We start from the raw sequence: 57671 nt of genomic DNA, 5'->3' as shown, positions 1-57671 counted from the left end.
GGACCGGTTCCAGTCCTTCCAGGGCGACAATGTCTTTCGCCGCGTAACTGTTTCCGTTAGCTGATTTGCTCATGGACCGAAGTATGCTTCATCGGCCCGGATTTCGGAATGCCGGCCTAGCCAGCCGACGCGATCGCCGCGTCAGGGGGTGGGGGCGGCCGTGGTTGCGAATTGCCGAACGGCGGGAATGGTCAGTCCACGTTTTTCAGCCAGATAGCGGATCGCCCGCTCGAAATAAGGAAACGGCAACACGGAATTGCGTTTCAGTGCGTAACGTTCGACCGCGACCACCAATTTCAGGTCCAAGCGGTCCTGTTCGGTCAGTCGGACGATGTGCCGAACAAACGCCTGTTGGTCCGGGGCGACGGCACGCAGACGGTTGGTCAGCTGTTCTTCCAGGTTTGCCGTGCGATCGGGGACCGTCGACAGTGTTCGGGGGGCCGTGATCTGGGCGGCGACGGGCGTCGCGATGGCAAGACACAAAATCCCAGCCAGCGTCCAGATCCCAGCCAGCGTCCAGGTTCCAGTCGACGTCCATCGGCCGGTGCGTCCGGCCGGCACGCGGTCGTTTTCGGCGCCGCGGTTTTCAATCGTTTCGTGTCGGTCGGCTTGCCAGAGACGTCGTTCGCATCGGCCAGTCATCGAATCACCCTTGGGGTCGTTTCGGATCGGATCGTTCCGCTTTCGCGGGCTCTGCGACTGTGCCGCTAACATCTTTGGCGAACCGACTTCAACCCGGATTTTCCGACGCGAAGCGACGCTGGAATGCTATCAAATGGCAAGATGGGCAATTTGCTGATTTTCTTCGGGCGTGTCCGCGTTCGGTCTGGGCCGGTTAAGCCGATTGGTTGCATCCACACGGCGGCGGCGTCCGAATGATTAGCACCAGACGAAGGAACCCAGACCGCTGGGGCCCATGCGTCGGTGCTGGCAGCCATCCCGGGAATCACCGGGACCAGGATTTCGGCTGTCTCGTCCGACTGCCCGGTCGCCGCGCGGATGGATTGATGAAACGTAGCTGCCTTAGGTGGCGAGACACTCGGAAGGATTCGAGAAATGAATCGTTGGCTGATGATCGGATCGTTGGTGGGACTGTTGATGTCCGCCACCGGATGCCTGCACCACAACACCCGCGGCGGCTGCAATGATTGCAACAGCTGCCAAACCAACAGTTGCCAGTGCAACGAATGCAATTCCGGTGGCGGATTGCTGGGACAGCTCGGCGGCAAGAAAAACTGCAACTCGTGCAACAACTGCAACGGTTGCCGCAACGGCTGTGTGGCCGGCCCGATCGGTTGGCAACAGGGCGGTCACAATTACAGCAGCCACCTGAACCCGGGGCTGCTGGGACACGACACCAGCACGGTGCTGAACAGCCAGCCGTTCCAGCCCGGCCCGCCGTCGGCACAAACCGCGTACCCGTACTACACGCACCGCGGCCCCCGCGATTTCCTGCTGGACAACCCGCCGTCGATTGGTCGCTAGGCGACCGATGACCGCAAGAATCGCGGCATGCGGTTCGCACGACGAACGCCTTCGCATACACGCGGGCCCCATTTGATGGTGGCCCGTGTGTGCGCGTGGTTTCGGCCACCTTGGCGGGGGATCGGCGGTTTCCAGCGGCGGAGCACCATTGTCGATCGGACCGTTTTCCGGTTTGATCGCATCGGACGAACCTTTGGCGGTGCACCCCCGTCATCCTTGCAACGGATGTCATTCCCACGGCGATTGATCAGCAAAAGAGAGTGTTAGCGTGGCATCGGATTTCCGTCTTAAAGAACAGCTTCCGCGTCTGACCGAACAAATCGTGTCGACGTACACGCCCGATGACGTGATCAATCATTTGGGCCACTGTCCGCTGCCCAATTACACGGCGATCACCGACATCCTGTTGGACCTGAAGGACATCCTGTATCCGGGCTATCGCCGAAAGACGGGACTTCACAGTGGCAACATCCACTATCACGTCGGCGGTCTGATCGATCAGCTGCATGATTCGCTGACCGCCCAAATCGCTCGGGCGCTTCGGCACGAGGATCGGGTCAAGCACAACCACGGCGATTGCGAAAGCGACGTTGATTTCGAGGCCAAGGGCCAGGCGATGGCCATCGAATTGCTCAAGAGCATCCCGCGACTGCGGGCGGTCTTGGCCACCGACGTGCAAGCCGCCTTTGACGGTGATCCGGCCTGTCAAACCACCGACGAAATCGTTTTCTGCTATCCGGGATTCGAAGCGATCACGGTGTACCGGATCGCGCACGAACTGACCCGACTGCAGGTGCCCTTCATCCCGCGGATGATGACCGAGTGGGCTCACAAGCAAACCGGTATCGACATCCACCCGGGCGCGGAAATCGGTGAATACTTTTTCATCGACCACGGCACCGGTGTGGTGGTCGGGGAAACTTGTGAAATCGGAAACCACGTCAAGCTGTACCAAGGTGTGACGTTGGGGGCACTGAGCTTTCCAACCGATTCGACCGGACAGCTGATCCGTGGCAAAAAACGTCACCCGACCATCGAGGACCAGGTGGTGGTCTATGCCAACGCAACCATCTTGGGTGGTCGCACGGTGATCGGTCGCGATTCGGTGATCGGATCCAGCGTGTGGATCACCAAAAGTGTTTCGCCTGGAACCACCGTGATGTTGGAGAAGCCTCAACTGCGGGTCAAAGGCAGTGAAGAACCGAGCGAGGAAATGACGCCGGCGGGCAATTATCAGATTTAGGGCTAGCAGGTAGCAGGTAGCAGGTAGCAGGTCGGCAGGTCGGCAGAATTTGCCCCTCGGTTGCAGACGGGACATACTGCAGGCGTGACGAACCACGATGGATTGGTCGCCCCCGCCTGCACGGACCTGCCCCGCCCACCCGCCTTCCGCTCGCCAGCCTGTGCCCCATCACGATCTTCTTCCGTCTCGCCGACCGGCCGCCCTCGCGTTGGTTTGGTTGTGGATGATGCTGCCGACCGCCGGATCGGATCCGCCCTCAGTGGCCGGTCCGCCGCCGACGCAACCGATCAGCCAGACCCATTTTGTCGACGTGGTCCGCCCGCTGTTGGTGGAATTCTGTGGCGATTGTCATCATCCCGAGGATGCGGATGATCCGGTCGGCTTTCTGCGTTCGAAAACGGCGGCGCAGATTCAACACCAACGCGAAATTTGGTCCAGTGTCGCCCAGCAACTGAATCACCGCACGATGCCGCCGGCCGACGCGGATCAGCCCAGCGAATCCCAACGCCTACAACTGGCACGCTGGATCGAGGACCATCTGCGAACGACGGCTTGCACCGGAGAAGAATATGTCGGAAGTGTCCAGCCACGGCGTTTGAATCGCGACCAATACACTCACGCGATCAACGACCTGACGGGATTGGGTTTTGACTTTGTCGAAACTTTTCCAGCCGACGGCAGCGGTGGCGAGGGATTCGACAACAACGCCGAAACCTTGTTCCTGCCTCCGCTGTTGATGGAACGGTATCTTGAGGTTGCCGGCCAGGTCGCCGATCGATTGATCGTGACGCCGCCGCCATTGGTTCGCTGGTCCGAACAAACGCTGGTCGTGATGCCAACCGACCGGGATTGCGGATTGCTGATCCGATCACCGGAGGGATCGGGTGTGGCCCACGTCCAGGTCACCGTTGATGGCCGCGTCGCTGAAACCGTGAACTTGCAAAGTGAGGGTGGGCATCGGGTCGGTTGGATCTTACTTTCCTTGACTGCCGGCCCCCACCAAATTCGATTGGATACGGTTGGTCGGACCACCGGCGTCGATGAAACGGTGGAGTCGACGCCTGCGGCCGAAGGCTTGTTGGTGGGTTTGCCCCAACGGGACATCCGCGGCGGCCAAGAGGATGAACGTCAGCGTCGACAAAATTCCGACATCTATCGACGCTGGGCCATCGAGCACCAAGACGCACCGGATCAACAGTGTCGCGTCGCGTTGGATCGACTTGCGATCCAGACGGGTGGATCTGAGTTGAGAAAACGGTTGTCGGCAATGCGACGATTTTTGGGTCAGACGACCGAATCCGCGTTGTCGTTCGATCCGAAATGCAATCGGGAGCAAGCCCTGCAAGCGATTGATCGGTTCGCACGTCTTGCTTGGCGACGACCGCTGAGCGACGGGCAGCGTGATCGGTTGGCCACGTTGATCGATCGTGGCTTGGACCGCGGCGACGGCATCCTTCGGTCGATGAAGTTGCCTTTGATCGCCATATTGGTTTCGCCAAACTTTTTGTTTGTCGGCGAACGGTCGGTTGCACCGGAGCGAATCGTCGCGGTCAGTGATTTCGAATTGGCCTCTCGATTGTCGTTCTTTCTGTGGCACTCGTTGCCGGATGAAACGTTGTTGACGTTGGCTGAATCGGGCCAGCTTTCGCATCCGGACGAATTGCGACGCCAAGTGGACCGGATGATCGCCGATCCGCGCAGTGTTCGCTTTGCCGAATCGTTCGCCGGCCAGTGGTTGGGCACCGTTGCGGTCGGGAACACCAAAATTCCCGATACGAATTTTTTCAAACCCGCGTACAACCCCATGTTGGTGCGTTCGCTGCGAGCCCAGGTCGGTGCGTTGATGCACCACATGATGCGGAACGACCGCCCGATCATCGATTGGATCGATGCGGACTATGTGATCGTCAATGATGTGTTGGCCCGGCACTACCGCATCGGAGAGTTCGCCGACGATGAATCGACTCCGAAACCCGCCAATGGACGCTGGGGAGGCGAACACGATGACGTCGACTTGGGACCATTCTATCGGCTGGATTTATCATCCGATTCGCCCGACCGACGACGTGCCGGCGTCTTGGGTTTGGGGGCCGTCCACATGCTGACCAGCTATTCGCGACGAACCAGCCCGGTGTTGCGAGGCGGTTGGGTCTTGGAAACGCTTCTGGGGGCTCGCGTGCCCTCGCCGCCCCCCGATGCCGGGCAATTACCGGGCGGTGAAAAGGAACAAGACGGCAAAACGGTTCGTGAACGTCTGCAGCGACACCGACAGAACCCGACCTGTGCGGCCTGTCACGATTTGATCGATCCGATCGGATTCGCGATGGAGTGTTTTGATGTGTTGGGCCGTTATCGCGAAAGCGAGTCCCAGGGCGGTCAGGCGATCGACACGTCCGGACGCCTGCCCGACGGGACGACCTTTGAAGACGTCAACCAATTGCGGACGGTGTTGCGACAGCGACACGAATCGTTTGCCCGTGAATACGTGCGTCGTTTGCTCGGCTATGCCCTGGCCCGTAGCTTGGAAGACGCCGACAGTTGCACGATTGAATCGTTGGTCGATCAAGCGATTCAGCCGGAAACGACGACCGCGGACCTGATTCATGCGGTGGTGCAAAGTTTGCCGTTCCGGTTCCGCCAAGGGCCTGCCGGTACCGTCGAATCGGTGGAGCACTGATGCGAACTGGTGTTCGTTTCCGATTCCCAAGCACGCTGACTTCTATCTTCACTTACCAAAACCTGTCGACAAACCGGAATTCGTGATGGCATTCATTCGACGCAGCAATCCCGTTTCCCGCCGCCATCTTTTGCGCGGTGCGGGTGTTTCGGTCGGACTTCCCTGGCTGGGGGCGATGGCCGGATCGAATTCTGCTGCCGGACGTGAGGTCAACGGAAAGACGTTGGATCGGCCGCCGATGCGTTCGGCGTTCTTGTTCATGCCCAACGGGGTGAACCCGGCCAACTGGAACCCGGTCGCAACGCCCGACAGTGACCAGTTCGATTGGACCCCAATGTTGCGACCGCTTTCCGATGTCGGCGACGAATTGATCCTGTTGGAAAATTTTCATCATCCCGACTTGGCCGGCGGCAACGGGCACTGGCCCAAGGTCCCGGCGTTTTTGTCGGGCGGCCACGTATTGCGGACGTCCGGTCGCGACATGGACACCGGATGCACGTCGATCGACCAGTGGATGGCTCAGCGGATCGGGCACAAAACACCTTTGCCGACTTTGGAATTGGGAGTCGATTCGGCGTACACGGGTGTGGACAACGTGGGCGGCGGGTTCACTCGTATTTATGGATCGCATATCGCGTGGCGAGACCGGCACACACCGGTGCCCAACGAAATCGTTCCCCAGTTGGCATTCGATCGGTTGTTTCGCGGCGTCCGTTCGACACCGGTATCCGGATTGAACCCGCATCATCGGGCGGTTTGGGAATCGATGCACCGCGACGAAACGAGTGTTTTGGACGCGGTTCGCGAAGACGCTCGATCATTTTCCAAACGATTGGGGCGCGAAGACCGTGGCAAGCTGGACGAGTATTTGGAAAGCGTGCGCAGCGTGGAACGACGGATCGAATCTTCACGCAAGCCGAAGGCACGATGGATCAACGAAGGCGATCTGGGCATCCAGCGACCGGGACCGGGCATCCCCGACAGTCACGTGGAGCATGTTCGCTTGATGATGGACATCATGGTGTTGGCGTTTTGGACCGATACCACTCGGATCGCGACGTTCATGATGGGCAACGCCCAAACGGGGCGAAACTTCTCCTTCATCGACGGGGTCAAAGGGTCGTTCCACGGATTGTCGCATCATCGCAATGAAGAAAGCACACTGCGGCAGTACGAGGCGATCGGAACGTGGCACATCGGACAGGTCGCGTATTTGATTGACCGAATGCGAAACCTGAGCGAAGGCGACGGGACGTTGTTGGATCACTGTATGGTGATGTTCGGTTCGACGCTGCGGGACGGCAACAAACACGACACCGAGAATCTGCCACTGTTGTTCTTTGGCGGCGGATCGGCCGGCATCCGGCGTGGCCGTCGCCTGACCGCCGCGCAGCCGACTCCGTTGTGTAACCTGTTCCTGTCGATGGCCCAGAACATGGGAATCGACGAGCAACGTTTCAGCACCAGCACCGGGCCATTGGATTTGGCCTGATTCACAACACGTCGCACGGGATACCGGATATCGATGGCTCAACGATCCGCCAAAACTTCGCCGATCAGCGAAGATCTGTTCCGCTTTCTGGAGGAATTGCAACAGAACAACGATCGCGACTGGTTTGCGGAGAATAAGTCACGCTATGAGTCCGACGTTCGCCAACCGGCGTTGGAATTGATCCAGCAATTGGCGGTTCCGCTGCGACGAACCGCTCCCTTTTTACAAGCGATCGCCAAGAAGACGGGCGGATCGCTGATCCGTATCTATCGGGATACGCGTTTCAGCAAAGATAAAACGCCGTACAAAACCAACGTCGGCATTTCGCTGCGTCATGAAGCCGATCGCGATATTCACGCCCCTGGGATGTATTTGCATCTGGCCGCCGACGAATGCTTTTTTGCCGCCGGGTGTTGGCGACCGGAACGTTCGACGTTGGCCGCCATTCGCGCGGCAATCGACCGCGATCCCAAGGGCTGGATCAAAACGCGAGATCATAAGACGTTTCGCCGGTATTACGAACTGACCGGCGAATCATTGAAGACTTCTCCGCGCGACTATCCCAAAGATCATCCCCAGATCGAAGACTTGCGGCGGATCGATTTCATCGGTCTTGCACCACTGAGCCGCCAACAACTGCTTGCACCGGATGTGATTGCCACGCTAAGCGACCGAATGAAAGCCGCCCGACCGTTGATGCGGTTTCTGTGCGATGCAGTGGAAGTGCCGTACTGACGCGGGGGCCCCGCCGATGAATTGGTGGCGGACGGCTGTTGCTAGGCGGCTGCTTGTTGGTCACCGGCGATGGGCAATCGAATGATGAAGGCGGTGCCCACGCCGACGGTGCTTTCGACACGGATGCGACCGCCATGGCGGTCGATGATTTCTTTGCAAGCCGCCAGGCCCAACCCGGTCCCACCCTTGCCCGAATCATCGGGACCGGATTTGGTCGTAAAAAATGGTTCGAAGATCTTGGGCAACTTGTCCGCGGGGATCCCGGTTCCCGAATCACGCACCGTTAATTCGACACAGCGACCTTCCCCGCCGGGGGCGATGCGAACCAAGACCGTGCCGCCTTCGGGCATCGCTTGCCGCGCATTGATCAACAGGTTCAGCAAGACACGCTGGATCTGATTCCCGCTGGCCTGGGCACGGGGGGCGTTGTCGGCGAAATCAGTTTCCACGGCGATCCGATACTTTCGCATCTCTCGTTCCAACAACACGAGGGAACTTTCGACGATTTCCACCAGGTTAGTCGGTTCCAGCGAATCGCTTCGGTTCCGCGCCTGTGCCAGGATCGTCCCGGTGATTTTCGCGGCGCGTTCGGACGCTTCCAAGATTTTCGTCAGTGCTTTGGTGCGGCTGGCGGTGTCTTCGTTGCGCAGCCCCAGCTTGGCATAGTTGATGATCGTCATCAGCACATTGTTGAACTCATGCGTCGCCGTGCCGGTCAGCGCCCCCAACGCAGCCAACGCTTGGTTTTGGCGCAACTGTCCTTGCAAGAATTCCAGTTGTTGTTGCGTAGTGGCGGGTGAGGACGACGGCGATGGCGTGGTGGGCATAAGTCCAAGTGTCCGGATCGGCTGTGCGAGCGGTTGAAGGCGAAGTCGCTTTATCCGATCTATCGTCAACATCGTCAGACCTGCTATACCGCAGATGATCAGCGCGGCAAAGCTTGCCAAGTCCACGGACACCGTTTCAATTCCCTGTTTCGACCCCCGCGATGCCGCAAATTTTGCACTGATTCGGGGGTGTCTTCGTCGCCTTGGACGAAATCGCATGAAACCGACTCAAGATCACGTCGTCAGCCGACTGAAATGGCGCATTCAGGACGCGACACAGATGGGTTTTCATGTCCGCACCGAGCCATTGGACGGACGCGGTGCCGATTGGTGCCAACTGGGCCGGCGACGAATCCTGTTTCTGGACATGACCCAGACCGCGGCGGACCAGTTGGAGCAACTGGATCAGATCTTGGCCGAATTTCGGTCACCAACGGAGGAACCCAACGGCGACACGTCGGCTCATCCGGCGGTGTCCATGGCACGCGTGTCCGCAAAAGCCGCCTGAATGGGACAGCGAAACGCCGGCTGAATTCCGTCGTCCCGCCGCCACAATGACGCACCGGCCGGAATCGGTCACAATACCGGGCGACTGCTTGGTGTTATCGATCCTTGACGACTTGCTTGGCGGCAAGACCCCATGTTTTTTTCACGCATGAAACTCAGTTCCGTCGCCGGATTCACACGACGATTCGGCACGGGGCTGCACGCCGGCGCGAACATCGTTGATTTGTTGCGTGCCGAGGCCAAGCAGGGTTCGGCGCGGCAACGTGATGCATTGAACGATTTGGCCGACCAGGCATCTCAGGGCGAACAGTTGCACGCGGCGATGAAACGCAGCGGTCAGTTTTTTCCGCCGCTTTTACAGTCGATGACTCGCGTGGGGGAATCGACCGGTCGATTGGAACGGACAATGTTTTCGCTGGCCAGTCATTACGAGACTCAGCTGGCATTGCGTCGCGCGTTCATCGGCGCAATCACGTTGCCCGTTTTGCAATTGGTCGCGGGGCTGGGGGTGCTGAGTCTGTTGATTTGGATTCTGGGCGTCCTGACGCCGGCAACCGGCGGCCAGATGAGCGATGTACTGGGGCTGGGCTTACGCGGTCCCCGTGGCGTGCTGATTTTTTGGGGCTACATCTTGGCGATTTTGGCCATGATTTTTGGTGCACTCTGGGCGTTCAGCAGGAACGTTGCGGGAGTCCAGAATCTGATTCCACTGCTGTACATGATTCCGGGTCTGGGACCGTCATTGCAAACGATCACGTTGGCCCGTTTCAGTCGCACATTGGCGTTGTCGTTGGATGCCGGATTGGATCCGGTCCGGTCGATCCAGTTGGCTTTGGACAGTACTGACAGTGATTACTACCGGGCCGCGTCGGACCGAGTGGAACAGGCGATTCGCGGCGGCGCGACGTTGTCGGGAGCTTTGGAAGCGGCGTCCGTTTTTCCTGACGATTTCATCAGTCGTGTGGAGGTGGCCGAGCTGTCTGGAACGGACGCCGAATCCATCGACGGACTTGCCAACGAATACGATGAGCGTGCCAAGACGGCCATGCGGGCGATCGCCGGGCTGGCCAGCGGTTTGGTTTGGGCCACCATGATTTTGGTGCTGGTGTTTTTCGTCGTCCGCTTGCTGATGTCGGTCATGGGCATGTACAGACAAGCGTTGGAGCCGATCTGATTGGGCTGAACACCCGCCGATCCGTGGGTGGCCGGAATCGGCACCGTAACATTGGGTCGCGTTTGGGGCCGCACCCGAAACGGAACCGGCCGACTAAAATGGCACTCGACCAACGATTCGTGGGATCCAATGCATGCCGGTGGCCGTGACGCTCAGGCATGTTGAACGACTGGCATGCCGATCCACCCGATCCCCCGTCCCCCCCCGCCTTTGGAAGATGAAGATGTTTGATCGACGAGCCTTGTTGAAATCCGCCGCAGTTGCCGCGGCCGCCACGATGACGTCGCGTGTCGTTTCCGCTCAGCAGTCATCGCAGCCGAAGTTCAATTTGGGGTATGCACCGCACCCCGGGATGTTCAAGAACTTGGCCGGCAAAGACGTGATTGATCAGATCAAGTTTTGTGCCGACCAGGGATTCACCGCTTTTGAATACAACGGCTTGCCGGGTGAAACGCCCGAAATGCAAGAAAAGATCGGGAAGACGCTTTCCGATCTGAACATGCAAATGGGCGTCTTTGTCGCTTATGGAAGTTTCGACAAGCCGACGTTCGCACGCCCCGCCGATGACACCACCGCGGAAATTTTGTCCAAGATGAACGACGCGGTCACCATCGCCAAACGCGTCAATGCCAAATGGTGCACCGTCGTGCCCGGCAGCGTTGATCAACAGCATGGCGAACAAGAAAAATGGAATCGATACGGCGGCCCTCGTTTGGCCATGGGATATCAAACGGCCAACGTGATCGACACTCTGCGGCGCTGCGTCGACGTGGTCGAACCCCATGGCTTGGTCATGGTATTGGAACCGCTGAACTGGTACGCCAACCACGGCGGAACCTTCCTACAGAAAAGCGATCAAGCCTTTGCAATCTGTCGTGCGGTGAACAGCCCCTCGTGCAAGATCTTGTTCGATATTTATCACCAACAGATCACCGAAGGCAACCTGATCCCCAACATCGACGCTTGCTATAGCGAGATTGCCTACTTCCAGTCGGGTGACAATCCGGGACGAAAAGAACCCTACACCGGCGAGATCAATTACAAGGGCGTCTTCGAGCACTTGCACCAAAAGGGTTACAAGGGCGTGATCGGCATGGAACACGGCAACAGCCAACGTGGTGCCGATGGTGAACGCAAAGTGATCGAAGCCTATCGACAAGCGGATTCGTTTGCGTGATTGAATCTGACGAAGCTTTTCCCCACGGTATCTTCCGAATCGCTGCCGCCAGCCCACGAGTCACGGTGGCACAACCGTCGGCCAATGTCGACGCCATCGAATCGTTGATTCATTCGGTCGATGCCGATTTGATTCTGTTGCCCGAACTGGCGCTGACCGGATACACGTGTGGCGACCTGTTCGCGCAAGACGATCTTTTGCGGGCAACTGCCGACGGGCTTTCGCGTCTGATCGAATCCAGCAGTGGCAACCATCGCGTGATGGTGGTGGGGTTGCCGTGGCGGGTCGGCGGGTCGTTGATGAACGTGGCCGCGGTGATCCAGAACGGCCAGTTGGCGGGAATGGTTCCCAAATCATATTTGCCGACGTACCGGGAATTCTATGAGGGCCGACACTTTCGCCCGGCAGGCGATGCTGATCCGGATCATGTGTCGTGGGCGGGACGGTACATTCCCTTTGGCACTGATCTGTTATTTCAGATTCGTGACGCCGTGATCGGGATCGAAATCTGTGAGGACTTTTGGACTCCGGTGCCTCCGTCCAGTCATGCCGCGGTTGCCGGTGCGAATGTGTTGCTGAACCTTTCGGCCAGCAATGAAACGATCGGGAAAGCAACGTGGCGGCGAGATCTGGTGACCAGCCAATCAGGGCGATGCATTGCGGCGTATGCGTATGCGTCGTCGGGGCGATTGGAATCGACGTCCGACTTGGTCTTCGGCGGACACTGTCTGATTGCGGAAAACGGCACGGTTCTGACCGAGTCGCGCCGCATCGGTGACGGACGAGATCCGATGATTTTTGATGAAGCGACTGCGGTCGCCGACGTCGACCTGCAGCGATTGGCACATGATCGCCAGGTGATCGGTTCGTTCGATGACCTATTGCCTCAGTTGCCAAAGTCGTATCGCCGCATCACGTTGCCGACCTCGACGTTGACGAAGCGTACCGATTTGCTGCGTCGCGTGGATGCTCACCCCTTTGTCCCGGACGAATCCGCCGAACTGGACGCACGGTGTGCCGAGATCTTTGCCATTCAAACGGCCGGCCTGGCGAAACGTCTGTCGTGCATCGGCAACGACACGACGCTGTCGATTGGGGTCTCCGGTGGGCTGGACAGCACCTTGGCGTTGTTGGTCGCGGTGCGGGCGTGTCAGTCGACCGGGCGATCCCTGCAGACGATTTGTGGAATCACCATGCCAGGGTTTGGGACGACCACTCACACCAAAACCAGCGCCGATCGGTTGATCGACCTGACCGGGATTCGTGGTGAAACCATCGACATCCGCCCGCTTTGTTTGGACACGTTTCTGTCGCTCGGTCACCAGCCTTTGGGCATCGCGATTGATGACAACACCACGGTGCAGCAACTGCAAGACGAACTGATTGCGACACCGGACGACGCCACGGATTTGGTGTTCGAAAACGTCCAGGCTCGCGTGCGGACGATGCTGTTGATGAACCGAGGTTTCGTGCTGGGGACCGGTGATATGAGCGAACAGGCTCTCGGCTGGTCCACTTACAACGCCGATCACATGTCGATGTACAACGTCAATACATCGATCCCCAAAACCCTGGTTCGCTTTTTGGTCCGGTATGCGGCCGATCATTATTTCGAAGGTGAACTGCGGAAGGTGCTGCATCGGATCGCTGATACACCGATTTCCCCAGAATTGTTACCGCCGGCCGCGGATGGGACGATTCGGCAAAGTACCGAACAGTCCATCGGTGCGTACGAGCTGCACGATTTCTTCCTTTATCATTTCGTTCGTAACGGTTTCAGCCGGGAAAAGATCCTTCATTTAGCCGGTCACGCGCGGTTCGACCAAGACTATGCACCGGAGCATATCGCCACGGTGTTGGACACGTTCTTGCGGCGGTTCTTTGCCAACCAGTTCAAGCGGAATTGTGTTCCGGATGGTCCCAAGGTGGGCAGCGTCAGCTTGTCGCCACGGGGCGATTGGCGGATGCCAAGTGATGGCAATGGTGGTGACTTTCGCGATTCGTCGGCCGGCTAAGGGGCGTGGGCCGGGGCGAACGGATCATTCAACCCAGAAAGCGAACGCCAAGCGTTTCCGCCCATGCTTGGTCGAAAGTGCCCAGGCGTTCGGACACCGAACCGTCCAGCGTCGACAGCAGCATACCGGTGAAACGTTCGATCGAAGCTCGAAGGTGGGTCGCGGCAATGGCATCAATATGTGACTGTGCCGACGGTGTCTTGTTGTCGGTGAATCCCAACCGCGCCGCTGCCGACGCAGGGGGGCGAAAGTCTTCTTCACGCAGCGGATGGCACCAAGCATCGATGGCCACAGCGCTGGCCCCCAAGGCGATCAGTTTTGCGGCATCGTCCGCGGTGATTGGTCCGGGAACGATCCACAGCGGAAGCGTTGCCGAGTGTCGGTCATCAATGATCCGGCGAGTCTTTTGGATTAGTTTCGCCAGCTGAATGCCGGTCAGATGGAACCGGTCGGCACGAAGAATGATGCCATCGGGATCGGCGTCCAAGATGGCGGGCAATTCGTTGTCCAAATCGATCGGATTGATCGAAACCATCACGGCGGCCGATGGGCTGAGCGTACGGATCTGGACGATTTTGGATCCGAGATGCATCAAGTCGGCCACGTCCGGCGGGAATGATGCGGCTTCCACCCAACCGCCACCACTGATGGTTTCTTTGCCCGAATCCGATTCCCAGCGAGCAACCTGGGCAGGTGGGAAAGCGAATCGACCGGAAGGTTCACGGACCAATGTCAGTCGCAAATCGACGAACTGGGCGTCATCAAAATCGGTGCACTGAAATCCATAGCGTTCGGGCCGATAGGGAACCAAGCGTGGCATCGCTTCGTCATGCAGCGGCGAGGGATGATCGCCGCCGGCGACCTCGCTGCGAAGTGCGGCAACGCATACGCCCATTTGGGCAACCGCCGCCGCCAAGTGTCGCGAGACTTCCAGCGGATACAGGTACCAATCGGGCGCATACCAAAACAGCGGAAGCGGCATGTTGACGACGGACCCATCGGCCCGACGAATGCGTCGCGATGGGGATTGGTTCCGCAACGCATCCCAGGGCTGCGTCGTCGGAGGTGGCAACAGGTGAAGTGGATCCAAAAGCGCGGCGGTCATTCGTCTCTTTCTGTTTGATGTCTTTGGCCGGGACGGCTATCGCCAGTTCGGCACCACTTCGCCTTGCTGCGCTTGTTCCGCATGCAGTTTTGCATCGGGAACGATTCGACGAAACTCCGATGCATCGCCTCGTATGGACGCATTGATCAGCAACAGGCCTAATCGCAATTGCTCGCGTTTACGCAAGGGAGCTTCGGTCACGCCTTCGGCCAAGCTTTCGGCGGAACCACGGATGAAGATGGACACGTCGCTTTGCGCATTGCCGATCCAGCGGCCCGCATTACCGCCGATCACGATCGTGCCGCCCAAGGCGCCAATCCCGATGTGGTCCCCGGCATCACCACGGATGAAGATCTCGCCGCCACGCATGGCAGCACCGCAGCGGTCGCCAACGCTGCCGTAAATCGCCAGCGTTCCGCCACGCATCGCAGCGCCCGGGCCGACGCCCGCGTTGCCACGGATGCCGATCGTACCGCTGCGCATGCCTTCGCCCACTCCGTTTCCAACGCTTCCGGTCAAGCGAACCGTCGCCTGGGCATGATGGGCAAACGCAAAGTCACCAAGGTCGCCCTCGGCCTCAATTCGCACCGGATGATCCAAACGCATCATTGCGGCGTGTTGTCCCTTCACGCCGTCGACTTGAACCACAGGGAGATCTTCGCCGTCATCGGGAATCGGAATCGCTGCGATCGCATTGCGCAGTGATTCGTGGTCGTGTTCGGAAAGGTCGAATCGCATGGAGGGCTGGTTAATTGCATCCGGGGATTGCCGGTGATCGCGTGATCGATCAAGCGGGACCGTTGACCGGGCCTGACCGAAAACCGATGCCGTCAAACAATCGCATGGATGCCAGGACGGGTGGGATACAGAGTTGGCGGAACGCCTCAGTCTAATCGAATGTTCACCCGGACGTCTGGTTGCGATGTTTCGACACGATGCAGCGAACCACGGATTCCAGTTTCCCCGCCGCCTGGCGACCGGCCTGCAAGACTTCCTCGTGGCTGGCTGCTTGCGGTTGGTCCGGATTGGCGACGTTGCTGACCATCGACAGCGCCAGGACTCTCATCCCCATCGACGCTCCGGCGATGGTTTCGGGCACCGTACTCATGCCGGCCAAGTCCGCGCCGATGCGTCGCATCATGCGGTACTCCGCACGCGTTTCGTAGGTCGGTCCCGTCGTGGCCAAGTAAGTACCGCGTTGCATGGCGAAACCGTCGGCGACCGCGGCGTCCGAGGCCCACTGCATCAATTGGGGATCATAGATTTGCGGTTGGCGGTGAAGAACGCCGGAGATTGCAGTGCCGGTGCGGTTGGGTCCGCCATGGATCCAGTCGATGTGGCTGTCGATCAGGACGATGTCGCCGACGTTCAGCCGCGGATCAATCCCGCCGGCCGCATTGCTGACGATCAAAGTTTCCGCACCAAGTTGTGCCATCAACTGAATCGGAAAAACGATCGCGTCACGGCGATGACCTTCGTAGCGATGCAATCGTCCTGCCATCGCCACCACGGCAACGCCGTCGATGTGCCCAAGGATCAGTTGGCCGCGATGTCCGGCCGCGGTCGACGCGGCGAAGCCGGGTAAGGAATCGAAAGGGATCGTGGCGACGGCGTCGATCCGGTCCGCAACGCCGCCCAGTCCGCTTCCCAGCACCACAGCGACTTTGGGAACGAGGTCGCATTGCCGACGGACCAAGTCCACGGCGCGTTCAAGGACGCGGTCGGGCGACGCGGTCGAGTTCTGTTTGGCCATGGCGGTGTGTTGCGAAGGCAAAGGAACGAGATCGGTCGTGCGTCGGGTCGACGCGAAGCGACGGTGGTGCGTCAAACCGACGCAAAACGCGGTTGTCGGACGACGGATCGCTGGACGACCGGTGTCCGGTGCGATCAACATGGAACACTCCAGCGAACATTCGTCCCCCTTTCCGTCTTGGATCCGTACGAAACGACGAGGATCAACATGTCGATGATGAAACGTTTGACCCCATTTTGCCCGCTGGTGTTGTGCTTGGCCATGACATCGAATTCGGCAGGACAAGACACCAAGGCCGTGTCACTGTTTGACGGCAAAACCTTGGACGGCTGGACGGCGTACTTGTTCGATTCGCAAACCGATCCGGCGGACACCTGGAAGGTCGACGATGGCGTGATCGTGTGTACTGGCGATCCGATGGGCTATCTGCACACCGACAAATCTTACAAGGATTTTCGTTTGACACTGCAGTACCGTTGGCCCAAGGGTTCTGATGGTGGCAATAGCGGCTTGTTGCTTCGGATGTCGGGCGATCCGCCATCGTTTCTGACCAAGTGCACCGAAGTCCAACTGATGCACGGCCGTGCCGGCGACGTGTGGGGCTTTTATGGTTTCCACGTTGACGGCGATCCCCAGCGACTGAAGAAGGTCACCGGGCACGAAGACCTGGGTGACTTCCAGGGGCTAAGCCATCTTGAGAATGCCGAGAAGCCGGTGGGCCAATGGAACAGACTGACCGTGCGGTTGAAAGACGGAAAGATGGTGGTCCGCATGAACGGCAAGAAGATCAACGTGGTCGACGACGTGGAAGACGTTGCCGGAACTATCGGGTTACAAGCCGAGGGCGCGGAGATTCATTTCCGCGGGATTGAACTGACCCCACTGGCGGGTTGATGCCCTTCGGTGCCAGCAATCAGGCCAAGCGGGTCTGGCCGGCTTCGGCGACAACGCCTCGCACGATTGATCGCAGTTTTGGTTCCGCTTGGTTGGCCGTTTCGATGATTTCTTCGACGTTGGCCGGCTTCAACGCATCGGGCAAACACATGTCGGTGATGACGCTAAGTCCCAGTACCTTCAAACCACTGTGGACGGCCACAATCGTTTCCGGCACGGTGCTCATTCCGACAACATCAGCCCCGATCAGACGCAAAAAGCGATATTCGGCACGGGTTTCCAGGTTGGGGCCGGCCACGGCAACGAAGACGCCCTTGTGCGGATAGATGCCATCACCGCGTGCGACCTGCATCGCTTTGTCGATCCATTGTTGGTCATACGGTTCGCACATATCGGGGAATCGGGGACCCAGTCGGTCGTCGTTGACGCCGATCAGTGGGTTGTCGCCCATCAGGTTGATCTGATCTTCGATCACCATGATATCGCCATTGTTGTATTGCGGATTCAGACCGCCACAGGCGTTGCTGACGACCAACAGTTCGGCCCCCAGGGCCTTGAAGACACGCACCGGCAATGTGATCTGCTTCAGCGCGTAGCCCTCGTACATATGAAAACGGCCCTCCATGGCCAACACGGGAACGCCGCCCAGCGTGCCGCAGACCAATCGGCCCGCGTGGCTGGTCGCCGTTGAACGGGGAAAGTGCGGAATGTCCTCGTAGGCGATGGTTGCCTGGACATCGATGTCGCCGACCAGACCGCCCAACCCGGTCCCCAGGATGATGCCGACCCGTGGTGTGGCGTCAAAATGCTGACGGATGACTTGGCAGGCGTCTTGGATCTTGTCGTACAGGTCAAGCATGGCCGGAAACTGGCATCAAGGGAATTGATCGAAAAGCAGGTGCCGCAAATGCGAATGCCGCAGATCGCATGGCACGCGCGGAAAACATAGCCGATATCGACGCCGACGTGGACGTGGGGCAGATCATTGTTGCGGGCCTGTGCGGAATCCAAAATTCAGGGGCCTGGGACGAAAACTGCAGACGTCACGCTGCGGCTACGCGTTTTGATGGGATTCGCTACGATTCAAACGGCACGCGACGCAACGCCGGCCGGCTTTTCCAAACCGCTTCATCTCATCACGACGGAAACGTTGATGCCCAAGAACGACACCAAAGCCAACACGCCTGATCCGAAGGTCTTTGAGAAACTGTCCGCGTTTTACCTGGGGCGTCATTACGACTTGCAGCAGGGCGAAATGTTGGACGACCTGTTGATGTACGACTCCAAAGACCTGTGCACGCATGCGATGTGCGTCGGGATGACGGGCAGCGGCAAGACGGGGTTGTGCTTGTCACTGTTGGAAGAGGCCGCGATCGATGGCATCCCGGCGATCTGTGTCGATCCCAAAGGAGATTTGGCGAACTTGCTGTTAACGTTTCCCGATCTGAGGCCGGAGGATTTCAAGCCTTGGTTGGAAGCGGGTGAAGCCACCCGGCAAGGAAAAACGCTGGATGAATTGGCCGAATCCACCGCGACGACGTGGCATGACGGGCTGGCGTCGTGGGGACAAGACGGCCAGCGAATCCGACGGCTGAAGGAAGCGGTCGATGTTGCGATTTACACACCCGGCAGCAACATCGGTTTGCCCATGACGGTGTTACGCAGTTTTGATGCGCCGACACCCGAAGAATTAAAAGACGGCGAAGCGGTGGCCGAACGAATCACCGGCGCCGTCAGCGGCTTGCTGACGTTGATCGGGATTGATGCCGATCCGATGGTGTCACCCGAGCACATTTTGGTTTCGTCGATCCTTCAGCACGAATGGTCCGAGGGAAAGAGCGTCGCGGTCGCGCAACTGATTCGCTTGATCCAATCGCCACCGATCAGCCGGGTTGGTGTGTTGGACCTTGAATCGTTCATGCCCGCGACCGAACGCGCCAAGTTGGCCATGCGATTGAACAACTTGCTGGCGTCCCCCGCGTTCGCGTCATGGTTGGAAGGCGAATCGCTGTCGATCCAAGATCTGTACTTCACCGCCGAAGGCAAACCGCGTTTGACGATTCTTTCGATTGCTCATTTGAATGAGAACGAACGAATGTTTTTCGTCACCATTTTGCTGAACGAATTGTTGGCTTGGACGCGACGGCAATCGGGCACCAGTTCATTGCGGGCGATGTTTTATATGGACGAAGTGGCGGGGTACTTTCCGCCGGTCGCCAACCCACCTTCCAAACCGCCGATGTTGACGCTGTTGAAACAGGCCCGTGCGTTTGGTGTGGGAATCACACTGGCCACGCAAAACCCGGTCGACCTGGATTACAAAGGCCTGTCCAACATCGGGACCTGGTTCCTGGGACGCCTGCAAACCGAACGCGACAAGGCACGTGTCTTGGAGGGTTTGGAAGGGGCCGCATCCCAATCGGGCCAAGCTTTTGATCGAGGCCAAATGGAACAGACGCTGGCCGGTTTGGGCAAACGTGTCTTCCTGATGAACAACGTTCATGATGGGTTCCCATCGGTCTTCCAAACACGATGGGCCATGTCATTTCTGGCCGGACCGCTGGCCAGAAATCAAATCAGCCGATTGATGCAGGATCGCAAACAGGCGATGGCGGACGCCCAAACGGATGCGGGCGATGAAGATGATGCCGGTCAATCCGATCAACCGCGACCCGTTGTGCCGGCGGGCATCGAAGAGTGTTTTCTGGTGCCCCAAGTGCGATCCACCAAAGGTTGTAAGCTGATTTATCGTCCGGCATTGTTGGTCGAAGGATCCATGCGGTTTTCGAAATCCAGCTTGGACCTGGAACACTGGCGTGACATTTGCCACTTGGAACGATGTGACCACGGGTTCCCCGATCCGCTGTGGGAAACAAGTGCCCCGCTGCATCGCGATATCGAACGAAGTGATGAACCGGAGCCGGGCTTTGTTTTCAAAGACTTGCCGAACGAATTGATCAGCAAAGGTAAGTATCGGACCTATCGATCGCAGTTCAAAGATTACATGTACCGTCACTGCACCTTCACGTTGTATCGGTCCGTGTTGCTGGACGAAGAAGCCAAGGATTCCAAGAATCGTGGCGAGGCGATGGCCTATTTCCGTCAACGCTATCGCGAGGAAAAGGACCGCTTGGAAGAAAAACTGCGTGACAAGATCCAGTCCAAGGTTCGTTCGCTGGAAGACAAACTGCACAAAGCACAGGAACGTGTCGATCGCGAAGCGGCGCAGAGTTCGTCGTCGATGATTTCGGCCGGCGCAACACTGGTTCAGGGCGTCTTGGGAGCATTCTTGGGCGGTCGCCGAACCGGGATGTCGACCGTCGCCCGCAGCGCGGCCTATGCCAATCGCCAGCGTTTGGACGTCAAGCAGGCCGAACAAGCCATGGACCGCCTGCGCGATGATATTTCAGCGTTGGAAGACGAACTGGGCCGCGAAATCGATCGGCTGAACGAAACCTATGATCCCGAGCGGATCGAGATCGACACCACGGAAATTCCGCCTCGCAAAGGTGACCTGAAAGCGGAGACACCGGTCATCGCTTGGGTGCCCTGGCAGGTGGACACCGACGGGATTGCCACACCGTTGGTTCCATGGGAGCCATCGTTGGAATCGTGATCGGCCAAGGCCCTATTCCGCCAACGCTGACACCACGGAATCAGCGGTCAGCGGCTGGCCACAGGTGAAGTCTTCACAGACATAGAGCGTCGGTTGGCCGTCGACACAGGACTTTTGATCGGCCAGCGCCACGTTGTCCGCATCGCCCAGATGCCAAGCCAGTGTGGTGTGGCTGCGATGCTTGGCAAACAGTTTGCCGCGCCAAGCCGGGACATCTGACTTGGACGGGACCGCCAGAACCATTTGGCGGTTGCCGCGATGGAAGCGATCCAGCCCGATCACCAACGACGCGGCCGCCGCCGATTGGCTTTGCAGGATTTCCGCCGCGGTGTTGAGCGTTCGCTGGGCGTATTGTCGATATCGGTCATTGCCGGTCAGGTCGGCCAGCGTCAGCAATACGTTGACCGCGGCGCCGTTGCCGCTGACCAGACTGCCGTCGTGCCAGTCTTTGTTTCGGGTGATCAAAGTTTCGGAATCATCCGCGGTGTAATAGAAACCGCCCTCGGTATCGTCCCAGAAATGTTCGATCATGCTGTCGACAAGCTGGTTTGCTGTGTCGATCCAAGTTTTATCGGCAGTGACCTGGTACAGCGTGACGAACGCCGATGCGGTCAACGCATAATCGTCCACGTAGGCGTCCAAGTGCGCGGTTCCCGACCGAAACGCGTGCAGCAAACGACCATCATCACGCCGCATCCGTGAACACAAGAACTGCCCTGCTTTGGTCGCGACGTCGATCCATTCTTGGCTGTCGAACACGGCGCCGGCGACGGCAAACGCGTCGATGGCAAGCGCGTTCCAGGCGGTGATGATTTTGTCGTCGCGGCCCGGTCGCACACGTTTTTGACGGGCCTGTCGCAAAGCTTCGCGATCGGCGGCCAATTGCGTTTCCAAGACTTGGGGGGGCAAGTCCCAGGCGTTGGGATCCGTCGCGTGCAGACGGTTGGGGATCGAAGTACCTTCGAAGTTTCCGGCATCGGTGATGTCATAGATTTGGCAAAAACGATCGCTGCGTTCTTTGCCCAGCACCGCCGTCACTTCGCCGGGTTTCCAGACGTAAAATTTGCCTTCAACGCCTTCGCTATCGGCGTCTTCGCTGCAGTGCAGACCGCCGGACGGGTCGACCATGTCGCGTGCCATGTACCGCAGCGTGGCGTCCGCGACGGCGGCGAAGTGGCCGCTGCCGGTGACTTGGAAACCACGTGTGTATGCGGTCGCCAGCAGTGCGTTGTCGTACAGCATCTTTTCGAAGTGCGGCACCAGCCATTTGCTGTCGACGCTGTACCTGGCAAAACCACCACCGATGTGATCAAAGATGCCACCGGCGGCCATTTTATTCAGCGTCAATTCGCAGGCACCGCGATAATCGACGTTCGGTTTGACGGCGACTTGTGACAACAGCAACAACAAGTCGGTCGCATGAGGGAACTTGGGCGCGCCGCCAAAACCGCCGTCGTTGCGGTCCAGGACCCGGACCAACTGGTCGCAGGCTTGTCGGACGATACGGCGTGCCAGTTCGACGTCTTCGGCGGGCTGGTCGACCGAATCACCGGTGCCCTTGGCCAGTTGCGTCAATGCCGCGGTGATTTGATCCGCATGATGCACCACTTCATCGCGACGGTCCTGCCATGCCGCTGCGATGGCATCCAGAACTTGCGCGAAACCGGGCATCCCGGCACGCTGTGTCGGCGGCCAATACGTCCCGGCATAAAACGGACGCCGATCGTGATCCAGGAACACACTCATCGGCCAACCCCCACGGCCGCTCATCACCTGGACCGCGTTCATGTAAATCTGGTCGACGTCGGGGCGTTCTTCGCGGTCGACTTTGACGCTGATGAAGTAGTTGTTCAGAAACTCCGCGATCGCTTCGTTTTCGAAGCTCTCGTGTTCCATCACATGGCACCAGTGGCAGGCCGCGTAACCGACAGACAGAAAGATCGGTCGGTCCAGTTTCTTGGCCAACTGAAATGCTTCTTCGCACCAGGGAAACCAGTCGACCGGGTTGTCTTGGTGTTGCAGCAGATAGGGACTTAACGATTCGGCAAGTCGATTCGGCATGGTGTCCACGATGGGTGGCGGAATGGATGCGGGATCATGACACGCCGGCGCGACGCGCCCCCCGAAGCGGTTCGTCACGGTCGCGGCCGGGGGCGATTGGGGCACGAATCCGAAGAAGAATCAGACGTCCAGATTGCGGACGTCAAGCGCGTGCTTTTCGATAAATTCGCGACGCGGTTCGACCTTGTCACCCATCAACAACCGGAACATTTCGTCGGCCGCGCCGGCGTCGGTCAAGTTGACTTTGATCAGCGTTCGGTTTTCGGGATCCAAGGTCGTTTCGCGAAGTTCTTCGGCGTTCATTTCACCCAAGCCTTTGAAACGAGTCAGCTGTAGACCCTTTTCACCGGCGCTGCGGATCTCAGGCAACAGAGCGCGGAGATCGTCCAGAGGTCGGCGAACGTCGTCGCCACGCAGTAGTTCGAATCGCGGTGCGGTGGTTCCGGTGCGGTCGACCGGGATCAAGTCATCCAACCCGAAGCCGACAGGTTGCAGATCTTTCAATCCGCTGTTGATCGTGCGAACTTCGTGAATCTCTTCCAAGTGGGCCAGGTTCACGATCTCGGTGACTTCCTTTTGAGCGTCTTCGCCGTTTGCTTCGGCTTCGTCGGCTTCATTTTCCTCGACGTCCAGCACCAGATTGTTTGCGCTCAAGAATGCATCGACGTCTTCTTGGGAACCGAACCAGTGTTCGTCGTTGCCGGCGGTCAACAGGAATGTCGGCAGCTTTCCGGTCACCGGGTCCAGGCGAACGGCATGATTCTTAAGACTGGTGCCACGTCGTTCCAAGGCAACGATGGCATCCTCCATGGACGCCAGCGTGGTGGCCAGCGACCGCATCGTGTCGCCTTCGGCGCGGCGTCCGTCTTCGGATTCCAGTATCGAATCGGACAAACCGCGTTCCAGCAATCGTGTCCGCATTTCTTCATCGGTTTGGACGTAGTATCGATTGCGTCCCTGCTGCACGCGGTACAGCGGAGGTTGAGCGACGAACACGTGGCCGCCGGCGACCAAGTGATACATCTGGCGGTAAAAGAAGCACAACAACAGCGTCCGAATGTGGCTGCCGTCCACGTCGGCGTCCGTCATGATGACGACTTTGTTGTACCGCCGCTTGCTGATGTCTTGATCGGCTCCGATGCCGGTGCCGATGGCCTGGATCATCGACTGGACTTCTTCGTTGGCCAAGACCTTGTCTTCGCGCGATTTGTACGCGTTGATGATCTTTCCACGCAGCGGCAGGATGGCCTGGTATTCACGCATCCGTCCGCCTTCGGCCGATCCGCCGGCCGAATCACCTTCGACCAGGTAGATTTCGCACTCCTCCATCTTCTTGCTGATGCAGTCGCGAAGTTTTCCGGGCAAACCACCGCCGCCCAAAGCGTCTTTCCGTTTGCGAAGCAAGTCCTTGGCTTTTCGGGCCGCCTCGCGTGCCTCCGCTGCCAACAGGCCTTTGCGGACGATCGTCTTGGCGACGCGGGGGTTTTCTTCCAAGTACTTGGTCAGCTGTTCGCCAACGCCGCCGGCGATGATGCCGTCGACTTCGCCGTTGCCCAGCTTGGTTTTGGTTTGCCCTTCGAATTGCGGGTGCGGCACACGCACGCTGATCACTGTGGTCAGACCTTCGCGAAAATCGTCGCCGGTGGGCGTCGTGTTCTTGAACAGATTTTCTTTCTTGCCGTAATTGTTCAACGTCCGCGTCAGCGCGGTACGAAAACCTGAGACGTGCGTGCCGCCTTCGATCGTGTGAATGTTATTGACGTACGACTGGACGTTTTCAGTGAACTCGGTGCTGTACTGCATCGCGATTTCGTATTCGACCCCGTCGCGATTGCCGGTAAAGACGATCACGTCGCTGTGCAGGACGTCGCTGGCGCGATTGAGGTGTTCGACGAATTCGATGATGCCGCGTTCGTACAGAAAATCACCGCCTTCGCCGTTGCGTTCATCATGGAATTTGATGTGAACGCCACTGTTCAGGAATGCGAGTTCCTGCAGCCGTTTGGCCAGCGTGTCAAAGTTGTACTTGGTGGTGCTGAAGATTTGACCGTCGGGCTTGAACGTGGTCTTGGTGCCGGATTTCTTAGTGGCACGTCCCTTCTGGATCGGGCCGGTGGGGACGCCGCGTTCGTATTCCTGAGTCCACGTCGAACCGTCACGGCTGACTTCGACTTCGGCCCACTGGGACAGGAAATTGACGACCGTCACGCCCACGCCGTGCAGGCCGCCGGAGGTTTGATAGGCACCTTTTTCGAATTTGCCGCCGAATTTCAAGACGGTCATCACGCCCTCGAGCGTGCTGACCTCGCGGTCCAATTCTTCGGACAACTGGTCGTGACGAGTCACCGGAATACCGCGGCCGTCGTCTTCGACCGTGACGCTGCCGTCGGTATGGACGGTGACCGAGACGGTTTTGGCGAAGCCCGCCATCGCTTCATCGATCGAGTTATCCACGACCTCGTACACCAAGTGGTGCAGCCCGCGCCCGGTCGTGTCCCCGATGTACATCCCCGGCCGCTCGCGGACGTGTTCCAAGTCCGAAAGGTGCTGGAGGTCCTTGTCGGTGTATTCCGAATTGGCTGCCGGAGCCGCCGCGGCCGGTTGGCCGGCCGGTTGCTGGGCAGATTCCTGGGAATCGGGCGACTGAGGATCAGTGGGCTGTGGATCGGTTGACTGAGGATCGCTCATGAACGTCTGCGTTGAGGACCGAATCGGGGGCGGCGTGGGGACGCCGAAGAAGCCGCAATTCTAGCGGTTTGCAGCCCTTTTGACGATGCCGCCGGGGCGTCGGTGGGGTCCGGCCCCGGGGCGGGTGTTTCCGCAGTCTACGTCACCCGAAAACAGTCACCAAAGACATGAAAGGCCCGCCAAAACGGTCACCGGGGCTGGGAAGCCGGCCGGGGATCGATCCGAAGAGACGCGGGCCTATCGAGACGAATGGTGCAAGTATTTCTGGTACGCGGCGACGGCCAGTTCGTCACATCGTTCGTTCTCGGTGTGCCCCGCGTGGCCTTTGACGTGCCGAAACTTGACGCGATGCGTCTGCATCAATTCGTCCAGACGCTTCCACAATTCGACGTTCTTGACCGGAACCAATTTCGAGCCGTCTTTGCGTTTCCAGCCGCGACGTTTCCAACCGGCCATCCAGCTATTGATGCCCTGCCCGACATAGGTGCTGTCGGCGTGCAGGGTGACGTCGCACGGTTCCTTCAGCAATTCCAGGCCTTTGATGACGGCCATCAATTCCATCTTGTTGTTGGTCGTCGGGGTGTCCCCGCCGCTGCGTTCGACCTGTTTCCCCGTCGACCCGCACCGCAAAATGAACGCCCAGCCGCCCGGTCCTGGGTTACCGCTGCAGGCGCCATCGGTATACAAATCAACGGGTTTCATAGGGCATCGGTCGGTGTGGGGAAATGCGGTGGTGATCCGCTGTCGGTTTGCGGCGGACCATTGCTTGCACCGGAGCCGTTGGAGCCGGTGCCGGATGCTTGTTGCGGATCGTCGTCCCTGTTTGACGCAACGTGCGGTTGGGATGCGGTAAAGATGTCGGCGTTACGAAGTTCCCACGGCAGTGTCACCCAAAACGTGCTGCCACGACCCAGTTCACTTTCAAAGTCGACTTCACCGCCCAACAGCTTTGACAATTCGCGGACGATTGATAACCCCAGGCCGGTTCCGGCAAACTCACGGGTCAAGCCTTCGCCGTCCAGCACTTGCTTGCTTTGTCGGAACTTTTGAAAAATCACCGAATGATCTTCTTCGGCAATGCCGACTCCCGTGTCGCGGACGGACAACCGAAATTCATCGCCCAAGTTTTGAACGCCGATCGTGATGATGCCGCCTTCGGGCGTGAACTTGATGGCATTGCTGAGCAAGTTGTTCAGGATCTGTCCCAGCTTGCCGGCGTCCTGGTACGCGGCCGGCAAATCGTCCGGAATCTTTTGAATGACGGAGATGTTCTTTTCCTCTGATAGCGACCCGATCATGTCGCACTGAGCCGCAACGACGCGTTTTAAATCAAATTCGCCGCGTTTGACCTCCAATTTGCCTGCTTCGACCTTGGCCAAGTCCAAGATGTCGTTGATCATTTCCAGCAACAAGCGACCGCTTTTCTGAATGTTCGACGCGTATCGCCGCTGTTTGTCGTTCAGCGAATCGATGTCTTGTAGGACTTCGGAAAACCCAATGATGCTGTTCAGCGGTGTCCGCAGTTCGTGACTCATGTTGGCCAAGAAGTCACTTTTCAGCCGGTTGGCTTCGTACAGTTGCAAGTTCAATTGTGCAAACTGGTCGACACGCGCGTCCAGTTCGCGGTTGACGTCTTCGATCTGGGACTGCGTTTCGGTCAAGTGACGCAGCATCCGGTTGAAAGCGTCGGCCAATTCGCGGAACTCGTCTTCCGTGTCGATCAGTGCCCGCTGGCTGGTGTCCCCATGGGTGATGGCGTCACTGACGTCACGCAGGTGATACAGGGGTTGCAGAACCAGATAACGCACGATCGCATGCATCACATACAACGTTGCGGCAACGATCAGCATGGCCATCGCGATGATGATCGCACGGATCCCTTCGGTCGATGCGTTGGTGCCGCTGTTGGGCATCGTGACCTTCATCACCCGAAACGGATACTGTGCGGCACGGGCGACCGGGTCCTCGTCGCTGAGCGATTGATTGCTTTGTCCGATCGGGGCATGACAGGACACGCAAGTTTCATCAGGCCAGATCGGCGTGTACAGAACGTATTCGTTGTTGTCGACTTCTTCGCCCAAGGCGACAGGATTGCTGCCGGCCCCGATGCGGGCCATCGCTTCGTCTTCACCCAGGTCGATCGGATGAGTGATGTCGACGCCGCTGGATGCGATACGGTTGGCCAACCGTCGCCGAAACTCGGCTTCCAGGTTTTCCAATTTCCGCAGCAGTTCGGGCGACTCCGGTGCAAGCCGTGGTGGCAGATTGCTGAAGCCGGGTGAATCGGAATGATCCAGACCCAAGATCTGGAACCGCATCTTGTCGCCCAACAATTGCTTGTGCAGCTTTTCCAGGGCGGTCCGTTTCGTTTCCGCCGCCTCGCTGGCGAAATCCTGATCGTTCCAAAACGCCTGTTCGTGCAGCGTTTCCAGCGCGTGTGGCTTGAAGTCCAACGCGCGTTGCTTGGTCGTGTTCAGAACCAACCCGCGGGCCAACACCTGGACGACGGCGAACGCACCGAACATCAAGACCAACAGGGCCGAACCGAAGAAGAGCAAGCACTTGCGCTCCAGACTCATCGACGAGATCAAACTTTGCAGCAATCGGAGCATTGCGATGGGATCTGTCGGACGGAGACGCGGGCTTGGAAACGGAGCCGTCGAGTTTGACGAATCAGCGGGGCGGCGCGGAGACGAATTTCAGAGGGCTTGGGCTGACCTTACCGCCCGCAAGACCGTTTCAAACCCCTCTATCTTACCCATCCGGCGCTTCTTGCCGTTGTAAAGGGCCATAATTACAGTGAACCGGCAATATGGCCCTGTTGTTGTCTCCGTTCGCCGTCACGGCAGCGTCTTTGACCTAAGCTTTTGGGAATAACAGCCGGTCTATCCGTCGATTCACCCCCCAGAATTGCGGCCCCGCACGTCCGAAGGGGACCGTTTTCTACCTACTTCCGACCTTTTCGGCATCAATCCGGCGAGGAGCCAGAGAAAGATGAAACGCACGATCCGTCTCGTGGTCCGATGGACGCTCGTCCTTTGTTTGATCACAGTCCTAAGTATCAGTCCCGCCACAGCGGGGTGGTTACTGGAAAACCTGGGCAAGGGGCACGACGCGTGCGGCAGCCGTACCAAGGCCGCCCCCGCCGCTTGTTGTCCCACGCCGGTTTGCGATCCGGCACCCGTGTGCCAAGTGGCACCGGCATGCCCGCCCGCGCCCGTATGCCAGCCTGAACCGGAACCCTGCTGCGCTGCGCCCGCGGATCCCTGTGCGGACGTCGTCGCGACGCCCGTGATCCAAGGCGATTGCTGCGGCGCAACTGTTGTTGAACCGACCATCATCGAATCGGCACCGATCGTCGAAGGCGAAGTGGTCGCACCGCCGGCCGATGCCGTGGTGCCGCCGGCACCGGTCGAAGAACCGGCCGAAGCAATGGAGGCTGAAGAGCCGGCCGCTGACGACGAAGTCGCGACCGAGCCCGAAGCGGCACCCGCCGCGGAAGAATCGTTCCCCGAGCCGCCCGCCGAGACTGAGCCGCCCGCCGAGACTGAGCCGCTCGAAGCCGAAGAACCGGCGACCGAAAGCCCATCGGATGTTCCGGCCGAAGAACCTGTGATGGAAGAACCGCCTGTCGAAGAGCCAGCTGTTGAGGAACCAGCTGTTGAGGAACCAGCTGTCGAAGAGCCCGCCATTGAGGAACCCGCCGAAGCGGAAGCCCCGGCCGCTGAAGAAGCGATGGACGACCTGTTCGGTGAACCTGCCGAAGCGGAAGCCCCGGCTGCTGAAGAAGCGATGGACGACCTGTTCGGTGAACCCGCCGAAGCGGAAGCCCCGGCTGCTGAAGAGGCGATGGACGACCTGTTCGGTGAACCCGCCGAAGCGGAAGCTCCGGCTGCTGAAGAATCGATGGACGACCTGTTCGGTGAACCCGCCGAAGCGGAAGCCCCGGCTGCTGAAGAAGCGATGGACGACCTGTTCGGTGAACCCGCCGAAGCGGAAGCCCCGGCCGCTGAAGAGGCGATGGACGACCTGTTCGGTGAACCCGCCGAAGCGGAAGCTCCGGCCGCTGAAGAAGCGATGGACGACCTGTTCGGTGAACCCGCCGAAGCGGAAGCACCGGCTGCTGAAGAAGCGATGGACGACCTGTTCGGTGAACCCGCCGAAGCGGAAGCACCGGCTGCTGAAGAGGCGATGGACGACCTGTTCGGTGAACCTGCCGAAGCGGAAGCTCCGGCTGCTGAAGAGGCGATGGACGACCTGTTCGGTGAACCTGCCGAAGCGGAAGCTCCGGCCGCCGATTCGGAACTGGACCAACTGTTTGATACCCCGGACACCGCCCCGGCCGCCGAAGAATCGACCGACAGCTTGGGAGACTTGTTCGGTGACGAAGCCCCCGCCATGGAAGAAGCTCCCTCGGGCGAAGAGGGAACCTTGAACGACCTGTTCGGTGACCCGGCCGAAGAGGCACCGGCACCCGAAGGCGACAGCTTGGAAGACTTGTTCGGGGATCCGCCGGCCACCGAAGAACCGGTTGATGACTTGGACGATTTGTTCGGCGAACGTGAAGCTTTGGAACGTGCCGAAAATGAGCGTGAAGGCGTCTTCGATGACCTGTTCGGTGCCCCCGAAGAAATGACCCCGACCTCGGAGTCGGAAGAGAACGACGACTTTGAATTCTCCACCGATGATTTGTTCGGTGCGAATCGCAAAGCGGCTCCGGTGCAAGCAGACGTCGCAGCATCGTCGGCCGATGCCCAGGACGAAGAACGTGTCGCCGAAGTGGCCGAAGTCCAGCCGGCGGAAACCTCGCTGCAAGTCGTCAGCGCCAAACCGGTCGCCGTGGATCCGTTGTCCGAAACTCGCGTTCGCGTCTGGGTCGACAACACGGGCAACTTTAGCACCGAAGGTCGTCTGATCCAGATTTCGTCCAGCGAAGTTCGTTTGATGAAAGCCAATGGTCGCACCTGCACGGTGCCGCGTGAGCGGTTGTGCGAAGCCGACAGTGCCTATGTCTCGGCGATCGAGTCCAAGATCCAGCGATCGCGTCTGGCCATGGTTGCCGACAAGTAATCATGCCCTAGACGCCCAACGCACAACGGTAAATCGCATTCATCGCATTGACCGCTGTGCCTAGGCAAAACTGGCTAAAACCGAAGAATTGTATTCCGGTCCGGGCGTCCTGCTCGGACCGGTTTTTTTGTGCTCGTGGCGTCATGCATCGCCCCGGGGATTGAACCCGCATGAGTGAACACCATGGATGAAGACGCTGATTTGCCGATTCGGCTGAGCCATCACGATCCGCGTTGGCGTCAGGAATTCCAACAGATTCGCAGTGGCGTTTTGCAGTGTGGTCAGGGAATGATCACGCAGGTCGAACACATCGGCGGTACCGCGTTGCCGGGACGCATCAGCCAGCCGATCATCGATGTGCTTGCCGGAGTTCACGATGCGAACCAGATGGACGAAGCGGCCTTGTCGATCGAAGGGCTGTACTTTCGGCCTCTGCCACCACCCCACTGGGATTTGTCTGCGGTGCGGTTGATCAAGCCTCGCGGGGGACCGGTGACGCACCAGTTGTTTCTGATGCCCATCGGCACGCCGGCCTGGCATGCGGCGCTAGCGATTCGCGATCATTTGCGATCCGATACCGAAGCCAGCCTTCGCTTCGAAGACGCCAAAGTCGGCATTTGGAAGCGGACGGGCGGCGATCCGGAGGACTATCCGCGTGCTAAAGACGGCGTGTTCACCCATCTGATGGAACAATTGAACTTACCGTAACGTCGGGCTGATCGTCCAATCATCGGCGGGGCTGAAAGCCGGCGGTCGGGTTATAATCGCCTTTGACGTTGTAACGATGCCGACCGTTTCCCACTTGCCAATCAATCACATGGCACGCAGCCGCCTTGGGCCCCTGGCCATTGAAACGAAGCTCGGGGACCACCCATCGCGCAGTTCCGTTTGGCGGGCCATTCATCTGAAACAGAAGGCCGCCGTTGCCGTCAAAGTCTTCAATGTTCCGTTCGGCGGAACGCCGGAGACCCGCGCCGAATTCAAGTCGGAGTGGGACCAGCTGAAAACGATCCGGCATCCCGGCATTGCCAAGTGCTATGGCGGTGGATTCGAACAAACCGATGCGTATTTGGCTTACGAGCTGATCGACGGTGAAACGCTGGATTCGATGCTGATCCGTCGGGACCGCCTGCCTTGGGAAACGGTTCTGGATCTGGCCGAAGGCATCGTCGACGCGCTGGAATATTTGCACGAGCGGCAGATGTATCACGGTCGGTTGCAGCCGGACAAAGTGATCGTTGCGGGGCTAAGTCCGATCTTGGTTGACATGCGACTTGCCCGTGGCGACGGACCCTTTCAAACCGGCCGACCGCTGGAGGCGCATGAGCTGGCGTACCGCGCCCCGGAAACCGTGGATGATGACGCCGCGACCGGTGTAAAGTCGGATTTGTACGCGTTGGGCGTGATCATGTATCGATGCCTGACCGGTCGTTTGCCGTATGACGCCGATACGCCGACCGAGATGCGTGATGCGGTGCGTCATGCCGCGCCGACATCCCCGGCAACTGTGGTGATGGACTTGCCGGTTTGGATGGACAAATTGGTCGGCCAGTTGATCCACCCCGAATCGGCATCACGGCCGGCGGGCGCGGCCGCGGTCAAAATGGGGTTGGCCGAGGTGCGAAAGCGATCGATGTCTCGGGCTGGTGTCGCCGAACAGGTTTCTTCGGGTTTCAGTCCCGTACAGATCGGCGATCAGAGCCAGCGTGACGAAGCCCGGGTCTTGTTGGGACAACAGATCGTTGACTTGGACGACGATCAGCCTGTCGATGATGCGTCGTGGTACGACCAGTGGTGGGCGTTGCTGCTGGGCCTTGCCGCGATCATCGGATTGCTGGCGTATTTCATGTGGCCTCTTGGCGAAGACCAGATGCGTCAGCGGGCCGAAGACCTGTTGGCCGAGGGGACGCGCGGCGCCAAGATCCAAGCCAAAATCAGTTATCTACAGCCGATGCTGGACAAATTCCCCAACGGTGAACACGCAACTTGGGCCGCGGACCAAATCGAGCAAGTGGAAATGGTCGAAGCGGAGCATTTTCTGTCGGTCAAGATGAAGCGTAATTTGCCTCTGCGTGGTGAAGGCGAACGATTGTACGCCGAAGCACTGCAGTACCAGCGGTTCGGCGACGATGCATCGGCTCTTGCCAAATACCGCAGCATCGTCACGCTGTTGGCCGATCAAGATCAGTACCGGGCATTCGTGAACCTGGCGCGGCGTCAGATTGCCCAGATTGAATCGACCGGCCAAAAAGGTGGCGAAGCGGCGGGAATCATCATCGCAAAGATGAAGGAAGCCGATTCGGCATACCGAAGTGGAAACGTCATCGCGGCCCGAAAAATCTGGTATAGCATCATTGATTTGTACGCCGACAACGCGGCCGTCGCGCCCCTGGTTCAACAAGCCCAAGACCGCATCGAGGCGGTGGCGTCCGGGGCGAATTGAATCAACCGCAACACGGCTGGTGCGCAACCGTTGCACGTATCGGCGGCCCTGGCGGTCGGCGGTCCCGACGGTTCCCATTTCATCCACAGGACTTTCGACGTCATGTCGCCGACCGAACCTCAGGACGCATCGGACGAACCGATTTACGAAGCCACGGTCGTGCACCCGGAACATGGCCCGTCGACGTCCAGTCAGGGCGTGACACAAAGCAAGGCGGCCGTGTTGGCGGTGCTGTTCTTGGTCGCGGGTGTTTTCGGTGTTCCGTTGCTGTGGATCAACAAGCGATTCAATACGGCCGAGCGAATCTTGTGGACCGTCGTCGTGACGATTTACACATTCCTGTTGGTGTGGATTGCCTACAGCGTTGTCATGTGGTCGCTGGACCAAATCGCTGCCAGTCGATTGGGTCAGTGATGCCGTGGTGAATTGAATCGGTCAACGCACACAGCGATAAACGAATGCTGGCGGCAAATTGGCCCACGCGGTAGGGCTGCGGTGGACGCTGGAAAAGTTCTGGTCCAACCGTCGGCGAAACCGCTGACCGGCTGGCAGGATGACGCCTTGCCAATAAGCAAACGTGACGAATTGCCCGCCGGGACGCAGCACCGCCAATGTCGCATCCATGATTTCTTGTTGCAGCGAATCGGGAAACGAAGCCCAGGGCAGCCCACACAAAATGGCGTCGACGTTTTGCATGTCGTGTTGTCGGCAAAGTGCTTGCACATTGGACGCACTGTCTTCGACGACGTTCACACCGGGGCAACGCTGTCGCGTGGTGGCGGCCAGTTCCGGGGAACGCTCGATCGCAAAAAAGCGTGCTTCGGGATGGAGTCGATCGGCAATGGCTTCGGTAAACACCCCGGTGCCCGGACCATATTCGACGACATTGCGGATTGATTCCCACTTGATCCAGTCGGTCATTCGATCCACCAACTGACGTCCGCTGGGCGCGATTGCCCCCACCTGCGTGGGCGATCGGATGAAATTTTTCAGGAACGTCAGGGTGTCGGACATCGTGTCGGGCAATCGTTGGGGCGGCGGCGTAGGCGAACTTCGGGCGGCCGCGTTTCGGGAATCGCCTGGACCGTGTCACGTCAGGGCTGGGGCACCGACGGCGGCGGTTGAAGCGATGTGGGGCTGGCCAACAGGTATCCCGCCCAAAACAGCGGTTGTCCACCGGTGACCCCTTCGCGTTTATGTTCGGACTGTGGGATTAACGGTTCGGCCGCCGGATCCAATTCGGTCTCTTTCAGCACGCTTTTGGCCCGCTGCCATGCGCCGACCAGACCCAGGAAGGGAATTTCCGGCAACAGTTCGCTCAAGGCCGTGGCGGTCGATTGGCCTCCCACCGCCCAGCGAGTGATCATCACGTCGCGGACGCCGGCGGCTTGCAACGCCGTGATCGTCATGAACAGTTCGTCACCGCCGCCCAGTTTTCCGACGCCGACGGGCGTACGGAAACCGGCCAGGACGACCGACCGTGGGCTGGGCCCCGGCAAACGCATCCAACCGTCCAGCGATCCCATCGGGGAAGCCCCGTCGTAGGCCCCGACGTTGAACGCCAGCGGACGTTTCAGATCCGGCGCTTTGGCCGCGGCGACGGCCAGCACCGAAACGCTATCACCCAGCAATCCGCTGGGCATCTTGTCTTCGACTCCCAGGCGTCGTGATTGTTCCAGTCGCCCCAATACCGATTCGATCGCGGCTTCATTCGCTTGGCGATCTTGGGGTTGAAAGAACGAACCACCGACGAAGGCGATCGGTCCATTGGCGGCTGTCGGTGCGGTTGGATGGAATGCCGACCCCGGTGTGGTGGCGTAACGCACCGAAAGGGCGTCTCCCAACATGACGTCATCGGCTTCATCGACGGGCAACAATTCGAACGGCAGGTACCACAACAGACCGTCCGGAACGATGACCACTTCTTGCAAACCTTTCAGGTCTTCGATGCGTGAATCGGGAAACAGACGCTTCGCCAACTTGCCGGCCGCTGATTTCCAGTTGTCGTTTTCGGGCAGCCGTTTGCCGCGGCTTTTCATCGCTCCGATTTCACGCAGCACCATGGCGACTTCGTTGCCCAATCGGTTCGCCCCGGCAACCGCCCATATGTCGGTTTCGCCTTGGAACGTCAGGGTGGCGATGACGCCGGTTCCCACACGCGTAAAAGTCACCAGCGCGCGCCCTGCCGGGATCTGGTCGGCCAGCGGCGTGGGATCGGCGGGCGCCGGAATCACCCGCGGCAATGTTCCACGGTTCAAAGCGATCTGAGTCGCCAAGACCTCTTGCTGGTTGCCCTTCACCGTCGCCGCATCGGCATCCAGGGGGACGGCCTGTCCGGCCGCGTTTCGCAAAGGATCAAATACGGGGCCCGCATCAGCCAGGAATTTCACCGCTTCGGTCGGCAGGATGGTTTCAGGGGCAGTCGCAAGTTGACGCACCTGAGCGATTCGGCCGCCCAGTGGCAAATGACGCAAGAAGCGGTCGGCCAAGACGACGTCCAGACGCCGCAGAAATTCGCGACCATCGGTGTCGTTGGCGGCCAACCGTAGCCACAAGTCGAGCGCCGTTGATTTGTCCAGCATCGTGATCGCCATCGCGTCGACCGGGTCACGTCGCCAAACCTCCGCCGGAGCGGCGGCACAGTAGCGTTGCAACGCTTCGTCGCCAGCGGTGGCCCCACGAGTCGCTGTGGTGGCTTGGACGATCAACGACAGTTGCGACACGCGGGGCATCGACGTCACGCTGCGCCGACCGAACGAATGGTTCAGTGCGAACTTGGAAAGGCTGGCCAGCGATTGGTCCAGCTTGCTGGCGCCGGATCCTGTGCTCTGAAGCGTCGTTCCCTGCAAGGCCGCCAACCTGGATGCAACGTAGGCACCATAAGCATCGATGCGTGGTTGGACCACATCACGACGCGAGGACAAAGTCTGTGCTTGGCGGATCAATTCCAAAGCCGATGCCGCGTCGCCCGCGGTGACCGCCGCGTCGGCCGCAGCCACCAAACAGTGCAGCGCCGCCAAACGCGATTCGCGACCGATCGCCAACGCCGCGGTTTTGCAGAACGTGGCGACAGCAACGGCATTGGCGGATGTCGCGCATCCCGCGGCCAACTGAGCGGCTTCGCCGACCAACTCCGGTTGCTCCAGCGCCGCGGCGGCATTGGCGGTCATTCGAGCCTTGGCGGGTGTCGCCGACCAATTGTCCGTTCCCGCCGTCGCATAGGCGTCGCACAGCATCAACGCGCCGGCCAGCGGATGCACACCGCCCTGCACTGTCGAGTATTTGGAAACATCCGACATGACGCGACCATCGTCCATGACGCCCAAGCGTTCACAGGCACGCATCGAACCGATCAAGGTCTTGCCCAGAACCGAATTTAGTTCCGACGGATACTTTGTCGATTCCAACGCATCGGTGCCCAGCGGGTCTTGATTGCTGAGCGGGCCCATCAAGACACGACGCCGAAAGGATGCCAGAGCGATGCCACGCATGACTTCGACGGCATCGATCGATTTGATATTCAATTGTTCAAACGATCCGCCCTGGGCGATTCGCTGTTCGGTGGCCTGTTCGCCCGACAAGAATGAAGTCTTGCGGGACAACGTCAGCACCCGCACCGCCGCCGCCTCGGGCCAAAGTCCGCGCGTCGGAGATCGCACCGCACCGGGTTGGACCAGTTGGTCCCAGTCCACACGGCCCAGCCATCCACGGTGACGCGCCACCAACTGGAACACCTGATCCAGCGCGGCCCGGCAGGCGGGAAGATTGCCGGCGTGCCAATGGCACTCGGCGGTCATCGCCAAGACGGGGATCGAATCAATCCAGCGGCCGTTGATGTCTCGCCGGCAACGTCCCAAGGCGACATCAAACCGGTCCATCGCCAGTTCCAGGTCACCGTTGCGATAGTCCTGCAGCGCGACGTAATAGAATTCGTTCGGGTAGGTTCCGCTCGGTTCGCTGCCGGGAAATCCGACGACCGGTTGGGCCTGGACATCAACCAACGACACCGCAACGACGACCAGAGCAAGCAGGGCTGGGGTGGCGGAGTGGCGAACCATGGACAGTTTCCGCAGGTGGCAAGAGTGACAGAGAGGACGTTCCGCAGTGGGGCACGTCACGATGCTTTTCGCGGGACCGGATGTGATCCACACCGGCGGTGGCGGAAGCAACGGACGGGGCGGACCGGACCCGTGCAGCGATTTCGAAAAGAACCATTCAGTCTAACCGGTTCGGCGGCGCGGTCGAAATGTTTCGCCGCGCACGAAAAAAGCTCGGCCGCTGACGCGACCGAGCTTATCGATTGTGGCTGTTACAGCGATGCTTTCGACCCCGGTCCGCTTGTGACGCGGTGGTCACGGGCGGGGCGACAGCCATGCGAACATCAGTTCAGCATTTCTTGAACATGCTTCATGACGTCGGCGATGTCGATCGCGTCGGCCTTGTAGGTGTGCGATGCCACCACTTGGCTTTCGTTGGCGACCACGATCGCTACTTCCGCGTCCTCGGGGATCTTGTAGCTGGACGGGCCGTTGGCGTCATCCGACACCACGACGGGGATGTTCTTCGCCTTTGCGGCGCTGGCGAACTTCTCGCCGCTCTTCTTCATCTTCTCGGACTCGCCACCGATCAGGGTCACCAGACCCTTCAGTTGCGCGTCTTGGTGTGATTCCACGGCCTTGTCCAACTTCTGAACAAACTCGGGCAATTTACCTTCGGTGGTGCGGGTGAACACCATCACCATCGGTCGCGATCCATAGCGGCAGCGATAGCAAAGCTTTTCGCCGACTTCGACGCCGTCTTCCTCGGCACCGGCAACTTTGGTCACGTGGAAGGCACCGATTTGCGAACCTTCTTCCAGGCATTGGCCTGACTGGCAATCGTCTGCAAAAGCGGTCGTGCCCAACATCGCAACGCTCAACGCGGCACCCAGAAACAACTTGGTCATGCTCAGATTCTCCAAACTCTTTGGAAAGGACTTTAACGGGGGATTCGGGATCGACGGCGACCCGACGATCGGGCCTGTGCCGTTCCCAGCGGCCTGACGCTTTCAATGTCCAGGCGGTGCGTCAACCCGCCACGCTGACGGCACAATAGGGGAAAGTCTAGGGATTTCGCGAAACGTACGCATAGTACGCACCAAAAACTTCACCCTCGGCGGTTTCGAACAGGGCCGACATTTGGGTTTGGCCGGCCGGCAATTGCATCGTCAAAACGACTTCTTTGTCGCCCGGCTTCACCGAGGTTTCCGCCGTCGATTCGCCGATTTTGACGCTAGCATTCACCGGTGAAATCGCCTTGCCGGGCCGGGTACGGTACGCGGCCACACCGGGCACGTCGGCTCCGGGCGGCAGCGATGCATTGATCGCCCGATCCGCTTCCTCGGGCCAGCGACGCAGCCGAATCGTGTACTCGCCCGCTTCGGCCACGTCGACGTTCCAAAATCCTGTATTGGCGTCGCCGTTGACGGCCGATCGCACGTGAGCCTGGTTCCACGGCGTGCTGCCGGTTGTGATCCAGTCGTGACAGGTCAATCGAACAATCGGGGCTTGTTCGGCACCCAACGCGATGTACGTCGATTGCGCGAACGTCGGTTCCAGTTCGGCCCACCAGCGTTCATAAAAATCGGTCAGACGCGATACGACATCGGGATACCGCGGTGCGACATCGGTGGTCTGTCCAGGATCCGACGCAATGTCATACAGTTCTTTGCCATTGATCAGCCGCCACTGTGTGGTCATGACACTGGACTTGCGCCACTTGATCGGGTCTTTGACCCGTTGCGAATCGGTGACCAAGATTCGGTCCGGCCAATCTTTCGCCGTACTGGGATCGCTCAACAGTCCCGTCAAACTGGTTCCGTCGAATTTCACACCCGATGGTGTCGTCAAGTCACACAGATCGATCAATGTGGGCAAGACGTCGACATGGGCCGTGATCGGCTGGACATCTTTTCCACCGGTCAAACCGCCACCAGGCCAGCGAATAAAGAACGGAACACGGTGGCCGCCGTCATACTCGCTGCCTTTGCCCGCCTTCATCCCGGCGTTGAACAATTTCCATCCCGATGATGATCCGTTATCGGTCGTGAAGATGAAGATCGTGTTTTCGGTCAGTCCCAGATCATTCAAGTAAGCCCGCAGTTGACCAACGTTATGGTCGATGTTGGCGATCATCCCGAAGAAGTTCGCCAGCGATACGCTTTGATCCGCATACGGAGCACTGAACTCCTCCGGTGCATGCATTGGTCCGTGTGGAGCGTTCGGTGCGATATAGGCAAAGAACGGTTGGCCGTCATCGTGACATTCTTTGATGAATTGCTTGGCATGACCAAAGAAAACATCGGTGCAAAACCCTTCCACCGGTTTGGGGGCACCATTGTGGTAATAGCTGCCGTCAAAGTAAGCGTTGTCCCAGTAATCCGGGGTCTGGCCGACGCCGCCACCGCCGTGGCACAGAACTTCGTCGAAACCGCGGTCTTGTGGTCGATAGGGATAGTTGTCGCCCAGGTGCCACTTGCCAAACATTCCGGTCTTGTATCCGGAATCGGAAAAGACGTCGGCCATCGTGACTTCGTTGTCACGCAGCATCGACCGCCCCATGATCGTGTGCCAAACACCGGTGCGATTGGTCCAGTGTCCGGTCAAGAAAGCGGATCGCGTCGGCGAACATGTTGGCGAAACGTGGTAATCCGCCAAGCGAACCGATTCGGCATACAGGCGATCCAGTTCCGGCGTCTTCAGCACCGGGTTGCCGTGGCATGACAGGTCACCATAACCCTGGTCATCGGTGATGATCAGGACAACGTTGGGACGGTCCGCGGCCTGGCACGCCAGCGTGATCGCGGCCATCGCCAGGGCTAGAAACAAATGTCGCATGGGAATTTAGGCCAAAAGAAAGGGGCAATTCCGTGGGCGTTTCCGTTGGACAGGAACGCCGACGATCGCCAGGCAGGCGATCGATCGGAGGTGGGAGAAGCCGCAATTCTAGTCCCTGGCCACGTCGGTCGCATGCCACCGTTGGATTGCCGCCACCGGTCCATGGCCGCCACCGTGCCTGTTTTCGATTCCGTGCAGGTTTTGCCAGTGACCGACCTCAAGCCGATCCCGATTCGTCGCCGGTCAGTTCGGGAAACACCGAATCGTCCAAGTCCTGGCGTTTGACGATCGATTTGATCCGCAGCAAAAAATCGCTCTTGTAATTGGCGACCTGCTGTTCGGTCGTGCCCGTCGTCTCGGCAACCTGCTTGTTGGGCATGCCGGTGACGAACAACAGTTCCAAGACCTTCAGCTTGACGAAATTTCCCGATTCCTTCCAACGAGCGATCTGTTCTTCGATCGCCTGGCGAACGGCCTGTTCCTCGATTCGCTTACGCTCGACACTGCGGACAATCGAACTGGCCACGCGCGCCGAACCGACCGGTTCGATCGCGCGGCTGGCGTCGTCACTGCCGCGTGCGTGCAGTTGCAACGCGGGTCGGCGGCCTTCGCGGCGAAGGTGGTCGGTCAGCTTGTAGGCGCAAATGGAAAACAAATAGCTTTCCAGCGGCCGCGCGCCGTCATAATTCGGCAGGCTGACCAGGAATCCGACAAAGGCCTCTTGGACGATGTCTTCGCTGGTCGCCCGGTTTCGAATGCGGCTGTCGGTGTAGGCCAGCAGCCGACCCTCGTAGCGCTCGATCAGCTTGGCCCAGGCGTCCGAATCGCCTTGGCGGATTTGCTGGATCAGAAAGCGATCGACGTCATGGCCGCTGGTGTCGTTCATGCCCACACGCTAACCGGTAAGCGGTGTTTTCGCCACTGCGGGTGGCTGATGGGATGCTCGAAATTCCCGTCCAGAAAAGACGGATTCACGTCGGTTGGAACCGCTGATTGCGGCGGGCCAGATAGGCTTGCCAGACCATCCGCACGCCGACGCTGCGGAACGGACGCCAAGATTCGGTGCGTCTTTCCAGTTCGACGGGATCGCCGTAGACGCCGTCGTCCAACTCGGCCAACCCCTTCACCAAGGCCAAGTCGCCGTGGGGCAGCACGTCCGGACGCAGCATCGCCATCATCAGATAGACCCCCGCGGACCAATCACCCAGCCCCAGACGGTCGGTGATCTGGCGGCGCACTTGGTCGTCCGGCATCGTTCGCAAAGCCGGAATGCGAAAGCGACCGGCGATCACGTCGTCGGCAAGCGAAACGGCATAGCGGGACTTCTGGCGACTGAAACCGACCGCCTGCAATCCCGGTTGGCCGGCCGCCACGACCCGCGTCGCGGTGACTCCGTCGGGCATCGACCGGGCTAAACGCTGGAAGGTCGACCGCGCCGAAGACAGCGATACCTGTTGTTCCAAGATGATGCGGACGAACGTCCTGAATGTTTGCGGACGTTTCCACAGCGGTGGCGGGCCGTGCGTCTGCAGGACTGCGGCCATCACCGGATCGCCGTCGGCAATCGCTTCGGCCGCAACCCGAATCGTCGTTGCGTCCAGGCGACGTGGTGGCCGATCGCCCGATCCGACATCGTCCTTCACGCCTACACCAACTGGTCCAATTCCGCCGTCAACGCTGCGAAGCGATCCAGCGTGGTCTGCACCGGTTGCGGGTGCGTCATGTCGACGCCGGCGTCACGCAAAAGGTCCAGCGGGTCTTTGCTGCATCCGCCTTTAAGGAACGAAAGGTAGTCACCGAGTTCTTGCTCGCCGCCTTCCAGCACGCGAGTGGACAATGCAACGGCGGCACTCAAGCCCGTGGCGTACTTGTACACATAGAACGCACGATAGAAGTGTGGGATGCGGAAGCATTCCAGTTCCAAGGATTCGTCGATGACGAAATCAGGGCCAAAGTAGGCGTCCAACAATTCACGATAGGCGGCACGAAGCGATTTGACCGTCAAGGGTTCGCCGGCCTCGCACATTTCATGCGTCTTCTTTTCAAATTCCGCGAACATGGTTTGACGCACCACTGTTGCGCGGATGCTGTCCAGTTCGTTGTTGATCAAGTACGCACGCTCGTTGTCGTCGGCCGCATGGTCCAGCATGTAACGAGTCAACAATTGTTCGTTGAACGTGCTGGCGACTTCGGCCACAAAGATCGTGTAGTTGTAATACTGAAACGGCTGCTCCAATGCCGAGTACCAACTGTGCATGGAGTGGCCGGCTTCGTGTGTCAACGTAAAGACATCATTCAGGACTTCTTCTTTGAAGTTCATCAGAATGTAGGGGTCGCCGTCAAAGCTGCCACAGCTGAACGCGCCGCTTTGCTTTCCGCGATTGGGGAACCGGTCGGCCCATCGGCCACGCAAGCCTTCGGCCAACGTGTCGACATAGGATTGGCCCAAGGGTGCAAGCGATTTCAGAACAACATCGACCGCTTGGTCCCAAGTGTGGTGCTTTTCCACATCACTAAGAATCGGCACGTAGGTGTCATAGTGGTGCAGATCGTCCAACCCCATTTTGCGGCGCCGGACATCAAAGTAATGGTGCACGGCCGGTAAGGCGCCGCGAACCGCAGTGATCAAATTGTCATAGACGTCCGTCGGCACATTGTCGGGGAACAACGCGGATTCCAAACTGCTTTCGTAATTGCGCGCACGAGCGTAATAGACGTCTCGCTGGACGCTGCCGGCCAGGGTTGCGGCCAACGTGTTTTCGTGTGCTTGGAATTGTTCGTAATATTGATTGAATGCGGCCTTTCGCACGCCACGATCCGGGCTTTGCAAGAACTGTGCGAAGCTGGCGTGTGATAGCTCTTGCCGGCGGCCCTTGTGATCAGTGATGTGCCCGAATTTCAAATCGGCATCATTCAATTGGCGGAACGCATTGCCGGCGGCCGAAGCCATTTCGCCCTGCATCGCCAACAAACGTTCTTCGCGATCGCTCAGGGTGTGCGGACGAAATCGCAGCACTCGTTCCAGCTGCAAACGGTACGGCTGCACCGCCGGATCGTCCATCAATTCGTCCATGCGTTGCGGATCAATTGCCAGCAATTCGGGGCGCATGAAGCTGGCCGCCTGGCCCGCACGAACGGCCAAGTTTTGGAAACGCGACTTCATCGCCTGCGCATCGCTGTCGGTCTGGTCTTCGGTCGTCTTCAAAAACGCGTACGTTCCCAGCCGCTCGGCGATCTGATCAAAGTCGCGGTCGAAATCCAAAGCCGCGACCAAGGTGTCGGTGGATTCCCCCAAACGTCCCTGAAAGGTCGCGAACGTTTCGATCATCCCGTCCAGCTTGGCAAAGTCCGCTTCCCACGTTTGGGCATCGGCGTACAGGCTGCTCAAATCCCAACAGTGTTCGGCCGGGACGTCTTGGCGTTGTGGCAGCGATTCGGTCGGCATGGTCGAAGATGATGAGGACATGGCAATCGGATTCGGAAGGGTTCACTTTCGTGGGATTCGATTCAAGCGGCTGGTTTTACAACATCTGTGTCAGGCTGTCGCACCCTCTGAAGCGGTGATCAATCGTTGGCGCCCCGCAGAGGCATGTCTGCGGCGGACGATTATCCGGTGGCGGCAATGGTTCGACGCCGGGGTGCAATTTCCACGGGAATCTGTCGGCCCGCGAACGGAATTTCCTGATGCGTTTTGTCGCACCGGGATTTGTTTGATCATTCGTCGCGTGGAAACCGAACACGTACGATGGCTCGGTTCGCTAATGTGAACACTGCCATAGGAACCACCGGCATCAGTGGATTGGTCGTCATCGCACGCGTCTCGACTCGGGGGTGTGACGTTTTGCACGGTTGGATCGATCGCGGGCATTTCCTATGGTGCGTCGTGTCTCGGCATTCCCCACACCGCCAGCACGTCTCATGTGATTCGTGTTGATCTCGGAAGTTTCCCTTCCGATTTCGCAGGTGCCCCGAAGCCGTCGGATGAAAGGTCAGATCAAACGATGTCCGAACCGCAGTATGTAACCGTCGATGGCAACGAAGCGGTTGCCAGAATCGCTCACTTGGCCAGCGAAGTGATCGCGATCTATCCCATCACCCCCGCGTCGTCGATGGGGGAATTGGCGGATCAATGGACTAGCCAGGGCAAACGGAACGTGTTCGGTGTTTCGCCCACCGTGATCGAAATGCAAAGCGAAGCCGGTGCCGCCGGCACAGTTCACGGCGCGCTGCAGGCCGGAGCATTGTCAACGACGTTCACCGCGTCGCAGGGTTTGCTGCTGATGATTCCGGAGATGTACAAGATCGCCGGACAGTTGTTGCCCACCGTTTTCCACGTTGCCGCACGGTCCTTGGCGACACACGCGTTGTCCATCTTTGGCGATCACAGCGACGTGATGGCGGCTCGCGCGACGGGCTGGGCCATGTTGTGTTCCGCTGGCGTTCAAGAAGCACAAGACTTTGCGTTGATTTCGCACGCCGCAACGCTGCAAGTACGCGTGCCCTTCTTGCACTTCTTTGACGGATTTCGAACGTCCCATGAAGTGTCCAAAATCGTCCAGATCAGTGAAGACGACGTTCGCGCAATGATCGATGAAGACGCCGTCGCGGCGTGTCGCGATCGCGCGTTGACGCCGGATCACCCGGTCGTCCGTGGCACGTCACAGAATCCGGATGTGTTTTTCCAGTCTCGCGAAGCGGGCAATCTGTACTACTGTGGTCTCGGCCACATGTTACAGGCGACGATGGACCAGTTCGCCAAACTGACCGGTCGCCAGTATCACCTTTACCAATACGAAGGTGCCCCGGATGCCGATCGCGTGATCGTGATCATGGGCAGCGGCACCGGCGCCGTTCGCGAAGCCGTCCAGCGTCTGAATCAACAGGGCCAAAAGGTCGGCGTCTTGTCGGTCAAGCTGTATCGTCCATTGGACGCGCAACGTTTGATCCAAGCGTTGCCCGATACGGTGAACAGCGTCGCCGTGCTGGACCGCACCAAAGAACCGGGCGCGATCGGCGAACCCTTGTATCAAGACTTCGTTGTCGCCTTGGACGAACAGTGGACCGAAACGCATCGGCACCGCGCCGAAAATCCGCCACGGGTAATCGGCGGTCGTTACGGGCTTTCGTCCAAAGAATTCACACCCGCCATGGCGGCGCGAGTCTTCGATGAATTGACCCAGACCAGTGCCAAGAAGCATTTCACGATCGGGATCTACGACGACGTGACCCGGTTGAGCCTGGATTGGGACGTCGATTTTTGCACCGAGTCCGACGCCGTTACACGCGCCGTCTTCTACGGATTGGGCAGCGACGGAACCGTCGGGGCCAGCAAAAATACGGTCAAAATCATCGGTGAAAACACGCCGCTGTATGCCCAAGGCTATTTCGTCTACGACAGCAAAAAGTCGGGATCCACCACGGTTTCCCATCTGCGTTTCGGCCCCCAACCGATCGATTCCACGTATCTGATCGACGAAGCAACGTTTGTCGGCTGTAACCAGTTTCCGTTCATGAAACGTTTGGACGTGCTGAAATCCGCTTCGCGCGGCGCGACAGTGTTGCTGAACAGCCCCTACGACGCCGATCACGTTTGGGACCAACTGCCGGCCACCGCACAGCAGCAGATTCTGGACAAAGACCTAAGCCTGTACGTGGTGGATGCCTATAGCGTCGCGAAGAAAGCGGGCATGGGCAATCGAATCAACACGATCATGCAGACATGCTTCTTCGCCTTGTCGGATATTTTGCCGACCGAACAAGCCGTCGACTTGATCAAAGAATCCATCCGCAAAACGTATGGCAAACGCGGCGATGAAGTCGTTCAGAAAAACTTTGGCGCGGTCGACGCGGCCATCGAAGGCCTGGAAAAAGTCGAGGTGCCCGGCGAAGTCACCACGACCCTGCAACCCATGCCCGCGGTTTCGGGCGACACGACAGAGTTTGTTGATCTGGTCACGGCCCAGTTGATTGCCGGGGCCGGTGACTTGTTACCCGTCAGTGCCCTGCCCGTCGACGGTACGTTCCCGGTGGGGACGTCCAAGTTCGAAAAACGCAGCATCGCCCAAGAACTACCGATTTGGGATGCCGATCTGTGCACCGCGTGTGGGCTGTGTTCCCTGGTTTGTCCTCACGCGGCGATTCGTGCCAAGGTCTATCCTGCTGAATTGCTGGTGGATGCACCGGAGTCCTTCGCGTCGGCGGCTTGGAAAGACAAAGCATCGCCCGGCCAAGCGATGACGATCCAGGTTTCTCCCGACGACTGTACGGGGTGCCGTGTTTGTGTGGACGTTTGTCCGGCGAAAAGCAAAACGATCGAAAATCACAAGGCGATCGACATGATGCCGATGCGGGATCATGCCGACGTGGAACGAAAGAACTATGGGTTCTTCGAATCGATTCCGGAGTTCGAACGATCCTCCGTCAAGCAAACAACGGTCAAGGGAGCTCAGCTTCTGAAGCCATTGTTTGAATTCTCCGGTGCATGCAGTGGTTGCGGTGAAACGCCGTACATCAAGCTGATGACGCAATTGTTCGGGGATCGTGCCGTGATCGCCAATGCGACCGGATGTTCATCGATCTTCGGCGGCAATCTTCCGACCGCACCGTGGACCACCGACGATGAAGGTCGCGGTCCGGCTTGGGCCAATTCGTTGTTCGAAGACAACAGCGAATTCGGATTGGGCATACGCTTGTCGATCGATCACCAACGGCAACAGGCCGAACACCTGTTGCGGTGCATGCAACCCAAGGTGGGTGACGAACTGGTCGACGCGATCATCGCCTTTCATGGTGGCCCGGAGGCACAAGTCGAACAGCAACGTCAGCGAGTCGGGCAGTTGAAGCAGGCGTTGTCGGGCTTGGGGGACGATCCCATGGCCGCAGATCTGTTGGAACGCGCCGACGCATTGGTGCCCAAGAGTGTTTGGATCGTGGGCGGTGACGGCTGGGCTTATGACATTGGTTTCGGCGGTTTGGATCATGTGATTTCCACCGGTGCCAACGTCAACATCCTGGTGCTGGATACCGGCGTGTATTCCAACACAGGCGGCCAAAACTCCAAAGCCACGCCGCGTGCGGCCACCGCGAAGTTCGCCGCCGGCGGCAAGGCCGGACGCAAGAAGGACCTGGGCATGATCGCGATGTCCTATGGCAACGCTTATGTGGCCCAAATCGCGATGGGGGCCAATCCGAACCAGACGATGAAGGTCTTCCACGAAGCGGAATCATTCGTCGGACCGTCGTTGATCCTTGCATACAGTCCCTGCATCGCTCACGGCATCGCGATGGGAACCGGGATGACACATCAAAAAGATGTCATCGCATCGGGGCTGTGGCCGCTGTACCGTCACGATCCGCGTTTGAAGGACGAGGGCAAAAATGCGTTTCGTCTGGACAGTCGCAAACCCAAGATCACGTTCGCCGAACTGGCCAAGCAGGAAGGTCGTTTTGCCGCCGTGTCGCGAACCGATCCCCAGCGTGCCGAACAGTTGTATCAACTGGCCCAAGACGACATTGATCAACAGTGGCGACGATACGAATCGCTGGCCGCCGAAACCGAGTAGTGGTTTTATCGATGTCCGATCGAGTCATCGCGTACGGCGACGATCAATCGTCGTCGCCCAGCATTTTGCGTCGCAATTCTGGCAGACGTCGGCGGTGATACCGGTGCGTGCGGACGGCGTCCAATAACGCCAGTCCGACGACCGTGATCAGGCACAGCATCACAATGCTCCAACAACCGATCCACACGGCACGACTTTCCGGTCCCTTGACGGTTGCAATCAGAATCAACAGGCCGCAAACGCCAATGATCCAGTGGATCCGGCGCCGGCTGCGAAAACGCGAACGCAGATAATCCGCATCCGTCTTGTCGTCGTACTCGGATTCTTCCCCCGGCCATCCCTGTCGCTCGTTCCACTGCAGCCAAACGGCAAACAATATCAGCGTGACCGAAAGGATGATTCCGCCGCTAAACATGATGCGTTATTGCCGTTGTAGCCATTGATGCACGACCCAAACCACCGCGGCCAGGCTTTCGCCGCTGCAGTTTTCGGGGATGTCTTGTTCGGTATGCCAGTATTGCGGGGCACCCAGTCCTGGCCTGGGATAGTCGAAATCGATCAAGTCCACCGTCGGAATGCCCGCGATCTGATTCAACGGCAGATGGTCGTCGCGAATTTCATGGCGACTGCGTGGGACAAAAGCGGTGACCCCCAAATCGTCCGCCACGTTCCAAATTTGACGTGCCACTTGGCGGGCGTACTTCAGGCTGTTGCGTTCGTAATAGATCTTTAGTTCTTTGTCGCCGACCATGTCCAACAGCACGCCGGCGGTGTACGGCGATTGAGGCGGCTGCATTCGGTACTGTTGGGCAAAATAGGTGGAACCCAGAAAGTACTTGTCACGCCGTTCGTCAAAGACGAATTCTTCGGCGTCAAACATGACCAAGTCCACGCCGACATCCGACGGCAGTTCGTCCAGGTGATGTGCCAGTTCCATCAAGGCCGCGACTCCGCTGCCACCGTCATTGGCGCCCACAAACCGACCTTTGGGATTGCGACGGTCTCGATCGGGGAACGGACGCGTGTCGTAGTGGGCACACAGCAGGAAACGTTTCGGACGATCCAAGTGCCATGAAGCGATCAGGTTGGCCATCGGGATGACATCGCCGGTTTCCGGATGCCGGATACGCGTCGATTGCAAGCGAACCGTTCCTCCCAACGATTCGAAGTGACGTTTCAGAAACGCTTGCTGCGTTTCCATGCCGGCACTGGCCGTGGGCCTGGGGCCGATGTCACAGATTTGTCGCAAGTATCCCATTGCGCGATCCGCATCGTAGGGTGCCGGGATCGCGGTGCGCGCCGGCGCCGCAGCAATGTCGTTGTCCAATCCGCCGCCGGACTGAATTCCAATCGCGACCAGTGCGATGCCCGCCACCACCAAGGTTGCGGCGACGGCCAACAGCGGTGTCGCTCTTCGCGTGTTGGGCCGCGCATCCGAACCGTCCGCGTCATTGGATCGGTGCGGCCCAGCGTCATGAACGGCGGAACGCTGGGATGCCCGATGGCCGGCCGCCGCACGCGAATGTTCTGACTTTCCAGCTGTCTTTGTCGATGCCACGTCGGCCGCCGGCGTTGAGGTTGCCAAGGGAGGTTCGTTTGGGGGGACTCCGGAGGCCGCCAAGAAGCCTCGTCGATGCCAAACGTAGGCGTTTGGCGGTCCCAAGTCCAGGTTTACCAGCCGAACGGGTGTGTCTGGAAAACTGTTCAAATGTGCCCTGATTCGCGTTGGCGTGGCAACCATGGATTTGGTAACCGGGGGGCCTGCCCGGCCAGCACGCAAAAGGCCGGGGAATGCTTTGCACAGTTTCACATCCAGCACGCCGGTGTCGTCATGGACCGACCAATCGATCACAGAGTGGTTTCGTTGCCGTCTCTGCTATTCGTCACGCTTCTGATGGTTTCAGGCAATCTGGCCAGCACGACATCGGCCTTCGGTCAAACGTCGGTGCCGACCGAGCCCTGGTTGCAGGCTCCGATCATTTCCGAACCAATCCCGACCCCGGTTCCGATGCCGGAGGAACCCGTGATCGACGGGCAAACGATCGATTTTGATGCCGTCATTGGTTCGCAGGCGGTGGCCGAGGCGGCGCCGCTGCAGCAGGAGGTCATTCGATGGTACCAATACCCGTGGCGGTGGATGACGCAGGGTTGGGAAAACCACGCGGAGTTCGGTTTGGACGGCAGCGAAGGAAACGCCGACACACTGGCCATCCAAACCGGCTTGGAAATGAAACGGGCGACTGATGCGTATACCCTGGCAATCGACTTTGATTACCGCCAAGCCAGCAGCCGCAGCGTTCTGACCGAAGACAATGCGCGACTGAACATCGATTACGACCGCTTGTTAGGTGACAGCAATTGGTCGGCATTCGGCAAGTTGGGCTTTGAGTATGACGATTTCAAAGCCTTCGATTTGCGTCTGAACCTGAACGGTGGTCTCGGGTATTACTGGATCCGAAACGATCGAACTTCGTTTGTGACTCGTTTCGGTGCCGGTGCGTCGCGTGAATTCGGGGCTCCGATTGACGACTGGACTCCGGAGGCCGTGTTCGGCTTGGACGCGGAACACCAACTGAATTCGCGCAACAAACTGAAGGGCAAGGTTGATTACTTCCCCAGTTGGGAAGATTTCTCCGACTATCGCCTGGTCACCGACTTGGCGTGGGAGATCTTGCTGAACGAGGCCGAAAACTTCAGCCTGAAGCTGGCCGTGACCGACCGCTACGACAGCACTCCGCAAGGCGCGCTGGCCAATGACGTCTATTACTCGATGTTATTGCTGTACAAGTTCTGAATGGCATCAGCAAAAACAGGCTGATCGGGCATCGCGAATCGATCGCAAGCTTTCCGCATTTGCGATGTCAGTGCATGCGGCGGCCGAGTCGGATGAATCGCACGATCCCAATCAACAGCATCAGTGCGCCAGCGGTGATCAGCACCCAGGCGACGCTTCGAGTCCACGGCAGATCGGCGAAGAACTTGATCAGCGTGATCCCGCTTCCGGCGAACATCAACGCGGTCCGCACATAGGCCAACAAGGTGCGTTCGTTGGCCAAGTCGGTGCGGATCAACGCCAGGTCATTTCGGCGATCCGTTGAGTTCTTTTCCGGCTCCGGTGCGACCATTGGTTCGCGGCCTGCTGATTAAGATTCGTTTGCCGACAAGGCGTCGACATAGGCCCCGATGACCGCGGCGCTGTCGCCACAGTCGGAAAATTCGATGTCAGTGAAGTCCCGGAATCCGTCCAACGCATGATCGTAGAACGATTCTTGGGCGATCCGCAGGTAACGTTGACGCACATCGGGCGCCAGGTCACAGACGCCACCACCGACGACCAACAGGTCGTAATCACCGATGTACTGCAGCATCAACAACGCCATGCCCAATGCTTTGGCTTGGTCGTCGAAAAGTTCGATGGCCAAAGCGTCGCCGTCGGCCGCCAATTCACGAAGCTGTTTGGCGCGGTCCTTGTCGGTGCCGTCGACACTGTTCAGCGGATGGTCCTTCCAATCGTCCAGCTTCAAACGATAAGCCAACTGGTGTGTCAGAGCGGTCAGTGACACCGCGGATTCGACCGCGTTGAAGGTGTTGCCGACTTTCAATTCGCGATCCTGGGGATAACGAAAGGCGTCGACCGGCAACAGAATGTGTCCGGCGTGTCCGGCACGACCCTTGCGACCGCGGACGACCTTGCCTTCACGGACTTCGCCACCACCAAATCCGGTGCCCACGGCGATCATGAACAGCGAATCGAGTTGTTTGTTGGGGCGATCCAAATTCAGCCCGGTGTGCTGGGCCAATTTCGCATCGATCTTCAAGTCGCCACGCCGCACGGCGAATTCGCCCAAAGCCGCGGCCTGGCCGTCGCCCAGATAGCGGACCTCGATCGCCGGCGCGGTTTCACGCAACTTTTCCTGTAACATTTCGCGGATCGGACAATGGTTCCAATCCGGATGGTTCAGGTTGGGTGACCCGTGAAGCACACCATCGATGGTGGCCGGCCCGGGCGTTGCCAAGGTCACGACCGGAAAGTCTTCCAAGGACAGATGCAGGCGATCCGCCGAACGCAGGATTTCGGCAACGATGTCGTCCACGGTCGCACCGGGACCGTCGTTGGAACGGGTGCGGAATTGATCCGACAGTTCGATCAGTTGACCCTGGTGGTCACCCATGCAGATCGTGGACGTTGTTCCGCCCACATCGACGCCGATGAAATATGACACGTGAAGTTTCCTTGAAGGCCGATCGGGAGATCCGCCATCAAAGCCCGCCGATGGCGGACGTGAGCGATCATCCCGGCCTGTCGCGAGGGTGCGTCAGGCGATTGCGAGGCTGGTTCTGACCGAGTCGGCGATGGTGATTGTCAATTCGCCAGTCGTCGGGGGAGCGGATTTGATATCGCACATCCCACCGCCGGACAAGATGACGGCGGTCTTTCCCCACGCCGGTCGACCGAATTTCACGGCGTTGGTGAGTCGAATCGTCGGCACCCCTGCCGAGGTCACCCGACCTTGAAATCCAGCCCCGTCATGGTTCCCGTGCTGGTGGCAAATTGATCCGCCGGGACACCCATCTGCTGCAAAATGGATACGAACAGATTCGGCAGCGGATAGTTGTTCTTGCGGTCAAAGCCCAGGTGGGTGCCGTGTCGGAATTTGCCGCCGCCCAACAGCACGGGCATGTTGCGGTTGTCGTGATTCGACGCGTTGCCCAGATTGCTGGTCATCAGCAACGTCGTTTGATCCAACAGGCTGGTCCCGGAATCTTCGCTGGCCGCCAAGTCACGCATGAACTGACCCCATTGCCGGACGATGGCTGTTTCCACTCGTTGCAGCTGAGTCAGCTTTTCTTCATCACGTCCGTGGTGCGACAGGCTGTGATAACCCTGGTCGACGCCGTCGATCGGCACCACGCCGCCACCGGCCGGCAGGTGAAGCGAAATGACCCGCGTGGAATCGGTTTCCAATGCCAGTTTGATCATGCCGCACATGACATCAAATCGCTGGATCAAATCGTTCGGGTCGGCAACGTCCACTGGTCGCGGCACGTCCACCGACGGTTTGGGTTGCAGCGCCCATTGTTGGTTGGTCTGCATTTGTTTTTCGAGTTCACGGACGCTGGTGAAATAGGCGTCTAAGCGGTCGCGGTCGGCGACACCCAATTCACGTTGCAACGCTTTGGCGTCGTCACCGACCAAGTCCATGATGCTGCGGCTTTGCAGCACCTTTTGGGCTTGGCGTTTTCGCTGAGCATCGGATTCATCGACGAACAGTTTCTCATACAAACGCGATGGCGACGTTTCCGGCGGGATCATCGCACCGTGACGGGTGTAACAGGGGCTGCCCGTCCCCGACGTCGCCAGAACCAGACTTTCGTATCGGGTTTGTCCGCTGAACTGTTGGGCAACGTGTTGGTCCAGGGAGATCGTGTTGCGGACCTGGCCGGTCGTCCCCATCGGCCGCGCGGTCAAGATGCTGGCTTCGGCACGGTGGCCTCCGCTGACGCCCGGGTGCGACGTCCCCGAGATGACCGTGAATCGATCGCGCAAGTCATCCAGCGATTTCAAGTACGGCGATGCCGCGTAGTCGCGACCGGTCTGTGTCGGATTCAAGTTGCCGTCGACCAGGCCTAAGCCAAGCGTCGTGGTGACCATCCGGCGTGGGGCGGCGCTTTCCATGTCATCAGCGAAGGATCCCGCCATGGCCGACAGCCACGGCAGACTCATCGCCACACCGCTTCCACGCAACACCGTACGGCGATGCAGCAGAGAACGGATTCGCGACGAAACGATTTTTGCAGTGTTCAAATTCATTGCGGTGGTGCCTGTCGGGCGGTCTGTTTTCGGCGGGCGAACAGTTATCAGCGGGCGATTCGGGTGCGGTTTACTTTTCCAGGAACAACGGGCTGGTGATGACAGCCATCAGCAGATCATTGATCGCGTATTGTGAGTCTGCGGTCCGTTGGACGATGGATTCAACCTTGGCGCGATCGGCGAAGCGGATTCGCTGGCCCGTGCCATAGGTGATCCAGTGATCCGCCAAGTTTTCGGCCAGTCGATGATCCTGGTGGCTGACCAAGTGACGGAATTCGGTGAAGTCATCGAACTCGTCTCCGTCGGGCAGCGTGCCGCTGGGGTCCACCGCCGGGCCTTTGTTGCGACTGTTGCCACGTTCATAGCGAGTCCGAAATTGGCCCGATGCATCAAAGGATTCCAACGCGAAACCGGCCGCGTCAATTTTGCGATGACATCCGGCACAGTTCGGATCTTCTTCGTGACGGATCAACATTTCACGGATCGATGTGGAACCTCGTGTGTCCGGTTCGATGGCCGGGACGTTTGACGGTGGCGGTGGGATTGGCGTTCCCAAGATGCGATCGCACAGCCAAACGCCGCGAAGCACGGGCGACGTGTCGGTGCCGTTGGCCGTGACCTTCAAGACGCTGCCGTGGGCCATCAGTCCGCCACGAACCGAGTCGTCGGGAAGATGGACCAGTCGCAACTGGTCGCCTTGGACGTCGTCGATCCCGTAATACCGTGCCAAACGGCTGTTCAAAAAGGTGAAGTCTGCGGCGACAATCTGTTGCACCGGAGCGTTGTGTTCCAACAGTTGATTCAAGAACGCTCGCGTTTCGGCAAGCATGGCATCTTGCACGATCGGGTCAAATTCTCTGAAACGACGTCGGTCCGGTTCGGTGTCGGTGATCTGGTCCAGTTCCAACCACTGATCGGCGAAGTCGGACATGAACGAACTGCCGCGGGGGCTATCAAGCAATCGCTGGGCTTGTTGTACCAGTGTCTGGGGATTGCGAAGTTGGCCGCGTCGCGCTGCTTCCAGCAATTCCTGATCGGGCATGCTTTGACACAGGAAATAGCTCAGTCGTGATGCGATCGCGAAATCATCCAAACGGCCGACCGGTTCGCTGAAGTACAAGAAACGCGGCGAACACAGCACGGCCCGATACGTCGAACGCAACGCATCGACCGCAGGTACGCCGTCGTCCAATTGCTGAGACAGCATTTGCTGGAAACCGACCAGCCGATCCGGTTCGATATCGCGACGGAAAGCCAGTTGTGCGAACCGGACCAGTTGGTCGGAAAGCTGTTGTCGGTTGGCCGAAGGATCGACTTGGAACGAAACGACGCCGTCACGTCCCTGCTTTGCGATGGCGAGGTCCCCGAACAAAACGGCGGCGGTATCCGCGGCTGATCCTGCGGGCTGGACTTCACGCATCGAAAGTTCACTGATCGCCAAACCGGGAACGTTCTGTGGTTCCCCTTCGCCGGTGCCCACTTGGCCACCGGCGAAGCGAGCCCTTTTCAGGGTCGAATCGTTGGGCCGGATTTCCAGTTTTTCGCCCTTGGGTATCCACGCCCGGTATTCCAACGTGCGTGGTTCACTTTGCGCTTCGAACGATCCGATCCACGTCATCAGGGGTGAATTGGAAACGCACTGGCCACGGCGAACGGTGCACCAAACGCCGCCTTCGCTGGGCGGTTTGACCGCCGATGCGGTGAATCGGATGTCGTACCAACCGCTTCGTGGGACGCGGGTGGCTTCCATCCGACCGTAAAACGGCATGCTGCAGGACCAGACAACGGCCTGGCCTTGCCGCATTTCTGGTTCGCGACAGCGCCGACGCGGGTTCTTCCGCGCGATGCCCGCCGCGTCCCATTGTCGCTCCATCAGCGGTTCGGTTCGCGAGACCTTTTGAAAGGCCGCATCCAGCGCGACGTCGACAACATCCAGATGAGTTTGCAATTGATACGGTGACATCGGCTGGGCGTCGGCGATGCCCACGTAACCGTGAAGCCGAGGTTCGCCCGACATCAGCGGAGCCAAGGGGGTGCGGATCACCAGCAGATCCTGCAGCGTTTTTTCCAGCTGGCGGTTGGTCAGCCGCCGGCCCCGCACGCGACCCAGTGAATCGTCTTGCCGAGTTTGATGGTCCGCCAACCAACGCGACGCCTTCTTCAAAAATCGCTTTGCGTCGTCGGGATCTGCCGCACCATAGTCTTCCGGTGGCATTTCGCCGTCGCGGACTCGGTCGACGACGCGCACCCAACGTGCAAACGCTTCCTGGTCGTCCAAGTCCGCCGATAAGGTTTCCAGGTCCAGGCTGGCTTCGGCGTCTGGCCCCTGGTGGCAATCCAGGCAGTAGTCTTGCTGAAACACCGAGATCGATTCCGGCGGCTCCACACCGACCGCCCGGTCGGAAACAAGTGACAACGTCAGGATGGTGGCGGGAACCATCAACCATCCGTACAAGCGTGAGCCACGCCGGCGCGTGGCGCGGACGAAGGGTTGGCGCATGGGAGGACCCGATGCCGAAGGTGGGAAGGATCGCAAGGCGGGAATCTTTGCAAAGGCGGGGCGGGCCGCGTGATCCGCGAGCCCGTGCGCTTCATTGTGTCCAAAGATCAATCCCGACACAAGTTTCGTTGCGTGGTGTTTTGTTCACTGCCGCCGCGTTCGTCCACCAGATGCATTGGCGGTCGACGCGTCAATATCCGGCCGGCTGCTGGGGCGGCGGTTGCTGTCCCGGGAAGCCAGGATCGGATACGAACCGAGGATCGGCAACGTATTGGCTGCTCATCATCAAAAACGCGACCGCGGTCAGCAGCATCGATGCAGGAGTGGTGACAAGCAGACCCACGTAGCACATCAGTGTTCCGACCAAAGAAAGCCCGATCGAAACCACGACGATCAACAGCGACGTCAGCTTGTTGTGCATGGCGATACGGAACGAATCCGCAATCGCGCCCATCGCCGTCGATTTGCCACAGCAGATCGAATACAGCCACGGCCACATGAAGAACTGAAAGACGAATTGAGCCGCCAATTGAAAGACCACGCCGACGATTCCGCCCAGCGTCGCGGCGGCATCCGGTCCCGCGGCGGCTCCCAAAAGACCGATGAAAATTCCGAAGAACATGACCGTGCCCAACACGATCGCACCGATCAGCAACGAGCTTAGGATCACCCGCATGACCAACGACATCGGAGGCATCATTTCCGACAGCGGGTTCGGGTGATCTTGGGCGATCGCAATGATCGCGCGGCCCCAGCCGGTCCAGATGTATCCGGACAACAGCATCATGGCGGGGATGAAGATCACCGCGCCCAGCACGATCGCCAGAACGCTCATCCCGTCTGCTCCGGCCGCACCGAAGAACATCCCCACGCCACCGAACAGCAGAAAGAACAACGCGACCATCGCGATCCCGACGCCCATGACCACCAGTGTCGTCAACAACAAATTGACCCACCGCTGCTGGAAAATGGCCCAGCTGGTTTGAAAAATCTGCTCGAACGAGACGTCCACGACTTGGTACGGACCGATCGTCACCGCGGGACTGGTCGATGCCGACGGTTGATAGGGATTGGCCGGCGATGGTCCGGCACCGGGGCTCGAACCGACGCTGCCGCTGGGGGCGGATCCTGGGGACACCGGCGCGGTCCCCGCCGCCCACGGATCGGGCTGGACGTCCGCCGCGTCACCGGTCACCTGGAACGTGGCCTCGCACGCCGGACAACGAGCGGTTTTTCCGACCGCTTCGGCGGGCAACTGCAGTTGGCGGCCGCATCCCGGGCACAACTGTTGGATCGTGGTCATGGTTTATCCGTCGTGGAAAGGTCTTGATCCGGCGGGCAATTTATACTCCCCTGCCCGAACCGGTGGCCACCGCGGCGCTGTGTTTCGCGGCACCGTCGGCCGTTTCGTGCCGTGTTCTGGTGGGGAATGCGGCTGTGTGGCTAAGCAGGCTGTTTGGGGATTCGGGCCACCGACCCGTATCTTGTTCTTCTTTGTCGGGTTTTGTTCGTTGTCGGATGAATTGACCGTCGAATCTATTTTGGGCGACGGCGGAAGCATCAGCCGCCGCCTGAAACAGTACGAGCCGCGACGCCCGCAATTGACGATGGCCGCCGCGGTCGCCGACGCGCTGGAGAATCAGCAGCATTTGATCGCCGAAGCCGGTACGGGGACGGGAAAGAGTTTTGCCTACCTGGTGCCCGCGATTCTGCATGCGACGTCGGATCAGCAAGTCGTCAAGAGACCGACCGGTGCCGATCCTGCGGAAGGGCAGGATGATCAGCCACGCAAACGCCGGGTCGTGATTTCCACCGACACGATCAGTCTGCAAGAACAGCTGATTGCCAAGGACGTGCCGCTGTTGAACAGTGTCATCCCACGCGAATTCAGCGCTGTTTTGGTCAAGGGACGTCGCAATTATCTGTCGATGCGACGAATGGAACGAGCGATCGCCAAATC

The 57671-nt window shown here is 59.1% G+C and carries 43 protein-coding genes (2 of these 43 cut by a window edge); 18 read left to right on the top strand and 25 right to left on the bottom strand.

Annotated elements, in window-relative coordinates; all coding sequences use genetic code 11:
- Positions 1-73 carry the beginning of a DNA gyrase/topoisomerase IV subunit B gene (locus HFP54_RS21595; RefSeq protein ID WP_168566750.1) on the bottom strand. The gene continues 1847 nt to the left of window position 1, outside the view, so the window shows 73 of its 1920 coding nt (coding positions 1-73); its start codon is at positions 71-73; its stop codon lies off the left edge, out of view.
- A 68-nt stretch (positions 74-141) separates the two neighbouring features.
- Complete coding sequence (locus tag HFP54_RS21590; protein ID WP_168566749.1) at positions 142-642, bottom strand: hypothetical protein; 501 nt, start codon at positions 640-642, stop codon at positions 142-144.
- A gap of 414 nt (positions 643-1056) precedes the next feature.
- Here HFP54_RS21590 and HFP54_RS21585 point away from each other — a divergent pair, with 414 nt between their 5' ends.
- The 5 genes from HFP54_RS21585 to HFP54_RS21565 all read left to right on the top strand — a co-directional run bounded on the left by HFP54_RS21585 (position 1057) and on the right by HFP54_RS21565 (position 7632).
- The gene (locus tag HFP54_RS21585; protein WP_145293070.1) at positions 1057-1485 is read left to right on the top strand and encodes a hypothetical protein; all 429 of its coding nucleotides are present in this window, start codon (positions 1057-1059) and stop codon (positions 1483-1485) included.
- Positions 1486-1753: 268 nt separating this feature from the next.
- Positions 1754-2728 carry a serine O-acetyltransferase gene (locus HFP54_RS21580; protein ID WP_168566748.1) on the top strand — a complete coding sequence of 325 codons (975 nt, stop codon included), beginning with the start codon at positions 1754-1756 and terminating at the stop codon, positions 2726-2728.
- Positions 2729-2951: 223 nt separating this feature from the next.
- Entirely contained in the window at positions 2952-5405 is a 2454-nt protein-coding gene (locus tag HFP54_RS21575) for a DUF1592 domain-containing protein (protein ID WP_168566747.1), read from the top strand.
- 85 nt (positions 5406-5490) lie between these two features.
- Positions 5491-6897, top strand: coding sequence for a DUF1552 domain-containing protein (locus tag HFP54_RS21570; protein ID WP_168566746.1), 1407 nt, complete (start codon positions 5491-5493; stop codon positions 6895-6897).
- A gap of 33 nt (positions 6898-6930) precedes the next feature.
- On the top strand, positions 6931-7632 hold the full coding sequence (locus HFP54_RS21565; protein ID WP_146415988.1) for a DUF2461 domain-containing protein: 702 nt from the start codon (positions 6931-6933) through the stop codon (positions 7630-7632).
- A 41-nt stretch (positions 7633-7673) separates the two neighbouring features.
- On the opposite strand, the gene HFP54_RS21560 is transcribed toward HFP54_RS21565, so the two are convergent.
- The gene (locus HFP54_RS21560; protein WP_168566745.1) at positions 7674-8459 is read right to left on the bottom strand and encodes a sensor histidine kinase; all 786 of its coding nucleotides are present in this window, start codon (positions 8457-8459) and stop codon (positions 7674-7676) included.
- 217 nt (positions 8460-8676) lie between these two features.
- Here HFP54_RS21560 and HFP54_RS21555 point away from each other — a divergent pair, with 217 nt between their 5' ends.
- The 4 genes from HFP54_RS21555 (at position 8677) to HFP54_RS21540 (ending at position 13332) form a co-directional block, all read left to right on the top strand.
- Entirely contained in the window at positions 8677-8967 is a 291-nt protein-coding gene (locus HFP54_RS21555) for a hypothetical protein (protein WP_146415986.1), read from the top strand.
- Between the two features lie 147 nt (positions 8968-9114).
- Positions 9115-10140 carry a type II secretion system F family protein gene (locus tag HFP54_RS21550; RefSeq protein ID WP_168566744.1) on the top strand — a complete coding sequence of 342 codons (1026 nt, stop codon included), beginning with the start codon at positions 9115-9117 and terminating at the stop codon, positions 10138-10140.
- A gap of 223 nt (positions 10141-10363) precedes the next feature.
- Entirely contained in the window at positions 10364-11317 is a 954-nt protein-coding gene (locus tag HFP54_RS21545) for a hydroxypyruvate isomerase family protein (RefSeq protein ID WP_168566743.1), read from the top strand.
- Positions 11317-13332: an NAD(+) synthase gene (locus tag HFP54_RS21540; RefSeq protein ID WP_390658048.1), complete on the top strand. Its 2016-nt coding sequence runs from the start codon at positions 11317-11319 to the stop codon at positions 13330-13332. The genes HFP54_RS21545 and HFP54_RS21540 overlap by 1 nt, the downstream gene beginning before the upstream one ends.
- 28 nt (positions 13333-13360) lie before the next feature.
- Here HFP54_RS21540 and HFP54_RS21535 read toward each other — a convergent pair whose 3' ends face one another.
- From HFP54_RS21535 to HFP54_RS21525, 3 genes are all read right to left on the bottom strand, one after another.
- The gene (locus HFP54_RS21535; protein ID WP_168566741.1) at positions 13361-14437 is read right to left on the bottom strand and encodes a hypothetical protein; all 1077 of its coding nucleotides are present in this window, start codon (positions 14435-14437) and stop codon (positions 13361-13363) included.
- 36 nt (positions 14438-14473) lie between these two features.
- Positions 14474-15175, bottom strand: a complete 702-nt coding sequence (locus HFP54_RS25820) for a hypothetical protein (protein WP_235952158.1) — start codon at positions 15173-15175, stop codon at positions 14474-14476.
- A gap of 163 nt (positions 15176-15338) precedes the next feature.
- Positions 15339-16331: a purine-nucleoside phosphorylase gene (locus HFP54_RS21525; protein WP_168566740.1), complete on the bottom strand. Its 993-nt coding sequence runs from the start codon at positions 16329-16331 to the stop codon at positions 15339-15341.
- Positions 16332-16397: 66 nt separating this feature from the next.
- Here HFP54_RS21525 and HFP54_RS21520 point away from each other — a divergent pair, with 66 nt between their 5' ends.
- Positions 16398-17084, top strand: coding sequence for a 3-keto-disaccharide hydrolase (locus HFP54_RS21520; protein ID WP_146415979.1), 687 nt, complete (start codon positions 16398-16400; stop codon positions 17082-17084).
- 19 nt (positions 17085-17103) lie between these two features.
- On the opposite strand, the gene HFP54_RS21515 is transcribed toward HFP54_RS21520, so the two are convergent.
- Positions 17104-17943 carry a purine-nucleoside phosphorylase gene (locus tag HFP54_RS21515; RefSeq protein WP_146415978.1) on the bottom strand — a complete coding sequence of 280 codons (840 nt, stop codon included), beginning with the start codon at positions 17941-17943 and terminating at the stop codon, positions 17104-17106.
- Positions 17944-18237: 294 nt separating this feature from the next.
- Here HFP54_RS21515 and HFP54_RS21510 point away from each other — a divergent pair, with 294 nt between their 5' ends.
- Positions 18238-20700: an ATP-binding protein gene (locus HFP54_RS21510; protein ID WP_168566739.1), complete on the top strand. Its 2463-nt coding sequence runs from the start codon at positions 18238-18240 to the stop codon at positions 20698-20700.
- A gap of 12 nt (positions 20701-20712) precedes the next feature.
- Here the strand turns inward: HFP54_RS21510 and HFP54_RS21505 are convergent, their stop codons facing one another.
- From HFP54_RS21505 to HFP54_RS21490, 4 genes are all read right to left on the bottom strand, one after another.
- The gene (locus HFP54_RS21505; RefSeq protein ID WP_168566738.1) at positions 20713-22761 is read right to left on the bottom strand and encodes a thioredoxin domain-containing protein; all 2049 of its coding nucleotides are present in this window, start codon (positions 22759-22761) and stop codon (positions 20713-20715) included.
- A 120-nt stretch (positions 22762-22881) separates the two neighbouring features.
- Positions 22882-25449, bottom strand: coding sequence for a DNA gyrase subunit B (locus tag HFP54_RS21500; RefSeq protein ID WP_146415975.1), 2568 nt, complete (start codon positions 25447-25449; stop codon positions 22882-22884).
- Positions 25450-25686: 237 nt separating this feature from the next.
- Positions 25687-26151, bottom strand: coding sequence for a ribonuclease HI (rnhA, locus tag HFP54_RS21495; protein ID WP_168566737.1), 465 nt, complete (start codon positions 26149-26151; stop codon positions 25687-25689).
- On the bottom strand, positions 26148-28028 hold the full coding sequence (locus HFP54_RS21490; protein WP_235952156.1) for a sensor histidine kinase: 1881 nt from the start codon (positions 28026-28028) through the stop codon (positions 26148-26150). The genes rnhA and HFP54_RS21490 overlap by 4 nt, the downstream gene beginning before the upstream one ends.
- 415 nt (positions 28029-28443) lie before the next feature.
- Here HFP54_RS21490 and HFP54_RS21485 point away from each other — a divergent pair, with 415 nt between their 5' ends.
- The 4 genes from HFP54_RS21485 to HFP54_RS21470 all read left to right on the top strand — a co-directional run bounded on the left by HFP54_RS21485 (position 28444) and on the right by HFP54_RS21470 (position 33376).
- Positions 28444-30519: a nucleoporin gene (locus tag HFP54_RS21485; RefSeq protein WP_168566735.1), complete on the top strand. Its 2076-nt coding sequence runs from the start codon at positions 28444-28446 to the stop codon at positions 30517-30519.
- 183 nt (positions 30520-30702) lie between these two features.
- Entirely contained in the window at positions 30703-31227 is a 525-nt protein-coding gene (locus HFP54_RS21480; protein ID WP_146415972.1) for a GrpB family protein, read from the top strand.
- Between the two features lie 109 nt (positions 31228-31336).
- The gene (locus HFP54_RS21475) at positions 31337-32962 is read left to right on the top strand and encodes a serine/threonine protein kinase (RefSeq protein WP_146415971.1); all 1626 of its coding nucleotides are present in this window, start codon (positions 31337-31339) and stop codon (positions 32960-32962) included.
- A 102-nt stretch (positions 32963-33064) separates the two neighbouring features.
- Positions 33065-33376: a hypothetical protein gene (locus HFP54_RS21470; RefSeq protein WP_146415970.1), complete on the top strand. Its 312-nt coding sequence runs from the start codon at positions 33065-33067 to the stop codon at positions 33374-33376.
- A gap of 21 nt (positions 33377-33397) precedes the next feature.
- On the opposite strand, the gene HFP54_RS21465 is transcribed toward HFP54_RS21470, so the two are convergent.
- From HFP54_RS21465 to pepF, 7 genes are all read right to left on the bottom strand, one after another.
- The gene (locus HFP54_RS21465) at positions 33398-33976 is read right to left on the bottom strand and encodes a class I SAM-dependent methyltransferase (protein ID WP_168566734.1); all 579 of its coding nucleotides are present in this window, start codon (positions 33974-33976) and stop codon (positions 33398-33400) included.
- 80 nt (positions 33977-34056) lie between these two features.
- Complete coding sequence (locus tag HFP54_RS21460; RefSeq protein WP_168566733.1) at positions 34057-37020, bottom strand: CHAT domain-containing protein; 2964 nt, start codon at positions 37018-37020, stop codon at positions 34057-34059.
- Positions 37021-37343: 323 nt separating this feature from the next.
- Positions 37344-37907 (bottom strand): hypothetical protein, encoded by a 564-nt coding sequence (locus HFP54_RS21455; RefSeq protein WP_146415967.1) that lies wholly within the window; start codon positions 37905-37907, stop codon positions 37344-37346.
- A gap of 157 nt (positions 37908-38064) precedes the next feature.
- Positions 38065-39837, bottom strand: a complete 1773-nt coding sequence (locus HFP54_RS21450) for an arylsulfatase (protein WP_235952155.1) — start codon at positions 39835-39837, stop codon at positions 38065-38067.
- Positions 39838-40054: 217 nt separating this feature from the next.
- A complete protein-coding gene (locus HFP54_RS21445; RefSeq protein ID WP_168566732.1) occupies positions 40055-40723 on the bottom strand; it encodes an RNA polymerase sigma factor in 669 nt (222 codons plus the stop codon).
- 85 nt (positions 40724-40808) lie between these two features.
- Positions 40809-41480 carry a DNA-3-methyladenine glycosylase family protein gene (locus HFP54_RS21440; RefSeq protein WP_315853956.1) on the bottom strand — a complete coding sequence of 224 codons (672 nt, stop codon included), beginning with the start codon at positions 41478-41480 and terminating at the stop codon, positions 40809-40811.
- A 2-nt stretch (positions 41481-41482) separates the two neighbouring features.
- Positions 41483-43303 carry an oligoendopeptidase F gene (pepF, locus tag HFP54_RS21435; RefSeq protein ID WP_168566731.1) on the bottom strand — a complete coding sequence of 607 codons (1821 nt, stop codon included), beginning with the start codon at positions 43301-43303 and terminating at the stop codon, positions 41483-41485.
- A 535-nt stretch (positions 43304-43838) separates the two neighbouring features.
- On the opposite strand from pepF, the gene nifJ reads away from it, so the two are divergent.
- Complete coding sequence (gene nifJ, locus HFP54_RS21430; protein ID WP_168566730.1) at positions 43839-47399, top strand: pyruvate:ferredoxin (flavodoxin) oxidoreductase; 3561 nt, start codon at positions 43839-43841, stop codon at positions 47397-47399.
- A 43-nt stretch (positions 47400-47442) separates the two neighbouring features.
- On the opposite strand, the gene HFP54_RS21425 is transcribed toward nifJ, so the two are convergent.
- Positions 47443-47814, bottom strand: coding sequence for a hypothetical protein (locus HFP54_RS21425; protein WP_168566729.1), 372 nt, complete (start codon positions 47812-47814; stop codon positions 47443-47445).
- A gap of 6 nt (positions 47815-47820) precedes the next feature.
- Positions 47821-48801 carry a M28 family peptidase gene (locus tag HFP54_RS25325; RefSeq protein ID WP_452094355.1) on the bottom strand — a complete coding sequence of 327 codons (981 nt, stop codon included), beginning with the start codon at positions 48799-48801 and terminating at the stop codon, positions 47821-47823.
- Positions 48802-49263: 462 nt separating this feature from the next.
- On the opposite strand from HFP54_RS25325, the gene HFP54_RS21415 reads away from it, so the two are divergent.
- The gene (locus HFP54_RS21415; protein ID WP_235952151.1) at positions 49264-50193 is read left to right on the top strand and encodes a DUF481 domain-containing protein; all 930 of its coding nucleotides are present in this window, start codon (positions 49264-49266) and stop codon (positions 50191-50193) included.
- A 67-nt stretch (positions 50194-50260) separates the two neighbouring features.
- Here HFP54_RS21415 and HFP54_RS21410 read toward each other — a convergent pair whose 3' ends face one another.
- The 5 genes from HFP54_RS21410 to HFP54_RS21390 form a co-directional block, all read right to left on the bottom strand.
- A complete protein-coding gene (locus HFP54_RS21410) occupies positions 50261-50524 on the bottom strand; it encodes a YidH family protein (protein ID WP_168566726.1) in 264 nt (87 codons plus the stop codon).
- A gap of 18 nt (positions 50525-50542) precedes the next feature.
- Complete coding sequence (locus HFP54_RS21405) at positions 50543-51622, bottom strand: ROK family protein (RefSeq protein ID WP_168566725.1); 1080 nt, start codon at positions 51620-51622, stop codon at positions 50543-50545.
- 278 nt (positions 51623-51900) lie between these two features.
- Positions 51901-53211, bottom strand: coding sequence for a DUF1552 domain-containing protein (locus HFP54_RS21400; RefSeq protein ID WP_168566724.1), 1311 nt, complete (start codon positions 53209-53211; stop codon positions 51901-51903).
- Positions 53212-53281: 70 nt separating this feature from the next.
- Positions 53282-55651, bottom strand: a complete 2370-nt coding sequence (locus HFP54_RS21395; protein WP_168566723.1) for a DUF1592 domain-containing protein — start codon at positions 55649-55651, stop codon at positions 53282-53284.
- Positions 55652-55901: 250 nt separating this feature from the next.
- Positions 55902-57014, bottom strand: a complete 1113-nt coding sequence (locus HFP54_RS21390; protein ID WP_168566722.1) for a hypothetical protein — start codon at positions 57012-57014, stop codon at positions 55902-55904.
- Positions 57015-57222: 208 nt separating this feature from the next.
- Between HFP54_RS21390 and HFP54_RS21385 the strand changes: the two genes are divergently transcribed.
- Positions 57223-57671, top strand: partial view of an ATP-dependent DNA helicase gene (locus HFP54_RS21385; RefSeq protein WP_168566809.1) — the 5' end (the start) only. Its footprint extends 1612 nt past the window's final position; only the first 449 of its 2061 coding nucleotides appear in the window; it begins with the start codon at positions 57223-57225; the stop codon falls past the right edge of the window.

Origin of the sequence: Crateriforma spongiae, assembly GCF_012290005.1 — a bacterium.
Taxonomy (GTDB): Bacteria; Planctomycetota; Planctomycetia; order Pirellulales; family Pirellulaceae; genus Crateriforma; species Crateriforma spongiae.
Note: the sequence above shows the minus strand (reverse complement) of the source record. Positions and strands in the feature narration are given on the sequence as shown.

Coding starts and splice junctions, on each gene's coding strand:
- HFP54_RS21575 (WP_168566747.1), top strand. CDS start 2,952: ATGATGCTGCCGACCGCCGGATCGGATCCGCCCTCAGTGGCCGGTCCG.
- HFP54_RS21410 (WP_168566726.1), bottom strand. CDS start 50,524: ATGGTCGCACCGGAGCCGGAAAAGAACTCAACGGATCGCCGAAATGAC.
- HFP54_RS21585 (WP_145293070.1), top strand. CDS start 1,057: ATGAATCGTTGGCTGATGATCGGATCGTTGGTGGGACTGTTGATGTCC.
- HFP54_RS21500 (WP_146415975.1), bottom strand. CDS start 25,449: ATGAGCGATCCTCAGTCAACCGATCCACAGCCCACTGATCCTCAGTCG.
- HFP54_RS21560 (WP_168566745.1), bottom strand. CDS start 8,459: ATGCCCACCACGCCATCGCCGTCGTCCTCACCCGCCACTACGCAACAA.
- HFP54_RS21425 (WP_168566729.1), bottom strand. CDS start 47,814: ATGTTTAGCGGCGGAATCATCCTTTCGGTCACGCTGATATTGTTTGCC.
- HFP54_RS21490 (WP_235952156.1), bottom strand. CDS start 28,028: ATGAGTCTGGAGCGCAAGTGCTTGCTCTTCTTCGGTTCGGCCCTGTTG.
- HFP54_RS21590 (WP_168566749.1), bottom strand. CDS start 642: ATGACTGGCCGATGCGAACGACGTCTCTGGCAAGCCGACCGACACGAA.
- HFP54_RS21545 (WP_168566743.1), top strand. CDS start 10,364: ATGTTTGATCGACGAGCCTTGTTGAAATCCGCCGCAGTTGCCGCGGCC.
- HFP54_RS21445 (WP_168566732.1), bottom strand. CDS start 40,723: ATGAACGACACCAGCGGCCATGACGTCGATCGCTTTCTGATCCAGCAA.
- HFP54_RS21520 (WP_146415979.1), top strand. CDS start 16,398: ATGTCGATGATGAAACGTTTGACCCCATTTTGCCCGCTGGTGTTGTGC.
- HFP54_RS21470 (WP_146415970.1), top strand. CDS start 33,065: ATGTCGCCGACCGAACCTCAGGACGCATCGGACGAACCGATTTACGAA.
- HFP54_RS21565 (WP_146415988.1), top strand. CDS start 6,931: ATGGCTCAACGATCCGCCAAAACTTCGCCGATCAGCGAAGATCTGTTC.
- HFP54_RS25820 (WP_235952158.1), bottom strand. CDS start 15,175: ATGCGATTCGACCTTTCCGAACACGACCACGAATCACTGCGCAATGCG.
- HFP54_RS21460 (WP_168566733.1), bottom strand. CDS start 37,020: ATGGTTCGCCACTCCGCCACCCCAGCCCTGCTTGCTCTGGTCGTCGTT.
- nifJ (WP_168566730.1), top strand. CDS start 43,839: ATGTCCGAACCGCAGTATGTAACCGTCGATGGCAACGAAGCGGTTGCC.
- HFP54_RS21570 (WP_168566746.1), top strand. CDS start 5,491: ATGGCATTCATTCGACGCAGCAATCCCGTTTCCCGCCGCCATCTTTTG.
- HFP54_RS21510 (WP_168566739.1), top strand. CDS start 18,238: ATGCCCAAGAACGACACCAAAGCCAACACGCCTGATCCGAAGGTCTTT.
- HFP54_RS21455 (WP_146415967.1), bottom strand. CDS start 37,907: ATGACCAAGTTGTTTCTGGGTGCCGCGTTGAGCGTTGCGATGTTGGGC.
- HFP54_RS21475 (WP_146415971.1), top strand. CDS start 31,337: ATGGCACGCAGCCGCCTTGGGCCCCTGGCCATTGAAACGAAGCTCGGG.
- pepF (WP_168566731.1), bottom strand. CDS start 43,303: ATGTCCTCATCATCTTCGACCATGCCGACCGAATCGCTGCCACAACGC.
- HFP54_RS21515 (WP_146415978.1), bottom strand. CDS start 17,943: ATGCTTGACCTGTACGACAAGATCCAAGACGCCTGCCAAGTCATCCGT.
- HFP54_RS21450 (WP_235952155.1), bottom strand. CDS start 39,837: ATGCGACATTTGTTTCTAGCCCTGGCGATGGCCGCGATCACGCTGGCG.
- HFP54_RS21480 (WP_146415972.1), top strand. CDS start 30,703: ATGGATGAAGACGCTGATTTGCCGATTCGGCTGAGCCATCACGATCCG.
- HFP54_RS21400 (WP_168566724.1), bottom strand. CDS start 53,211: ATGAATTTGAACACTGCAAAAATCGTTTCGTCGCGAATCCGTTCTCTG.
- HFP54_RS21550 (WP_168566744.1), top strand. CDS start 9,115: ATGAAACTCAGTTCCGTCGCCGGATTCACACGACGATTCGGCACGGGG.
- HFP54_RS21525 (WP_168566740.1), bottom strand. CDS start 16,331: ATGTTGATCGCACCGGACACCGGTCGTCCAGCGATCCGTCGTCCGACA.
- HFP54_RS21535 (WP_168566741.1), bottom strand. CDS start 14,437: ATGACCGCCGCGCTTTTGGATCCACTTCACCTGTTGCCACCTCCGACG.
- HFP54_RS21555 (WP_146415986.1), top strand. CDS start 8,677: ATGAAACCGACTCAAGATCACGTCGTCAGCCGACTGAAATGGCGCATT.
- HFP54_RS21465 (WP_168566734.1), bottom strand. CDS start 33,976: ATGTCCGACACCCTGACGTTCCTGAAAAATTTCATCCGATCGCCCACG.
- HFP54_RS21390 (WP_168566722.1), bottom strand. CDS start 57,014: ATGACCACGATCCAACAGTTGTGCCCGGGATGCGGCCGCCAACTGCAG.
- rnhA (WP_168566737.1), bottom strand. CDS start 26,151: ATGAAACCCGTTGATTTGTATACCGATGGCGCCTGCAGCGGTAACCCA.
- HFP54_RS21395 (WP_168566723.1), bottom strand. CDS start 55,651: ATGGTTCCCGCCACCATCCTGACGTTGTCACTTGTTTCCGACCGGGCG.
- HFP54_RS21505 (WP_168566738.1), bottom strand. CDS start 22,761: ATGCCGAATCGACTTGCCGAATCGTTAAGTCCCTATCTGCTGCAACAC.
- HFP54_RS21485 (WP_168566735.1), top strand. CDS start 28,444: ATGAAACGCACGATCCGTCTCGTGGTCCGATGGACGCTCGTCCTTTGT.